The sequence below is a fragment of the Amycolatopsis sp. lyj-346 genome, from assembly GCF_046548975.1.
Classification (GTDB): domain Bacteria; phylum Actinomycetota; class Actinomycetes; order Mycobacteriales; family Pseudonocardiaceae; genus Amycolatopsis.
In genome coordinates, this window is sequence record NZ_JAJPWT010000011.1 from 1 (window position 1) to 57671 (window position 57671).

Here is a 57671-nt window from a genome sequence, read left to right on the forward strand (position 1 = left end):
TGGCCTTCGGTGCGTCCAACGCACCCAATGTGGCCTTCGGTGCGTCCAACGCACCCAATGTGGCCTTCGGTGCGTCCAACGCACCCAATGTGGCCTTCGGTGCGTCCAACGCACCCAATGTGGCCTTGGGGCGCTCGCCGTCGATGAGCTCGGCGATCGCCGCGGCGGTGCGGGCCTTGGCCAGCTCCTCCACGTCGCCACCGGTGTCGAGGTTCAGGCGGGTGGCCAGCTCGCCCGCGATCTCCGCCCGCTTGATCGAATCCACACTCAGATCGGCTTCCAGATCGAGGTCCGGCTCGATCATCTCCACCGGATACCCCGTCCGCTCCCCGATCACCGCCACCACCGTCTCCAGCACCGACACCACCGCCGGCACCGCAACCGGCGCGGCAAGCGGCGCCGGCTCGGGACGTTCGTTGCCGATCAGCTCCGCGATCGCCGCCGCGGTACGGGCCTTCGCGAACTCCTCCACGTCGCCGCCGGCCAGCCCCAGCCGGGATGCCAGCTCGCCCGCGATCTCCGCCCGCTTGATCGAATCCACACTCAAGTCGGCTTCCAGATCGAGATCCGGCTCGATCATCTCCACCGGATACCCCGTCCGCTCCCCGATCACCGCCACCACCGTCTCCAGCACCGACACCACCGCCGGCACCGCAACCGGCGCGACAACCGGTGCGGCAACCCGCGCCGGCTCGGGCACCTCGATCACGGGCACCGGGGGCCGTGCCGGGATCGCCGCGGGAGCGTCGGTCCCGAAGAAGCCCAGGAGCACGTCCCGCTGGGCGGCGATCATCTCGCGGCTCGTGCGCAGGAAGTCGGCGACCATCGCCTCCGACGTGGCCGCCGCCGGTGCCGCGGCCGCCACGCCGAGCGAGATCCGTTCGGCCGGGCGGAGGGCGCCGGCCGGGATCGTGCCGTCCGCCGTGCGGAGCAGGTGGCCGTTGACCGTCCACCCCGGACGCTTCGGGCGGGGCGCGGTGAACGCGTCGGCCGCGTCGCGGCCGCGGAACAGCCAGCCCGTCTCCACCTGCACCCCGGACACCGCCAGCTGCGCCAGCGCGCCGAGGAAGCCCGGCAGGCCGCGACGGCCCGGCTGCTCGAACCCGACCGTCCGGTGCGGCCGGTCGCCGAGGATGGCCGCGACCTGCTTGGCCAGCACCGCCCCGGGCCCGGCCTCGACGAACACCCGCGCCCCGGCCGCGTACATCGCCTCGATCTGCTCGACGAACCGGACCGGCGCACCCAGCTGGGCGGCCAGCTCGCCGCGGATCGCGTCCGGGTCCGCCGGGTAGGGCCCGGCCGTCCGGTTGCCGTACACCGGGACGGCGGGCCGCACGACGCCGATCGCGTCCAGTGCGCGGCCGAACGCCTCCCCCGCCGGCGCCACCAGCGAGCTGTGGAACGCGCACGCGACCTGGATCCGCTTCGCGCCGAGCCCGGCGGCCCGCAGGTGCTCGACGGCGGCCTCGATGTCGGCGGTGGGCCCGGAGATCACCGTCTGCTTGGGCGAGTTGTGGTTGGCCAGGACGACGGCGCCGAGGCCGGCGTCGGCGAGGACCTTGCCGGTCTCCACGGCCCCGGCCGAGATCGCGGCCATCGCGCCCGGGTCGTCCGCCGGTACCGCGTCGACGATCGCCTCGGCCCGCGCGTGGCTGGCGTGCAGCAGGCCTTCCGGGCTGAGCGCACCGGCCGCGGCCAGCGCCGTCAGTTCGCCGTAGCTGTGGCCGCCGAGCATCGCGGGCCGCACGCCGGCGCGGCTCAGCAGCCGGAACGCCGCCAGTCCGGTGACGCCGAGCGCGGGCTGGGCGACGCGGGTGTCCGTGACGCGCCGGGCCAGCTCCTGCCGCGCGGGCTCCCCGAACACCGCCGGGCCGAAGACGACCTCGGCCGTCGCCGGGTCCAGGCGCAGGTAGCGCTGCAGCTCGGGGAAGCTGACGAACAGCTCGGCGAACATGCCCGGCCGCTGGCTGCCCTGGCCGGGGAACAGCACCGCGACGTCGCCGGGCTCGTCCGCACCGGCGCGGAACACGCCGGGGACGTCCCGTCCGTCCAGCGCCTGCCGCAGCAACTCGGCCAGCTCGTCCACGGTGGACGCGACGACGGCGAGCCGGATCCGTCCGCTCGCCGCTTCGGCCCGCCGGGACGCGCCGAGGGCGAGGTCGCGCAGCCGCCACGGCTGCCGGCCCGCCGGGACGTCGGTGGCCAGCTCCAGCAGTGCCCGCGCCGCGGATTCCGTCGTGAAGGTGAACAGCTCGGCGGGCCACTCGTCGGCGGCCTGGGCGGGCGGCACCCCGTCGTGCGCGGCGAGCACCACGTGGAAGTTGGTGCCGCCGAAGCCGAACGCGCTGACCCCGGCGAGCCGCTCGGCAGGCGGGGCGGTCCACGGCTGCGCGGCCGACTGGAAGACGAACGGGCTCGTCGAGGGGTCCCACGCCGGGTTCGGCGCGGACAGGTGCAGCGTCGGCGGCTTGACGCCGGTGTGCACCGCCAGCGCGGCCTTGATCAGCCCGGCCAGGCCCGCGGCGCACTTGGTGTGCCCGATCTGCGACTTCACCGAGCCGATCGTGCAGCCCCCCGGCGCGGCGCCGGCCTCGGTGAACACCTTCGTCAGCGTGCCGAGCTCGGTCCGGTCGCCGACGACGGTGCCGGTGCCGTGCGCCTCGACGAGCCCGACGCGCGCGGGTGAGACACCGGCGTTGCGGTAGGCGCGGGCCAGCGCGGTGTGCTGGCCCTCGGGCCGCGGCGCGGTCAGGCCGAGTGCGCGGCCGTCCGAAGCCGCGCCGACGCCCTTGATCACGGCGTACACCCGGTCGCCGTCGCGTTCGGCGTCGGCGAGGCGCTTCAGGGCGACGCACGCGACCCCTTCGCCGAGCGCGATGCCGTCCGCGGCACTGTCGAACGTCGCCGACCGCCCGGTCGGGGAAAGGGCGTGCGCGGAGGCGAACAGGAGGTAGTCGTTGATGCCGTTGTGCAGGTCCGCGCCGCCGCAGAGGACGAGGTCGCTGGTACCGGCGGTCAGTTCCTTGCAGGCGACGTCGACCGCGGTCAGCGACGACGCGCACGCGGCGTCGACGGTGTAGTTGGCGCCGCCCAGGTCGAGCCGGTTGGCGATCCGCCCGGCGATGACGTTGGCGAGCACGCCCGGGAAGGAGTCCTCGGTGATCCGCGGCAGCCGATCGTCGAGTTCGGACGGCAATTCGCCCAGGTAGGACGGCAGCACGCTGCGCAGGGTCATCGCGTTGGACAGGTCGCTGCCCGCCTCGGCGCCGAACACCACCGACGTTCGGGACCGGTCGAACGCGCGACCCGCGTAGCCCGCGTCGGCCAGTGCGCGGTGCGCGGCCTCCAGTGCCAGCAGCTGCACGGGCTCGATGCTGGCCAGCGAAGACGGCGGGATGCCGTACTGCAGCGGGTCGAAGCCGATTTCGGGCAGGAACCCGCCCCAGCGCGACGGCGTCCGCTCCCCCTGTCCCTCGGGGTCGTAGTACAGCGAAGTGTCCCAGCGCTGCGGGGGCACTTCGGTGACCGCGTCGGCACCGGCCAGGACGTTCGCCCAGAACGCGGCCAGGTCGGGGGCCTGCGGGAACATGCAGGCCATGCCGACGATCGCGATGTCCAGCGGCTCCGGCGCGGGCGGTTCGGCCTCGACGACGCCGAACGCCGCCGCCCGCGTGCGCAGGAACGCGTTCGCGCCCTCCCCCACCGAGTGGTGCAGGTCGGCGATCGTGGTGACGGCCGAGCGCAGCACGGCGACTTCGCCCGCCATGAACATGCCTTCGGCGAGCTGCCGGTCTTCGGCGACGTCCCGCAGCTCGGCGCCGACGCGCTCGATGCCCTTGCTCGCCAGGCGGAGCCGCCCGACGTTGAGCGTTTCCAGCTGCTCCCAGGCGTCCCGGCTCGGCACGCCGCGCTCGGCGAGGCCGGCCTTGATCGCCGCGTACTCCTCGGTGAACGGGCTGCGCACGCACCGGGTGGCGTGACCCGGCGCCGTTTCCAGGAGGTCGGTGTGCTCGGCTTCCAGGAGCCGGCGCTGGAACAGCGGGAGCACGGCGCCCGCGTCGACGGCCTCGCGGGTGAAGAGGTAGGCGGTGCCCATGAGCACCCCGATCGCCGCGCCGCGCGCGGCCACCGGTGCGGCGAGCGCGGCCACCATCGCGGCCGAGCGCTCGTCGTGGATGCCGCCGGCGAACAGCAGCTGCAGGTCCGCGGCCGCCGCCGGGGTGGCCTCGACGAAGTCGGCGAGCACGCCGAGCTGGGCCTCCCACAACGGGAAGCTGGTCCGCGGGCCGACGTGCCCACCGCACTCCGAGCCTTCGAAAACGAACTTGCGCGCGCCCGCTTCGAGGAACTGCTTCAGCAGTCCCGGCGAGGGCACGTGGAGGAAGGTGGCGATGCCGGCTTCTTCGAGGGCCACGGCCTGGGCGGGCCGGCCGCCGGCGATGATCGCGTGCGTGGGCCGCAGCTCGCGGATGACCGCCAGCTGCGCGGCCTTGACGTCGTCGGCGGCGAAGCCGAGGACACCGACGCCCCAGGGTGCGTCGCCGACGGCGGCGCGGGTCCGTTCCAGCACGTCGCGGGTCTGGTCCGGGCCGGAGAGGGCCAGCGCGATGAACGGCAGCGCCCCGGCCGCGGCGACCTCGGCCGCGAAGGCGGGCTGGTCGCTCACCCGGGTCATCGGGCCCTGCGCGACCGGCAGCGCCGTGCCGAGCGCGCGGCTGCCCGCGCTGCCCGGGCCCAGCACCACGTCCGGCAGGCGCAGTGTTTCGCCGACCGCGTCGGCCAGGCCGCGCACCGCCGCGGTCACCGTGCCCCAGCGGTCGCGGAACCGGGTGGCGAGGAAGACGTCCTGGCCGGCTTCGAGGGGCTCGGTGCCGCGCCGGGCCAGGACGCGGACCCCGTCGACGACGGTCGTTTCCGAGCCGTCGAGGCCGGTGACGGCGGTGGTGAGCGCGGACGGCAGTTCGGCTTCCGGCAGCAGGGCGAGCTGAGTGTCGACGACGACACCGGCCGCGCCGCCCGCGACGGCGGCCGCGGCGGTGTGCGGCCCGATGCCGCCCGCCGCCCACACCGGGACGCCGAGGGCGTCGTCGGCGAGCAGCGCCTGCAGCAGCACGAAGGTGCTCAGTTCGCCGGTCCGGCCGCCGCATTCGTGCCCGCGGGCGATCAGGCCGTGTGCGCCGGCGGCGACCGCCCGCCCGGCCGCGGCGCGGGAGGTGACCTCGGCCAGCACCCGCCGGCCGGGGAAGTCCCGCGGCGTGCACGCGGCGTCTTCGGTCAGCAGCACGGTGGTCGCGGCTTCGGGCAGGTCCGCCGGTCGCGCCAGCCGGACCCCGAAGGCCGGGACACCCCACTCCCCCAGGAGTGCGAGCTCTTCGGCGGCCGCGGTACCCCCGGCCGTCAGGTCGAGCACGCCGAGCCCGCCACCGCGGGCGGCGGCTGCGACTCCGCGCGCCGACGGCCATCGCAGCGGCGACACGGCGACGACCAGTCCGGCCGGCACGGAGTCGTGTTTCGAGAGACGCATGGGAACTCCCGCTACGCACGAAAGGGTGAGGGGTAACGGGGTGTACTTAAGCGGGTTCCTTCCGTGCCGTCAACAACCCACCGCGATTTCATAGCCGAGGTTCAGAAAATTCGGGATCGACCAGGCCGAGGGCGCAAGAATTTAACGTCGCCGTCACGTTCCCGGCCCGGTCCCTGGCCCGGCCACTGGCCTGGCCAGGCCCTGGTAGACCGGTTCCGCGGCGTGGTCCACCCGGCACGCGCCGCCGGACGGCGCAAACCATCCCGCCTGGTGGACGCGGTACCGTTCGCCGGTCCGGACCACGCCGTCCGTCGGGTCCGAGGTTTCCCCGCGACCGCCGGCGCTTATCCGACGGTAAAGACGAGGCGTGGAGACACGCGCTTCACCGATCCGAAACAGCCTGCCTTCAGCGGTGGTTCCCGGCGATTTATCGAGGCCTTTCCCGGGTGTCGTGGAAATCACCCCAAGAATACTTGCCGCACTCCCGAACCACCCCGCCAGTCCACTGTGGATTGGTCAAGCTCCGGGATTGTCGGTGCTCACGAGACCACGAACGTGGACGTCGGCCACCACGGAGGTTCCGACGGCGCGACGCGCAGTATTCGGGCGGCCACCAGCGGTACGTCGGCCGACATGCGTGTGATCGAAATTTTCCACCACCACGCTGTCCCTTTTCCTGAGAAGAAGCTGAAGACATTTCGGGTACCCGAGAGTAGTACTAGACAGTACGTCTAGGCTTGGACTGTTCGTCCAGACATGGAGGTGACGGTGACGTACTGGTACACCGACGAGCGATCGGGGACGCGGTACCCCGGCGACCCGCGGCGCTGGCGTGGCGACGACGGCGCCCCGCTGACCCTCGGCGCCGGGCCCGGCCTGCGCCCGGAGGACGTCGACACCGGTGTCCGCTCGCTCTGGCGGTACCGGGCCGCGCTGCCCGGCGACCTCCGTCCGGTGTCGCTCGGGGAAGGCTGCACGCCCCTGGTCCCGCAGGTCTGGGACGGCGCGGACGTCCGGTTCAAGCTCGAATGGTTCAGCCCGACCGGCAGCTTCAAGGACCGCGGCTCCAGCGTCATGGTCTCCGCGCTGGCCGGCGCCGGGGTGCGGGAGCTGCTGGAGGACAGCTCCGGCAACGGCGGCTCGTCGGTGGCGGCCTACAGCGCCGCGGCCGGGATCGCGGCGACCGTACTGGCCCCGGAGGGGACGTCGGCGGCGAAGGTGCTGCAGACCCGCGCGTACGGCGCGGCCGTCGAGCTGGTGCCGGGCACCCGCGACGACACCGCCGCCGAAGCCGTCCGCCGCTCGGACCACACGACCTACGCGAGCCACAACTGGCACCCGTTCTTCCTGCAGGGCACCAAGACCCTCGCCTACGAGCTCTGGGAAGACCTCGGCTTCCGCGCCCCGGACGCGGTCGTCACGGTGGCCGGCGCGGGCAGCATCGTGCTGGGCTGCGACCTCGGGTTCGGGGAGCTGCTGGCCGCCGGGTCCATTGCGCGGCGCCCTCGCCTGCTCGTCGCCCAGCCGCGGAACTGCTCCCCCATCGATGCGGCCTTCCACGACCGCAGGCCGCCGGAGTTCGCCCCGACCGTCGCCGAAGGGACGGCGATCCGCCGTCCGGTCCGGCTGCCGGAGGTGGTCGCGGCGATCCGCCGCTCGGGCGGGGACACCTCGGCGATCGCCGAGGACGCCATCGCCGCGGCCGCCCGCCGCCTGGCGTCCCTCGGCCTGTACGCGGAGCCGACCAGCGCGACGGCCGCCGCGGCCATCGACGTCTTCCGCTCCCGGGGCGCCATCCGGCCCGACGAAACCACGGTCGTCGTGCTCACCGGCTCCGGCCTGAAGGCCGCGGACCAGCTGCGGGAGCTGATCGGATGACCGAGGACGAGCTGCTGCTGCGCGAGGCGGAGAAGATCGCCCACGCCGTCGGCCGGATGTTCCCCGGCCTGTGCGAGGTCGTGCTGCACGACCTGCGCGACCCGGCCCACGCGGTGCGCGCGATCGAAGGCGGGCTGTCCGGGCGCGCGGTCGGCGACCCGGCCACCGAGCTGGGCCTGGCCCGGATCGCCGACCCGGAGTTCCCGGACGTGCTGCAGAACTACCCGAACCGCTTCCCGAACGGGCGGCCCGCGAAGAGCACGTCGATCGGCATCCGCAACTCCGGCGGCGAGTACGTCGCGGCGCTGTGCCTCAACCTCGATGTCTCCCTGCTCGGCTCGGCGGCCCACACCCTGACCCGCCTGGCCGCGACCGGCGAACCGGCCCCGCTCACCGAGTCCCTGCGCGCCCGGACGAGCGACGAGCTGCGCGCGGTGGTCGAGGACTACGCGACCGGGCGCGGCCACACCCCGCACAGCCTCCCGGCGGCCGTGAAGAAGGACCTGGTGCGGTCGCTGAAGGAGCGGGGGTTCCTGGAGCTGAAGAACGCGGTGCCGACGCTGACCGACGTGCTCGGGATCTCGCGGGCCAGCGTCTACAACTACCTGCGCTGACTCAGAAGATCGACCACCCCGTCAGCGTGGTGAACCGGTCGAGCGCGGCGACGCCGGCGACGGAGTTGCCGCGCGCGTCCAGCCCCGGGCTCCACACGCACACCGCGCACCGGCCAGGGACGATCGCCACGATGCCGCCACCCACGCCGCTCTTGCCCGGAAGGCCGACCCGGTAGGCGAACTCGCCCGCCGCGTCGTACGTGCCGCAGGTCAGCATCACCGCGTTGATGCGCTTGGCCGCGCTCAGCCCGAGCAGGCGGGAACCGTCGTTGCGGACGCCGTGGCGAGCCAGGAACAACGCCGACCGGGCGACGTCGGCGCAGCTCATCGCGATCGAGCACTGGCGGACGTACTGGTCGAGCACCGACGGCACCGGGTGGCGCATGTTGCCGTAGGAGGCCATGAAGTACGCCAGCGCGCGGTTGCGGTCGGCGTGCCCGGCCTCCGACGCCGCCACCTCGGGATCCACGGCGATCCCGGCGCGCCCGCTTTCCTGCCGGAGGAAGGCGAGCAGCGCGTCCGCCGCGTCGCCGTGGCGGGCGAGTTCGTCGGTCACCACCAGCGCGCCCGCGTTGATGAACGGGTTGCGCGGGATGCCGTCCTCGTGTTCGAGCTGCACCAGCGAATTGAACGGGTCGCCCGACGGCTCGCGGCCGACGCGCGCCCACACGCCGTCACCGCGCGAAAGGACCAGCGCCAGGGTGAACACTTTGGACATGCTCTGCACGGAGAACGGGTGCTCCCAGTCGCCGACGCCGTGCACCGCACCGTCCACTTCGGCCACCGCCATGCCGAACCGCCACGGCTCCACCCTGGCCAGCGCGGGGATGTAGGCCGCGACGGCGCCGCGGCCTACGTCGGTCGCGACGTCGTCGGCTATCCGGTCCAGCAGCGCCGCGAGATCCACGGGCCCGAGCGTAGAAGGCGCGCCGGCGCCGTCGGCGGGCACCCCGTGTCAAATCGAATCCTCGGATAGCGGACCAAATTCCGCAGTGATCTCCCGCACACCTTAAGTCTTCCTTAGTGTGCTTGGTGACTTGCCGCACACCGCTCTAGCGTCTGGCAACCATGGATTCCTCGCTGCTCACCGAAAACGGTGAAAGCTACTCGAAAGCACTGGGCAACCGCCAAGTGCAGATGATCGCCATCGGCGGTGCGATCGGCGTCGGGCTCTTCCTCGGCGCCGGCGGCAAGCTCCACCAGGTCGGCCCGTCGCTGATCTTCTCCTACGCGATCTGCGGGATCGCCGCCTACTTCGTGATGCGCGCGCTCGGTGAGCTCGTCCTGCACGAACCCAGCTCCGGCAGCTTCGTCACCTACGCGCGGAAGTTCATCGGGCCGTGGGCCGGGTTCGCCTCCGGCTGGATGTACTGGGTGAACTGGGCGATGACCGGGATCGCCGAGATCACCGCCGTCGCCATCTACGTCCACAAGTGGCTGCCGGACGTGCCGCAGTGGATCACCGCGCTGATCGCGCTGGGCGTCCTGCTGGCGGTGAACCTGCTGTCGGTGAAGGTGTTCGGCGAGCTGGAGTTCTGGTTCTCCGTGGTCAAGGTGCTGGCCATCGTCGTCTTCCTGGTCACCGGCGCGGGCCTGGTGCTGACGAGCGCGGACATCGGCGGCACACCCGCCGGTGCGCACAACCTGACCGGCCACAGTGGACTGTTCCCGGCGGGCATCGGCGTCGCGCTGATGACGTTGCAGGCGGTCATCTTCGCCTACTCGGCGATCGAGGTGGTCGGCATCGCGGCGGGCGAGACCAAGGACCCCCGCAAGGTGCTGCCGAAGGCGATCAACGGCGTGGTCTGGCGGATCGGCGTGTTCTACGTCGGATCGGTGCTGCTGCTGGCGATGCTGCTGCCGTGGCCGTTCTACAGCGGCGACGAGAGCCCGTTCGTCACGGTGTTCAGCCGGCTCGGCATCCCGGGCATCGGCGACGTGATGAACGCGGTGGTGCTGACCGCGGCGCTCTCCAGCGTCAACTCGGGCCTCTACTCCACCGGCCGGATCCTGCGCTCGCTGGCCGAGAAGGGCGAGGCGCCCTCGTTCGTCAGCCGGATGAGCAGCAGGCAGGTGCCCTACGGCGGCATCCTGTTCACCTCGGTCGCGTACGTGCTGGGCGTGGTGCTGAACTACCTGGTGCCGAAGGAGGCCTTCGACATCGCCATCGCGATCGCGTCCCTCGGCGTGATCAGCACCTGGGCGACGTTGATCTTCTGCCAGCTGCGCCTGCGCCAGGCCGCCCTGCGCGGCGAGCTGGAGCGCCCGTCCTACCGGATGCCGTGGGCACCGTACAGCGGCTGGGCGACGCTCGCGTTCCTGGCACTGGTCGTGGTCCTGATGGGCTTCTCGGACGGCGCCGAGAAGATCGCGTTCTACTCGATCCCGGTCCTCGCGGTGGTCCTGGTGGTCGGCTGGCGGTTCGTGGTCAAGCGCCGCGAACGCACCCCGGCCGGGTAGCGCGCCGGCCGCGGGCGGGCATACTCGACGGGTGTCCTCGAGCAGCACGGAACCGCGGCGGGTGACGATCCACGACGTCGCCCGCTCGGCCGGGGTCTCCCGGCAGACGGTGTCACGGGCGCTGAACGACAAGGCCGAGATCGACGGCTCGACCAAACAGCGCGTCCTCGACGCCGCCCGCGAGCTCGGGTACCGCCCCAGCCGCTTCGCCCGCGGCCTGGTCCGGCCGGACACCACCACGATCGGGCTCGTGGTGCCGGACCTGCTCAACCCCTTCTTCACCGAGGTCGCCTCCGGCGCGCTGGAGGCGGCCCGGGCCCGCGGCTGGCACGTCGTCGTGCACGACACCGCCGACGACCCGGAACAGGAACTGGCCACGCTGCGGGTGATCGGCGCCCAGGTCGACGCGGTCACCGGGTACTTCGGCCGGTCCGAAGAGGACCTCGACCGCCTCACCGCCGGCATCCCGGTGGTCCTGATCGGCCGCGAGCCGCGCACCCCGCGGTTCAGCGGCGTCGGGATCGACGGCGAGGACGGCGTCGGCGAGGCCGTCGCCCACCTCGTCTCTCGCGGGCACCGGCGGATCGGCATGCTCGACGGGGAACCCGCGCCGAGCGTCCGCCGCCGGTGGTTCCTGCGGGCCGCCGCGGAGTGCGGGATCCCGGTGCACCCCGGCCGGATCACCACGGGCGCCCAGAGCGTCGACGGCGGCGGCGCGGCACTGGCCGCCCTGCTCGCCGCCCACCCCGACGTCACCGCCCTGTTCGCCTTCAACGACGTGATGGCCATCGGCGCCCTGCGCGAAGCCCGCCGGTTCGGCCTGCGCGTGCCCACCGACCTCGCCGTGATCGGGTTCGACGGGCTCAGCCTCGGCACCCTGGTCGAGCCGGAGCTCTCGAGCGTGGCGATCGACACCCGCGCGGTCGGTGCGCTGGCCGTCGAGCAGGCGGCCCGCCTCGTCACCGGCGGGGCACCCCTCGAGCCCGCCGAACTGATCGTCCGCGCCCACCTCCACCTGCGCGAATCCGCCTGATCCCTTGACACCCGATCCTGCCGCGCAGCACACTGCGAAGCGTCCGTGAACGTTCACGGGAACGTTCTCGGGAGGCGCTGAGCGCGGAAGGGATCCCATGTCGTACCTCGAAGACCCCGGCCCCGGCCGCGGTGCGCTACCGCCGCGCGCGGCCTTCACCTCCGACGCGCCGTCGCTGTCGTTGAACGGCACCTGGCGGTTCCGGCTGTCGCCGAGCCCCGCGGCCGCGCCGCCCGGGATCGAGGCCGGGGAGTTCGACGACTCGGCGTGGGACGAGCTGCCGGTGCCGTCGCTGTGGCAGCTGCACGGCCACGGGCGGCCGGCCTACACGAACGTGCGCTACCCCTTCCCCGTCGACCCGCCGCACGTCCCGTCGGACAACCCGACCGGCGACCACCGGCTCCGGTTCGACCTGCCCGGCGGCTGGCCTGCCGGATCCACCGTGCTGCGGTTCGACGGCATCGACTCCTGCGGCCGCATCTGGCTCAACGGCACCGAACTCGGCGTCACGCAGGGCAGCAGGCTGCCTTCGGAGTTCGAGGTCGGGCCGCTGCTGCGGCCGCACGGGAACGTCCTGGTGGTGCGCGTGCACCAGTGGTCGGCCGGCAGCTACCTCGAAGACCAGGACATGTGGTGGCTGTCGGGCATCTTCCGCGCCGTCACCCTGCTCGCCCGTCCCGACGGCGGCATCGGCGACTACTGGGTCCGCGCGGGCTACGACCACGGCACCGGCCTCGGCACGCTCCGGGTCGAGACCGGTCCGGACGTCGTGCTGGACATCCCCGAACTGGGCGTCGCCGGGCACCCGGCCGGGGAAGCCCTGGAGCTGCCGGTCGAGCCGTGGAGCGCCGAGACGCCGCGCCTGTACGAGGGCACGCTGGCCACCGCGGCCGAGCGGGTGCCGGTGCGGATCGGGTTCCGGACGGTGACCATCGAAGACGGCCTGCTCAAGGTCAACGGCCGCCCGCTGATGCTGCGCGGGGTGAACCGCCACGAGCACGACCCGCGCACCGGGCGCGTCGTGTCGCCGGAGACGGCGCTGGCCGACGTCCTGCTGATGAAGCGGCACAACGTCAACGCGGTCCGGACCAGCCACTACCCGCCCGACCCGGCGTTCCTCGAGCTGTGCGACACCCACGGCCTGTGGGTCATCGACGAGTGCGACCTGGAAACCCACGGCTTCGAGCCGCTGGACTGGGCGGGCAACCCGAGCAGCGACCCGCGGTGGGCCGAGGCGTACCTCGACCGGATGCGGCGCACGGTGGAGCGGGACAAGAACCACCCCAGCGTGCTCCTCTGGTCGCTGGGCAACGAAAGCCACACCGGCGAGAACCTCGCGCGGATGGCGGAGTGGGTGCACCACCGCGACCCGACCCGGCCGGTGCACTACGAAGGCGACCACGAGTGCGCCTACGTGGACGTGCACAGCCGGATGTACGCCACGCACGAGGACGTCGAGCGGATCGGCCGCCGGGAGGACGCCAACGCCCGCCGTCGCGACCTGCCGTTCCTGCAGTGCGAATACGGGCACGCGATGGGCAACGGCCCGGGCGGGCTGCTGGAGTACCGCGAGCTGTTCGAGCGGTACCCGCACTGCCAGGGCGGGTTCCTCTGGGAGTGGATCGACCACGGCCTCGCCGCCGACGGGCACTTCGCCTACGGCGGGGACTTCGGCGAGGCGATCCACGACGGCAACTTCGTCATCGACGGCCTGCTCTTCCCCGACCGGACGCCGTCGCCGGGGCTGGTCGAGTTCGCGAAGGTCATCGAACCGGTCCGGATCGAAGCGGACCCGGCCGGGCTCCGGGTCGCAAACCACTACGACTTCGTGAGCACGGGGCACCTCACGTTCACCTGGTCGCTGGAGGACGAAGGAGTCGCCGTCGCCCAAGGCGTTCTCGACGTCCCCACCGTCCAAGCCGGACAGAGCGCTTCGGTTCCGCTGCCCGAGCTGCCCGCGACGGGCGGCGAGTCGTGGTTGACCGTGTCGGCGGCGCTGACGTCGGCGACCGCGTGGGCACCGGCCGGGCACGTCGTCGGCTGGGGGCAGCTGGCGGTGTCGGCCGCGCCCGCCACGGCGCCGCTGCCGCCGCGCGGGCCGGTGTTCCGCACCGGCGGGCGGCTGGTGCTGGGCGTCGGCGAGTTCGACCCGGCGACGGGCAGCCTGTCGGCTCTCGGCGGGCACGTCGTGACCGGGCCGCGGCTCGACGTCTGGCGCGCGACGACCGACAACGACCGGGGCGGGTTCGCGGGGCCGCCCGAAGCCGGCCGGTGGCGCGAGGCCGGCCTGCACCGGCTGCAGCACCGGGTCATCACGGTCGACGCCGACGGTGAGGAGCTCGTGGTGCGCACCCGGGTCGCCCCGCCGGCGCAGGCGTTCGGGCTGTTCACCGACTACACGTGGACGGCGTTCGGCGACCGCCTGCGGCTGCGGGTCGAGGTGACCCCGGACGGCGAGTTCCCCGGCACGCTCCCCCGGCTCGGGCTGGCGATGGCGGTCCCGGGCACGCTCGGCTCGGCCGAGTGGTTCGGCGGCGGCCCAGGCGAGGCGTACCCGGACAGCCGCCAAGCGGCGCGGATCGGCCGGTTTTCCAGCAGCGTCGACGCCCTGCAGACGCCGTACGTCTTCCCCCAGGAGAACGGCAACCGCACGGCGGTCCGCTGGGCCCGCCTGACCACCCCGGACGGCACGGGCCTCCGCATCGACGGCGACCCGCACTTCGACTTCACCGCCCGCCGCTGGACCGCGGCGGCGCTGGAGGCGGCGCGGCACACCGACGACCTGGTCCCGGGCGAACTGGTGCACCTGACGCTGGACGTGGCCCAGCACGGCCTCGGCACGGCGTCGTGCGGGCCGGGGGTGCTGCCGCGGTACCGGCTGGTGCCGCAGAAGACGGAGTTCACGCTGTGGTTCCGGGCGGTGCCGGGCAGCTAGCGTCGCGCCCGCTCGCGGGACCGGCCCGGCTCCACCGCCCCAAGGTGGCCTTCGGTGCGCCCAACGCACCCAATGTGGCCTTGGGTGCGTCCAACGCACCCAATGTGGCCTTGGGTGCGTCCAACGCACCGAAGGCCACATTGGGGCGCTCGGGGCCCGGCACCCTCGCTTGGCTTGGTGTGTGCACCAACCCGGATCAGGTTCGGAGCATCGGCGGGTACAGCACGTCCGCTCCACCCCGCCGGTACAGCCGGGCCGGGCGGCCGCCGTCGCGGGTGGTTGTCCGGCCCGTCGGCTCCAGCAGGCCCTCGGCTCCCGTCACCTTGCGGTGGAAGTTGCGGGGGTCCAGCCGGGTGTCCCACACCAGTTCGTACACCCGGCGCAGCTCGGCGACCGTGAACTCCGGCGCGCAGAACGCCGTCCCCAGCGGGGAATACTCCAGCTTTGCGCGGGCGCGCTCGACGCCGTCGGCCAGGATGCGGTCGTGGTCGAACGCCAGGCGCTCGGTCCGCAGCGACCGCACCGGCGCCCACCTGGCCTCGGCCGCGTCCGTGCCCGCGCGCGGCACCGGCAAGTCCGGGGCCAGCGCCAGGTACGCCACCGTCACCACCCGCATCCGCGGGTCCCGGTCCGGCGCGCCGTAGCCCGCCAGCTGTTCGATGTGGACGGTCCCCGGCGCCAGCCCCGTCTCCTCCGCCAGCTCGCGCCGCGCCGCGTCGGCGAGGTCCTCGTCCTCCCGGACGAATCCACCCGGCAGCGCCCACTCCCCCTGGTACGGCGGCACGCCCCGGCGCACCAGCAGGGCAGACAGCTCGTCGCCGGTCAGCGTGAGCACGACGAGGTCGACGGTGACGGCGAACGGTGGGTGACCCATGCCACCCACCCTAATCGTCAGCTTGACGATTAGCCAGTCCACCCCATATCGTCACGACGACGATAAGAGGAGGGCTCCATGGCCGACATCGACCGCCGGTTCGGGTTCCGGCACCTGCGCGGTGCGCCCACCGTGCACATCCGCCACTACCGCCGCGGCAAGCTCGCGCACGACGGCGTCGGGCTGTCGTTCTGGTACCGGCCGCTGACGGCGGTGGTCTCGGAAGTCCCGGTCGACGACCGCGAACTGCCGCTGCTGTTCCACGCCCGCACGGCCGATTTCCAGGACGTCACCGTCCAGCTCGCCCTCACCTTCCGGATCGAGGACCCGGCACTGGCCGCCCAGCGCATCGACTTCTCCATCGACCCGGACACCGGCCGCTGGCGAAGCGACCCACTCGCGCAGATCAGCGGGCTGCTCACCGAAAACGTCCAGCAGTACGCGGTCGAGGTGCTGACCCGCACGTCACTGGCCACCGCGCTCGTGGACGGCGTCCGCGCGGTGCGGGACCGCATCCGCGCCGGCCTGGCCGAAGAGGACACGCGGCTCGCGCAGACCGGTTCGGCGGTGATCGACGTCCGCGTCGTCGCGATCCGGGCCCAGCCGGAGGTCGAGAAGGCGCTCCAGACGACCGCGCGGGAAAAGGTTCAGCAGGAGGCCGACCGCGCGACCTTCGAGCGGCGCGCGCTCGCCGTCGAACGCGAACGCGCGATCGGCGAGAACGAGCTGCAGAACCAGATCGAGCTGGCCCGCCGCGAGGAGCAGCTGCTCGCGCAGCGCGGCGCAAACGCCCGGCGCCAGGCCGAAGAAGCCGCGGCGGCGAACCGGATCGAGACGGAGGCGCAGGCTTCGCGCGAAGAGCGGCTGACGCAGGTGAAGGCCGACGGCAAGCGAGCGCTCGGCGAAGCCGAGGCGGCGAGCGAGGCGGCCCGGCTGGCCGCGTACCGCGACCTGCCCGAAGGTGTGCTGGCCGGCCTGGCGCTGAAGGAACTGGCGGGGAACCTGCCGCGGATCGACAGCCTGGTGCTGACCCCGGACCTGCTCACACCGTTGCTGACGAAGCTGGGTGTCCGCTCGTGAGCCTCGCCCCGCGGGTCGTGCTCGTGCACCGCCGCACCGAGCTCGACGAGCTCGTCTCCCGCCACGGCACCCGCGGCCAGGCCGAGTTCTTCCTGCGCACCCGCGGCCGCGACCTCGCCGAGGTGACCGCCGCGGACGCGGCCCTGCGCGCCGCGCTCACCGCGGCGAGCGCGGCCATCCCGCTGGACTGGCGCCGCGGCGAGGTCGAACGCGAAGACCTCGACCGGTTCCTGTTCACCCCGGAGGACGTCGTCGTCGTGGTCGGGCAGGACGGCCTGATCGCCAACGTGGCCAAGTACCTCGACGGCCAGCCGGTGATCGGCGTCGCGCCCGGTGAGCCCGGCGTCCTGGTCAAGCACCCGGTCGAGGCCGTCGCGGATCTCGTCCGGTCGACGTCCGACGTCGAGCACCGGACGATGGCCGAGCTCACCGCGGACGACGGCCAGCGGCTGCTCGCCCTCAACGAGATCTACCTCGGGCACGCCGGGCACCAGACGGCCCGCTACCGGCTGGGGGTCGGTGGCGGGACGGCGGAACGCCAGGCGTCGTCGGGGATCCTGGTCGGCACGGGCACCGGGGCCACCGGCTGGTGCGGTTCGGTGTGGCGCGAACGCCGCAGCGGCCTGGCCCTGCCGTCCCCCGGCGAGGCCCGGCTGGTCTGGTTCGTGCGGGAGGCCTGGCCGTCGCCGTCGACCGGGACCACCCGCACCGAGGGCGAGCTGACGCGGGCGCCGCTGACGGTCGAGGTCGAATCCGACCGCCTGGTCGCGTTCGGCGACGGCCTCGAAGCCGACACGGTCGCCCTCACCCGCGGCCAGACGGCGACCTTCGCCCCCGCGGCGAAGACCGTCCGCCTGGTGCGGTGACCCACCGGTCCGGCACCCCTGAGGAGCGCGGGGGCACTTTCACGTGAAAGTGCCCCACCTCCCAGCCGGAGCTTTCACGTGAAAGCTCCGGCTTCCGGGGTGGGTCAGGTCCCGTAGCGGGCCTTGACGATCGACGGCGTGTCGAGGTTGTGGCCGGCGTCCATGCTCTGGGCCAGCCGCAGGTACTGGCCCTCGGCCCACATCAGCGGGCCCGCGCTGCCGGTCGGGCGGCCGAGCCCGAAGCAGCCGACGTCCGCGCGGTCCCAGACCTGCTCCGGCACGAAGTACCCCTCGTTGACCGAGTCCGCCATGGACTTCAGGTACACCGCTGCCGAGCGGCCGTTGGCCAGTTCGTACTGCCCGCGCTCCCCCGACAGCACCGGCCACAGCCGTCCGAACCGCTGCGGGCCACCGGCGGGCCAGCCACTGCAGTTCGCGGTGCTCTCGCCGTAGTTGTCGTGCGGGTAGCGGTGGAAGTAGACGTCGCCGTTCGGCAGCGTCACCTGCATCGCCGAGTTGCCGTCCGACGCCGCCGCCGTCGGCGCCACCGAGTTCGCGATCGTCGCGTCCCCGGCCGGGCGGATGCCGAGCCGCACCAGGTCGAGGAAGCCGAAGTCGGTCACGTCGCGCTCGTAGAAGCAGCCTTCGTCGAAGCAGATCGTCGCGGTGTCATTCGGGTTGCCGGCCCGGTCGAGGCGCTCGTAGTAGGTGTGGCCGCCCCAGTAGCCGGACGTCGTGACGGTCCAGCCGGCCAGGGAGTTGCGCCAGGAGTCCGCTGTGGACTCCCACGACGACGCGCTCGCCGGGTCGCCGTTCGCCCGCGCGATGGCCCCGGCCGCGACCAGCCCGGCGATCTCCGCGGCCACCGAAGACGGAGACTTGCCGTACTGCTCCTCCCACCGCTCGGTGGTGTCCGGGCCGGTCGCGACGATGTGGTTCGCGGTCGTCTTGACCTTGGCGTAGGTCGAGGCGTCGGTGAGGCCGGTCAGCCAGGCCAGCAGGATCGCGTTGGCGTCCTGGTCGAGCTGTTCGCAGCAGCCGAGCTGCCGGCCGCTCGCCCCCGCGACGCCGGACACCGGGCTGTAGCGCGGGAACGACCCGGCCGGGTACGTCGTGCCGTCGCCGGCGGTGGGGCTGCCGATCCACTGGGAGTTCCAGAGGAACTGGGCCATCCGCCTGGCCTGCGCGCTGTCACCGGCGGCCAGGAGGCCGGTCGCCTGCTGGTAGAGGTCACGGCCCCAGACGCGGTGGTAGCCGTCGTTGAGGTGGTCGCCGTTCGTGAAGTCGCCCCACGGCGTGGCCAGGCCCGCGACGCTCGCGCCCGGGTGCTGCTTGTCCTCGGCCGTCTTCAGCGCCATCGCCGCGACGTAGTAGGTGCGCCGCCGTTGCGTGTCGCCGGAAACGCTGGCCGGAGCGGGTTTCAGGCTCGCCACGTAGCTGTTCCAGCCGCTGCGGTAGGACGCCGAGACGGCCGTGAACCCGCTGCTCAGCGACGCGCTCGCGGCCGAAGAGGCGGCGGCCGCGGTGCCGCCGTAGCCGAGCGCGACGGTGAACGTCGTGTCGGCACCGACCGGGATCTGTCCGCATTGGACGACGTTGCCGGTGCCCGAGACGTTGTCGAACTGGTTGGTGAGCGTCTTGTCGGCCCGCAGGTCGACCAGGCAGTCGCTGGCCGCGCCGCTGTAGCCGTTGTCGTGTGCGGTGAAGCCGGTCGAGACGCGCAGCGCGGAGACGACCGTCGTGGCCGTCCCGCCGAACAGCGTCTCGGTTCCGCTCGCCATCAGGGCACCGGTGGAGTCCCACCAGGCGTTGTCGTTGCTTCCGCCGCCCGCCATCGACGGGTTGGCCAGCAGGTACAGCCGGTAGCTGCCGCCGTCGAGCGACTGGAACCGGGTGTTCGTGACGAGCGTCGCGCGGGCCGGGTCGGTGACGTAGTTCGTGGTGATCCGGTACTTGCCGCTCTTGGCGGTGTTCGTGACGGTGTACTGGAGTGCCTTCTCGCCGGGCATGGTCACGACGTGGTTGGTGGCGTCGCGTTCCAGGTCGACGAAGCTTGCGCCGTCCGTGATCACGAATTGCATGTCCTGCATGTTGGGGACGTCGGCGCGGGGGTAGAAGACTTCGGATGTGACGCCGTTGGCGACGGTGAACCAGAGGGGGCTGGCGGTGGTTGTCGAGGTGCCGAGGGCCTGTTTGTTGCCCGTTGTCCACGAGGCCGCGCTGCCGCAGCAGTCCGTTGCCGTGCCGGTTGCCGATGCCGTTCCGGGTAGGGTTCCGGCTAGCAGGATTGCCGCTCCGGTGCAGGTCAGGGCTGCTTTCCACCTGGTCATCGGGGTCCTCCGACGGCGTTGTCGACGATATGTTGTGGGTCGCAACATATTGAGCCGTCGGTCGGTGGCTGGCAATGTCCGATGGGACTGGATCGGTTCAGGTTCTTCTGCGTTGTCCGCCCCCCCGAGGCCGGATTGTGACTACGGCCGACAGCACCGCGTCAAGGCGGGAAAGCGTGCCTTGACCCGGCGCCGCCGGCCGTGTTCTGGCTTCGGATCGGGGTTGCGGGAGGGGTGGGCTGAGTGGGGCCGAGGTGCGCGGGTTCGGCTGCGGGAGAGATTGAGGTGCGCGAGTTCGGCTTGAGCGGGTTGCTTATGCGTCGGCGATGCGGTCCAGCCACTCCGCCATGAGGATGCGCTCGGCGTCGGTGAGGACCGTGGCTCCGTCGAGGCCGGCTCGCAGGGCGATCGCGCGCTCCGGCAGATCCGAGCCCGCCGGCTCCGCGGTGCCGGTCAGGATTCGGGCCAGTACCGTCTCGCGGGCTGTTTCCGACAGCTCGGGGTCTCGCTGGTCCTCCGGTGTGGCGATCTGGGTCAGCACCACGCCCATTCCGGCCGCGTGCGTCAGGCGCGCCGCGCGCTCGACACTCACCCGCAGGCGGCCCGCTGCCGCGACGCGCTCGACGATGGCTCGCAGCATTGCCTCCGCTTCGCGCGCTGCGGGTGACGTGCGGCCGGGGCGGGCGTCGCCGTACATGAGCACGTAGAACTCCGGGCGGGACAAGCCGAACTCGATGTGCAGGTCCCAGCCGCGGCGGAGGCCCTCCACCGGGTCGCCGGTCGAGCCCATGGCGCGCTTGCTCTTCAGGTACTCGTCGAAGCCGTACGCCGCTACCGCGTCCAGCAGGCCGTCCTTGTCGCCAAAGAGGCGGTACAGGGCCGGGGGCTGGACGCCGGCCGCCGCGCTCACCGCGCGGGTTGAGAGGCCGTCGCGGCCCTCGGCCGCCAGCAGGGTGGCCGCCGCTTCGAGGATGCGTACGCGGGTGTCCACCGCTGTCTTCGTCGCCATGGTTCCGATGATAACAAGACCTTGGTAGCACTCGTTCGGTATCGATGATACGGTTAGATCGGTATCAACGGAAACAGGGAGAAACGATGCGCACCCGTACCCTCGGCCGGACCGGTCCGGCCGTCAGCGCCCTCGGCCTCGGCTTGATGGGCATGTCCGACCTGTACGGCCCGGCCGACGAGACCGAGTCCGTCGCGACGATCCACGCCGCCCTCGATGCGGGTGTCAGCCTGCTGGACACCGGTGACTTCTACGGCATGGGCCACAACGAGCTGCTGCTGCGCGACGCCCTCCGGGGCCGCGATCGCGACAAGGCGGTGATCAGCGTCAAGTTCGGCGCGCTGCGCGGGCCGGACGGTGCCTGGCTCGGGTTCGACGGCCGGCCCGAGGCCGTCAAGACGTTCCTCGCCTACAGCCTGCGCCGCCTCGGCACCGACCACGTCGACGTCTACCGGCCGGCCCGGCTCGACCCGGCCGTGCCGATCGAAGACCAGGTCGGCGCGCTGGCCGAGCTCGTCCAGGCCGGCTACATCCGCCACATCGGACTGTCCGAAGTGGGCGCGGAGACCCTGCGCCGCGCCGCCGCCGTGCACCCGATCTCGGACCTGCAGATCGAGTATTCGCTGCTCTCACGCGGGATCGAAGCGGAGATCCTGCCGGTCGCGCGGGAGCTCGGGATCGGCGTCACCGCGTACGGCGTCCTGTCCCGCGGTCTGCTCAGCGGCCACTGGACGCCGTCGCGCGAGCTGGCCGCGGGTGACTTCCGCGGCTACAGCCCGCGGTTCCAGAGCGAGAACCTCGATCGCAACCTGGCCCTGACCGACGCGCTCGGCAAGATCGCCGCGGCCAAGGGCGTCACGACCGCGCAGCTCGCCATCGCCTGGGTCGCCGCGCAGGGCGAGGACATCGTTCCCCTGGTCGGGGCCCGCACCCGGGCGCGCCTGGCCGAGTCGCTCGGTACCGCCGACGTGGAACTGACCGGCGCCGACCTGGCGGAGATCGAAGCCGCCGTTCCGGCCGGGGCCGCGGCCGGCGGCCGGTACGCCGCCGCGCAGCTCGATCACCTGGACAGCGAGAAGTAGTCGAGCGCCACGCGGTGGGCGAGGCTGCGCAGCAGCGGCGCCGCCTCGGCCATGCACCGCGCCGGGTCCGGCTCCAGATCGGTCAGCGCGTACGCGGCCGAGAGGCCCGCGTCCGCCAGCTGCGCCGAGGACAGCCGGCATCGTCCGGACACCGCGACGCACGGGATGCCGCGAGCCGCCGCGGCCCGGGCCACCCCGGCCGGGGCCTTGCCGGACAACGTCTGCTCGTCGAGCGACCCCTCGCCGGTGACGACCAGCGACGCACCCGCCAGGGCCGCGTCGAACCCGAGCAGGTCGAGCAGCAGCTCGATGCCGGGCCGCATCCGGGCGCCGAGCACGGCCATCGCCGCGAAGCCCGCTCCCCCGGCCGCTCCGGCGCCCGGCCGGGCCGCGAACCCCGGTCCGGCGATCGACGCCCAGTGCCGCAACGCGGCATCCAGGGTCGCCACGTCGCCGGGGGACGCGCCCTTCTGCGGGCCGTAGACGGAAGCGGCCCCGTGCGGCCCGTAGAGCGGATTGTCCACATCGCTCGCCAGCTCGATGTCCACTTCGGACAGGTCGGGCAGGCCGGAGACGTCCAGCGAAGCGAGCCGGGCAAGGGCCGCCCCACCGAAGGGAAGGCCACGCCCGGCATCGTCCAGGAGCCGGGCGCCCAGCGCGGCCAGCAGGCCCGCGCCGCCGTCGGTGCTTGCGCTGCCACCCACGCCCAGCACGATGCGGCGGCACCCGGCCCGGACGGCCGCGGCGATGACGTCGCCGGTGCCCGCGCAGGTCGCGGTGAGCGGGGCCGGGGCGCCGGGCAGCCGGTGCAGCCCGGACGCCTCGGCCAGCTCGACCACGGCGGTGTCCCCGCGGACCGCGTAGGACGCCGTCACCGGGACGCCGGTCGGCCCGCGCGCCGGGACCGGCACCCGCCGGTACCCGGCGGCGACGGCGGCATCGACCGTGCCGTCGCCGCCGTCGGCCACCGGCAGGGTTTCGACTGCGAGCGACGGGTGGACGTCGGCGAGGCCGGCCGCCACGGCCGCCGCCACCTCGGCCGCGGTCAGCGACCCCTTGAACTTGTCCGGCGCGACCAGGACCTTCACGCGCTCGCCTTGAAGGCCCGCCAGTCGCCGATCTCGGTGATGTCGCGCAGGGCGACGTGCGAGGTGTAGGGCCGCCGCAGCAGCATGGCGAACGCCGAACTGCCGTCCGCCAGTTCCACGACACCCAGCTCCAGCTCGTGCGGCTCGGACGGCAGCACCTTGTCCCGCAGGTCGTCCAGCGAGACGTCGTAGACCTCTCCGGCCACCGGAGCGCCGCCGTGCGACACCGGGTACAGCGCCGGGCACTGGTCGCCGACGGCGTAGAACCGGTACTTCGGCGCGGTCCGCGCTTCCGCGACGAAGGGCGCGCCGTCCAGGAGGTGGTGCAGTGGCTCGCCACGCATGGCGCCGCCGTTGAAGAACATCAGGGGCACGGGAACTCCTTACCGGAAGAGGGCTTCGACACCGTCGATGGCGAAGTACACCGCGAAGACCAGCGCCAGCAGGGACAGCAGCCAGCCCGCTTCGCGCCACTTGCCGCGGCCGACCTTGATCAGCACGAACGCGATCAGGCCGGCACCGACGCCGTTGGTGATCGAGTAGGTGAACGGGATCAGCGCGGCGGTGAGGAACACCGGGATCGTGTAGTCCGGGTCGTGCCACGGGATGGTCCGGCACTGCGCGACCATCAGCCCGCCGATGACCACCAGCGCGGGTGCCGCGGCCTGCGCCGGGACGACCCCGGCCAGCGGCGTGAACAGCAGCGTCCCGGCGAACAGCAGGCCGGTGACGACGCTCGCCAGCCCGGTCCGCGCGCCTTCGCCGACGCCGGCCGCCGATTCCAGGAACACGGTGTTCGGCGACGAGCCGGTGACGCCACCGGCGATCGCGCCCGCGCCGTCGACCAGCAGGATGCGGCCCATCCGCGGGACCTTGCCGTTCTTCGACAGGCCGGCTTCGTCGGAGACGCTGGTGATCGTGCCCATGGCGTCGAAGAAGCCGGACAGCACCAGCGTGAACAGGAACACCGTCGCGGCCAGCGCGCCCGCCGAGGCGAAGCCGCCGAAGAGGTCGATGTGGCCGAAGAGCCCGAAGTCGGGGGCGGCGACGACGTGGTCGGGCAGGGCCGGGTCGGTGCGGCCCCAGCCCCCGACGCCGAAGCCCTCGTGCAGCACCACGGCGAGCACGGTCGCGACACCGATGCTGATCAGCACCGCGCCCGGGACCCTGCGCGCCACCAGCACGATCATCAGGAGCAGGCCGACGCAGAACACCACGATCGGCCAGCCGGCCAAGTGCCCGGTCGCCCCGAGGCGGACCGGGACCGGCGTGCCGGCGGCGTCCGGCGTCCTGGTCACGAACCCGGCGCTGACCAGGCCGACGAGGGCGATGTAGAGCCCGATCCCGACGGTGATCGCCGTCTTGAGCGGCCGCGGGATGGCATTCATGATCCGCTCGCGGACGCCGCTGACGGCCATCAGCACGATGCAGACGCCTTCGAGCACGACCAGGCCGAACGCCTGCGCCCAGGTCATCGACGGCGCCATCTGGAAGGCGACGATGCCGTTGATGCCGAGGCCGGCGGCCAGCGCGAGCGGTGCGTTGCCGACGAGTCCCATGAGGACGGTCATCACGGCGGCGGCCAGTGCGGTCGCCGTGGTCACCTGCGCGGCGGAGAGCCGGGCGCCGGTGATGTCGGCGGAGGCGCCGAGGATGAGCGGGTTGAGCAGCACGATGTAGGCCATCGCGACGAACGTCGTGACGCCGCCGCGGACTTCGCGGCCGACCGTGCTCTGCCTGGCGCGCAGCTCGAACAGCTTCTCGAGCAGCGAACGACGTTGCGGGGGTGCTTCGGCTGCTTCAGGGGCGTCGATTTCGGTCTGGGTCATGCGTCCTGCCCTTGCCGGTCAGTAGTCGGTGCGGTCGGCCTTGCCGAGCCAGGCCGCGAACGGCGCGAAACCGTCCGTTGCGGACAGCCGCGTGACGGGGACCGTCCACGTCTCGCGCGGACGGTCGAAGAGTTCGTAGAAGGCACGGTCGTCGAAACCGGCCTTGGCCGCGTCGTCGCGGTCGGCCGCGAAGATCACCTTGTCCACCCGGGCCCACAGCGCCGAGGACAGGCACATCGGGCACGGCTCGCAGCTGGAGACGAGCACGCAGCCGTCCAGTTTGAACGTGCCCAGCTCCTGGCAGGCCGCGCGGATCGCGACCACCTCGGCGTGCGCGGTCGGGTCGAGGTTCGCCGTGACGCGGTTGACGCCGGTCGAGACGACCTCGCCGTCCCGCACGATCAGCGCACCGAACGGGCCGCCACCGTTCTCGACGTTGTGCGTGGCGATCCGGACGGCTTGGCCGAGCCATTCCTGCTCGGCGGAAACGGACGTGGTCATCTCAGACTCCGGTGATGTGCTCGGGGCGGATCGGGACGCGCGGCAGCTCGAGGCCGGTGGCCGCGCGGATGGCGTTGGCGATCGCCGGCGTGGCCGAGATCGTGGGTGGCTCGCCGACGCCGCGGACGCCGTAGGGCGCGTGCGGGTCGGGCCGTTCGAGGACCTCGACGCGCATCGGCGGCACGTCGAGGATGGTCGGGATCAGGTAGTCGGTGAACGACGGGTTCCGCACCTTGCCGCCCTCGACCAGGATCTCCTCCATCACGGCGAGGCCCAGGCCCTGCGCCGAGCCGCCCTGGATCTGGGCGACGACGGCGTCGGGGTTCATCGCCTTGCCGACGTCCTGGGCGCAGTCGAGCTGCACCACCTTCACCAGGCCGAGGTCGAGGTCCACGTCGACCACCGCGCGGTGCGCCGAGAAGCCGTACTGGACGTGGGCGTCGCCCTGGCCGGTCTCCGGATCCAGCGGGTGGGTCGGGCGGTGGTGGAACTCGCGGGTCTCCTCGATCGCGGTGTCGCCGAGCAGCTCGGCCAGGTCCGCGACGACTTCGCCGCCGGCCGCGACGACCTTGCCACCGGCGAAGGTCATGCCTTCGGAAGAGACGCCGAGCCGGGCGCAGACCGCGTCGGCGACCGCCCGGCAGGCGTTGCGGACCGCGCCGCCGGTGACGTAGGTCTGCCGCGACGCCGAACTCGACCCCGCGTCGCCGACGCTCGTGTCGGCCGGGTGCACGCTCACCCGCGTCACGCCCAGCTCGGTGCGGGCGATCTGCTGCTGCAGCGTCACCAGCCCCTGGCCGACTTCCGCGGCGGCCGTGTGCACCATCGCCACCGGTTCACCGCCGAGCACCTCCAGGCGGACCCGGGCGGTCGAGTAGTCGTCGAGGCCTTCGGCGTAGGAGATGTTCTTGATGGTCACGCCGTAGCCGACCCCGCGCACGACCCCTTCGCCGTGCGTCGTGTTGGACACGCCGCCGGGCAGTTCGCGGATGTCGGTGGCACCGCTGCGCGGAGGCGGCAGCGGCAGGTCGCGGACGCGCTGCACGAGCTCCGCCACCGGCGCCGGGAAGTCGACCACCTGCCCGGTGACCACAGTGGACCCTTCGCTGAGCGCGTTGCGGATCCGCAGTTCCGCCGGGTCCAGGCCCAGCGCGGCGGCGAGTTTGTCCATTTGGGACTCGTAGGCGTACGTCGGCTGCACCGCGCCGAGGCCGCGCATGGCGCCGCAGGTCGGGTTGTTGGTGTAGACGCCCCAGCCCTCGATGTGGGCGTTCGGGACGTCGTAGGGGCCGACACCCAGCGTGGTGCCGTTGCCGACCACGACCGGGGTCTTGGACGCGTACGCGCCGCCGTCGAAGTACAGCTTCGCCCGGACGTAGACGAGTTTGCCGTCCTTCGTCGCGCCGTGCTCGTAGTACATCTTCGCCGGGTGGCGGTGGACGTGCCCGAAGAACGATTCCAGCCGGTTGTAGCTCATCTTCACCGGACGGCCGGTGCGCAGGGCCAGCAGGCACGAGTGGATCTGCATCGACAGGTCCTCGCGGCCGCCGAACGCGCCGCCGACGCCGGACAGCGTCAGCCGCACCTTGTCCAGCGGCAGGCCGAGGGCCTTCGCCGTCTGGCGCTGGTCGACGTGCAGCCACTGGGTGGCCAGGTAGAGCTCGACACCGCCGTCCTCGGCCGGGACGGCGAGGCCGGACTCCGGGCCGAGGAACGCCTGGTCCTGCATGCCGATCTCGTACACCCCGGTCACGACCACGTCCGCGGTGGCGGCCGGATCCCCTTTGACGATCCGCTGGTGGCGGACCAGGTTCCCGCCCGGGTGCAGCTTCGGCAGGGTGTCGTCGTGCGCGGCCCGCTCCGGGTCGGTGACCGGTTCGAGGACGTCGTACTCGACGACGATCTCCTTGAGCGCCTGCCGCGCGATCTCCGGGTCGTCGGCGGCCAGGATCGCCACCGGCTCCCCCTGGTGGCGCACGACGCCTTCGGCCAGCACCGGGGTGTCCTGGAACTTCAGGCCGTAGACGTTCTCGCCGGGCACGTCCTCGTGCGTCAGGACCGCGTGCACGCCGGGCCGGCCCAGCGCGCGGGAGACGTCGAGCCGGACGATCCGGGCGTGCGGGTGCGGGCTGCGCAGGGTGGCGCCCCACAGCATGTCCTCGTGCCACAGGTCCGAGGAGTAGGCGAACTCGCCGCGGACCTTGAGCGTCCCGTCCGGGCGCAGCGGGCTCTCGCCGATGCCGCCGGCGATGGTGTCGTGCAGTTCCTGCGGGGAGCGGGCCGGGGCGCTCATCGGACCGCCTTCTTCGCGGCGGCGTCGCGCACGGCGTCGAGGATCTTCTCGTAGCCGGTGCAGCGGCAGAGGTTTCCGGCGAGCGCCTCCCGGATCTCGACGTCGCTGGGGTCGGGGGTGCGCTCGATCAGGTCGTGGGCGGCCACCAGCAGGCCGGGCGTGCAGAAACCGCACTGGACGGCGCCGCGTTCGACGAACGCCTCCTGCACCGGGTCGAGGGCTTCTCCGGAAGCGAGCCCTTCGACGGTGACGACCTCGCGCCCCTCGGCCTGGCCGGCCGCGACCAGGCACGCACACGCCGGCACGCCGTCGAGGTAGACCGTGCACGAGCCGCATTCGCCCTGTTCACAGGCGTTCTTCGAGCCGGGGAGGCCCAGCCGCTCACGCAGGACGCAGAGGAGGCTCTCGCCCTCCCAGACGTTGTCCGCCCGGCGGGGTTCGCCGTTGACCGTGACGTTCACGCGCACTTCGCGCTCCCTCCGCAATATTCGGTCCAGGCCCAGGTCAGCGTCCGCCGGGCCATGACGCTCAGTGCGTGACGGCGGTACGCGGCACTCCCCCGGACGTCGTCGATCGGCGCCGCGGCGGCCGCGACCAGGTCGCCGAAGCGGCGCTTCACCGAGTCGGTCACCGCCCGGGGCGACTCCCAGTCCAGCTCGCCGGCCAGGAACTCCTCGGCTTCGAACGCCCGGCGTGGTGTGGGCGCGGCCGAGCCGATGCCGGTGCCGACGCGGCGTTGTTCCGGGTGCAGGGCCAGGCCGAAGGCGGCGACGGCGATGACCATGGCGTTGCGGGTGCCGATCTTGCTGAACTGCTGCGGCCCGGTCGCCGGGGCCAGCAGGACCCCGGTGATGAGCTCGTCCGGTTCGAGGACGTTCCGCTTGACGCCGGTGTAGAAATCCTTCACCGCGACGATCCGCGTCCCGCGGACCGAGGCGATCTCGACCTCGGCGTCGGCCGCGAGCAGGGCGGGGTGGGAATCGCCGGCGGGCGAAGCCGCACCCAGGTTGCCGCCGACCGAGCCGCGGTTGCGGATCTGCGGAGAGCCGACGGTCCGCGCGGCCATCGCCAGGCCGGGCAGCTGCGTGCCGAGCTCGGTGATGATCCGGCTGTAGGACACGGCGGCGCCGATCCGGATCCGGCCGCCGTCGGTGCCGTGCTCGTGCAGCTCGGGCACGCGGCCGAGGTCGAGGAGCGACTCCGGGCGGCGGTGGTCGAAGTTGAGTTCGACCATCACGTCCGTGCCGCCGGCGATCGGGACCGCACCGGGGTTCGCGGCCTTCGCGGCGAGCGCGCCGGCCAGCGAGGCGGGTCGGAGGAATTCCACTGTGGACGTCCTTTCGGGGCTGCTTCGGCAAGAAGTACACACGCTCGGGGGTGGCTCCGACCACGGCAAAACCCCTGAAAGACGGGTGAATTTCGGGCTTGCGTTTGTACTTTCCGACAAGGGCCGTCCGGTGGACGCGAAAAGGCCGCCGCGCGAGCTCGGGAGCCTCGCGCGGCGGCCTCGGCCACCGCCTATTCCGGACGGGTCCTGCGTGGAAGGCGGAACCTGGGTGCGTGGCACCGCACATCCGCCGCGGCCGGACCGCGGCCTGGTTACCGTCGGGAGTCAGGTCCCTTCCGTGCCCGCTCAGGAGTTGCGCCATGGTCAATCGAATCGAAACGGCCGCGGTTTCGGCCGCCGGCATCACCCCGCTGGAGATCCAGGAAGCCGGCCTGCCGGTCGCCTGCCTGTTCGCCGGCATCATCCGCGCGATCGCCGGCCAGGCCCAGCTGGCCCAGGCGGCCAAGTTCGCCGCCCAGCGCCAGAACTTCTACCGGGCGGTCGCGAACGACGTCGTCCGCGGTCCCGGCTTCGCGGCCGGCGCGCCCTCGATCGACACGCCGCTCGATCTGGCCGATCGCTCCGGCGACGAGCTGCTCGCGATCCTGGCCTGAGCGGGCGTCAGCCCGCCGGCTCGAACTCGCGGACGGCGTCGAGGGCGGCGCCCATGGCGGCGTTGCCCTCGCGCTCGATCATGATCTCCACCAGGACCGGCCGGCTGGTGCGCTCGGCCTCCTTGCGGGCCCACTCCAGGGACGTGCGGATCTCCCCCGGCTCGTGCACGCGGGTGCCGGAGCAGCCGTAGGCCTCCATGATCTTCACGTTGTCCGTGCCGATCGCGTCGTAGTGGATGTCGACCTCGAAGTTCATCTCGTAGCCGGTCTCGGCCTGCCGGATCAGGCCCAGGTAGGTGTTGTTGAGCATGACCAGCACGAACCCGACGTCGTACTGGGCGGCGACCGCGAGCTCCTCGACCAGGAACTGGAACGAGTAGTCGCCGACCACGCCGACGACCTCGGCCCCTGGCCGGGCCTTCTTGACGCCGATCGCGGCCGGGATCTCCCAGCCGAGCGGCCCGGCCTGCCCGCACACCTGGTAGTGCCGCGGCTTGTGCGCCTGCTGGAACTGGCCCGACCAGATCTGGTAGAGCCCGATCGCGGTGACGAAGTAGGTGTCCTCGCCGAAGGTTTCGTTGATCTCCTTGAACACCCGTGGCGCCTTGATCGGCAGGCTGTCGAAGTCGTCGCGCCGCGGCAGGGCCTCCTTCAGCTCGCCGATCCGGGCGACCCAGTCCCGCCGCGGCGGCGATTCCCGCTTCTCCAGGGCCGCCAGCAGCGCGTCGAGGAACTCCCGCGTGTCCGAGACGATCCCGAGGTCGGGGCCGAACACCTTGCCCAGCTGGGTGGGCTCGATGTCGACGTGGATGAACTTCCGGTCCCCGCGGTACACCGACAGCTCACCGGTGTGCCGGTCGCCGAACCGGGCGCCCAGCGCGAGCACGAGGTCGGCCTCGAGGAACGCCGCGTTCGCCCAGCGCTGGGACGTCTGGATGCCGGCCATCCCGGCGAACAGCTCGTGGTCCTCGGGGAAGCTGCCCTTGCCCATCAGCGTCACCTGCACCGGCACGTCCAGCCGCTCGGCGGCGGCCCGCAGCTGCTCGCTCGCCTCACCGAGGACGACTCCGCCGCCGGCCAGGAGCAACGGGCGCTCGGCGGCCAGAAGCAGGTCCACGGCCCGCTCGACCCGCGCGGGCGCGGGCTTCACGGCCGTCACCGGCAGCGGCGAGTCGATCGACGAGTCCCACTCGATGTCCTGCCTCTGGACGTCGATCGGCAGGTCGATGAGCACCGGGCCGGGCCGGCCCGAGCGGGCGAGCCGGAACGCCTCGCGGAAGATCCACGGCAGCTGCGCGGCCTCCTTGACCTGCACCGCCCACTTCGTCACCGGCTTGGCGATCTCGACGATGTCGACGGACTGGAAGGCCTCCTGGTGCAGCTTGGTGGTGGCGGCCTGGCCGGTGATGCAGATGATCGGGATCGAGTCCGCGTGCGCGGTGTAGAGCCCGGTGATCATGTTCGTCCCGGCCGGGCCGGACGTGCCGATGGCCACGCCGACGTTGCCGTTCGTCCTGGCCCAGCCGTCGGCCATGTGCGTCGCGCCCTCTTCGTGGCGGACGATCAGGTGCTCGATCGCCCGGCCTTGTAGGGCGTTATACAGCGGGAGGATCGCGGCGCCGGGGCAGCCGAAGACGGTGTCGACGCCTTCGCTCTCCAGCACGTCGACGACCGCCTGCATCGCGGGGATCCTGGGCATGTCACACCTCCGCCGGGACGCGGCCCGACAACTGTTCGACGACCTTCAGCAAGGCCGAGTGGTCGAGGGAGCCGTACCCCATGGCGCGGCCGGCGGCGACGAGCTGGGCAACCAGCCCGGTGAGCGGGAGCGAGACCTCGGCCTGCCGGGCGGCGGCCAGCGCGATCCCCATGTCCTTGTGGTGCAGGTCGATCCGGAAGCCGGGCGCGAACTCGCGGTCCACCATGGACCGGCGCTTGAGTTCGAGGATCCGGCTGCCCGCGAGGCCGCCGGCGAGCACGTCGAGCCCGGTGGCGGCGTCCACACCGGACGCTTCGAGCAGCACGATCGCTTCGGCGACGAGGCCGTAGATCCCGCCGACGACGAGCTGGTTGGCCGCCTTCACGACCTGGCCGGCACCGTGCGGGCCGACGTGCACGATCGTCTTGCCGAGCGTCTCGAACACCGGCCTTGCGGCCGCGAAGTCCGCTTCGTCGCCCCCGACCATGATGGACAGCGACGCCTGCTCGGCGCCGGCCTGGCCCCCCGAGACGGGTGCGTCCAGGACGCGGATCTCCTTGTCCCGCGCGGCTTCCGCGATCGCGATCGACGTCTCGGGCCGGATGGTGCTCATGTCGATCAGCAGCGCGCCGGGCCCGGCGGCGTCGAGCACCCCGCCCGCGGTCAGCACGACCGCCTCGACCTGCGGGTGGTTCGGCAGCATCGTGATGACGACGTCCACACCGGCCACCGCGTCGGCGACCCCGGTCGCGGCCCGCCCGCCGGCGGCTTGCAGCTTCTCCCCCGCGGCCCGGGTGACGTCGTAGCCGCTGACGTCGTGCCCGGCCGCGACCAGGTGCGCGGCCATCGGGGCACCCATCACGCCCAGTCCGATGAATCCCAGTTTCATGCTCGTCCCCTTCGGGTGATCGGCAGCCAGTCCAGCGACGCGACGGTGTCCGGTTCCGGGACGTACTCGATCCCGACGAACCCCGCGTAACCCGCGTTCTGCAGCTTCGCGAGGTGCCCGTCGAGGTCCAGGGAGCCGGTGCCGGGCTGGTGCCGGCCGGGCGCGTCGGCGATCTGCACGTGCCCGATCCGGGAAATGTGCCGCGTCGCGAGTGCGTCCAGGTCGTCGCCGTTCACTGCCAGGTGGTAGAGGTCGGCCAGCAGCCGCACGTTGCCGCGCCCGAGGTCGTCGAGCACGGCCACGGCGTCCGCGGCCGTCTTGAGCGGGTAGCGGTCCGCGCCGGAGAGCGGTTCGAGCACCAGTTGCGCACCGATCCGCGCGGCGGCGTCGGCGGCCTTGTCCAGGTGCACCCGGGCCAGGTCGTCCTGCTTGGCCGGGTCCTCGCCGTCGAGCCGGTTGCCGTAGAGGGCGTTGAAGCTGCGGCAGCCGGTGCGTTCGGCGATGCCGAGGGCGACGACGAGGCTGTCGGCGAACTCGGTCTCCCGGCCGATCCACGAGACGAGGCCCCGCTCCCCCGCCGCCAAGTCACCGGCGTAGAAGTTCAGCCCCCGCAGCCGGACCCCGTCGAGGCTCTCGACGAAGGCGTCCACGTCTTCGCGCGCGGGCACCGCGGAGTCGAACGGCCACCAGTACTCGACGTCGGTGAACCCGGCATCCCGCGCGGCGGCGGCGCGCTCGGGAAGCGGGACCTCCTTGAACAGGATCGACAGGTTGGCGACGTACGGCAGGGAGTGCCCCTCTTCAGGCATCGCGACCTCGAATTTCGCTATCCGGAATTTTTCTTTCGCATATCGAGAATAGCTGTTCAGCGGGCACACGGTCAACGGGCGGAGACGACAGAGGCGCCGCGGCTCGACGAGCCGCGGCGCCTCCGGTCCGGCGTTCCGCTACCGGTTCTGCACGTGCTGCCAGCCGAAGCGGCCCTTGATGCACAGGTTTCCGTGCGTCACCCAGCTTTCGTGCGGCGAAGTCACCTTGACGATCTCGTTGTCCTGGACGTGCAGCGTGAGGCTGCAGCCGACCCCGCAGAACGTGCAGATCGTCGTCGTGGCCGTCTGGCGGTCCTCGTCCCACGTGCCGTCTTCGCGCTTGTCGTACTCGCGTTTGAAGCTCAGCGCCCCGGTCGGGCAGACCTCGACGCAGTTGCCGCAGTACACGCAGGCGCTGTCCGGCAACGGGTTCGAGAACTCCGTCGAGATCCGGGCGTCGAAGCCCCGGCCGGCCACACTGATCGCGAACGAGTTCTGCCACTGCTCGCCGCACGCGTCGACGCACTTGTAACAGAGGATGCACTTCCCGTAGTCCCGGACGTACAGCTCGTTGTCCACCAAGGCCGGCTGGGCCACCGTCGCCGCGTCCGGGCCGAAGCGGCCGGGGTCCGCACCCGATTCGGCCAGCCACTCCGCGACGCCCGGGGTGGTCGACAGGTCCGTCGCCGAAGCCAGGAGTTCGAGGACGACTTTGCGGCTCGTGCGGGTGCGCTCGGAGTCGGTGTGCACCACCATCCCGGGCTCGGCCTTGCGCGAACAGGACGGCACCAGCGTCCGTGCGCCCTCGACTTCGACCATGCAGACGCGGCAGGCGTTCGCCGGTTCGAGAGTGTCGCCATAGCACAGGGTCGGGATCTCCTTGCCCACCGCCGTGCACGCGTCGAGAATCGTCGAGCCTTCGGGGACGCGAACGGACTCACCGTCCACAGTGAATTCGACCAGCCGCTTGGGAATCCCGATGTCCACTGTAGTCATGGCTCCTCCACGGAGAAACGTGTGTCGTCGCTGGTCATGGCTCCTCCACGGAGAAACGTGTGTCGTCGCTGGTCATGGCTCCTCCACGGAGAAACGTGTGTCGTCGCTGGTCACTTGAGCGCTCCCAACCGGTCGATGGCCGACTCGATGGCGTTCCACGCGGTCTGGCCGAGCCCGCAGATCGACGAGTCCCGCATGACGCCGCCCACCTCGCGCAGCAGCGGCCGCTCCGCCGAACCGGACGTCAGGACGCGACGGATCGCCTCCTCCTGCCGCACCGTCCCGATCCGGCAGGGGACGCACTGCCCGCACGACTCGTCGCGGAAGAACTCCGCGATCCGCAGCAGGAACCCGCCGAGGTCGGCGCGGTCGTCGAGGACCAGGACGACACCCGAGCCGAGCGTCGCCTTCGCCGCCCGTGCGTCCTCGAACGTCAACGGCAGGTCCAGCTCGTCCGGCCGGACGAACCCGCCGGCCGCGCCGCCGAGCAGCACCGCCCGCAGCGACCGGCCCTCCGGCACGCCCCCGGCCATGGCGAGCAGCTCCCGCAGCGTCACCCCGAACGGCACCTCGTAGACGCCGGGCCGTTCGACGTTGCCGGACAGGCAGAACAGCTTCGGCCCGGCCGACGCCTCCGTGCCGATCGCCCGGTACGCGGCCGCGCCCCCGGTGAGGATCAGCGGCACGTTGACCAGCGTCTCGACGTTGTTCACCACGGTCGGCTTGCCGAACAGGCCCCGCTCGACCGGGAACGGCGGCTTCGTCCGTGGTTCGCCGCGGAAACCCTCGATCGAGTTGAAGATCGCGGTCTCCTCGCCGCAGATGTAGGCGCCCGCGCCACGCCGGATCTCGATGTCGAACGAGAACCCCTCGTGCCCCATGACGCCGACGCCGAGGAACCCGCGCTCGCGGCAGACGTCGAGGGCGTTCCGCAGCAGCCGCAGCGCCCGCGGGTACTCGCCGCGGAGGTAGACGAACCCCCGGGTCGCGCCGATCGCGTACGCCGCGATCGTCATCGACTCCACCAGCGCGAACGGGTCGCCTTCGAGCAGCACCCGGTCCTTGAACGTGCCGGGTTCGCTTTCGTCGGCGTTGCACACCAGGTAGTGCGGCCCGGCGGGCTGGGCGGCGGTGGCCGCCCACTTGCGCCCGGTCGGGAACGCGGCCCCGCCGCGGCCGAGCAGGCCCGAGTCGGTGATCTCGCGGAGCACCGCGGCCTGGCCCATCCGCAGGGCGTTCCGCAGGGCCGCGTAGCCGCCGGACGCGCGGTAGCCGTCCAAACTGGCCGGATCGACGACACCGACCCGGCGCAGCAGCCGCAGCCCGTTCTTCTGGTGGATCACCGGCGGCGCGCCCTCGCCGGCCGCCGGCTCCCGCTGCGCGGCGAGCACGGCCGACGCGCCGGTCGCCGGGGCGAGCAGCTCGGTCGTCGCCGGGTCGCCGGCCTGGAACGTCAGCGCCGCGGGGGCACGCTCGCAGACGCCGAGGCACGGGCTGCGCAGCCACGTCACCCCGCCACGCGCCTTCCCCGCGGCGCCGACGTGCTCGGTGAGGACGTCGCACACCGTCTCCGCGCCGGTGATCCGGCAGGCCAGGTCCGTGCAGACGTGCACCACCCGCTCCGGCCGCTCCTCGAGCGCGAACAGGGAGTAGAAGCTCGCCACGCCGTACGCGTCGGCGGGCGGCACGTGGAGCGTCTCGCAGATCAGGTTCAGCGCGCCCTGGCTGATCCAGCCGACCCGGTCGTTGACCGTGTGCAGGGCGGGCAGCAGCTGGTCACGGCCGCCACCGGCGAACCCGGCGACCGCCTCCCGCTCCTCGTGCGACGCGACGGCGTCCAGCAGCTTCAGGTCCACTTCAGACCCCGGCCGGCAGCTTGTCGACGCGGATCGCCGCCGCCTTGTACTCCGCCGTCCCGGCGATCGGGCAGGTCGCTTCGATGGTGATGACGTTGACGTCGACCTCGTCCGGGAAGTGGAAGGTCATGAACGCCAGCCCCGGTTTCAGCCCCTTGTCCAGCCGCACCGGCGCCACGATCGCCCCCCGCCGGGACGAGATCCGGACCAGTTCGTCGGGCTCGACGCCGAGGGCGCGCGCGTCCTCGGGACAGAGGTCGAGGGTCTCCCCCCGCCGCAGCGGGGACGGGAACCCGGCCGACTGGACGCCGGTGTTGTAGGAATCCAGGCGCCGTCCGGTGGTGAGCCGGATCGGGAACTCCTCGGTGAGCAGGTCGACCGGCGGGCTGTGTTCGAGCACCGTGAACGGCGCCGGGCGGCCGCGTTCGGCCGGGTCGTCGGCCCACAGCCGCGCGTGCAGGAACGTCGGTTCGAGGGTGTCTTCGGAGTAGCACGGCCATTGGATGCCGCCGAGTTCTTCGAGGCGCGCGTAGGACATCCCGGCGTGCATGGGTGACAGCGAACGCAGCTCGTCCCAGACCTCTTCGCCGCCGGTGTGGTGCCAGTCGTGCCCGAGCCGGCGGGCCAGCGCCGACAGCAGCTCGATGTCGTCGCGCGCGCCGCCCGGCGGTGCGAGGGCCCGGCGGACGCGCTGGACCCGCCGTTCGGAGTTGGTGAAGGTGCCGTCGCTCTCGCACCAGGCCGCCGTCGCCGGCAGCACGACGTCGGCCAGCTGGGCGGTCTTGGTCAGGAAGATGTCCTGCACGACCAGGTGGTCGACGTTGGCCAGCCGCTTGATCGTGTGCTCGCAGTCCGCTTCGGACTGCACCGGGTTCTCGCCGATGATGTACACGCACGTCAGCTCGCCGCGTTCCATCGCGTCGAGCATCTGGGTGAGGTTGAGCCCCCTGTGCGGCGGGATCGACGAACCCCACGCGGCGTCGAACTTCGCGCGGACGTCGGCGTCGAGGACGTCCTGGAAGCCGGGGAGCCGGTCCGGGATGGCCCCCATGTCGCCGCCGCCCTGGACGTTGTTCTGCCCGCGCAGCGGGTTGAGCCCGGCGCCGTAGCGGCCGACCTGCCCGGCGAGCAGCGCCAGGTTGATCAGCGACAGCACGTTGTCGGTGCCGTTGTGGTGCTCGGTGATGCCGAGGGTCCAGGACAGCTGCGCGCGGTCGGCGCGGGCGTAAGTGTGGGCCAGCTCGCGGATGAGCTCGGCAGGCACGCCGGTGGTCTTCTCCGCCGCTTCCGGGGTCCACGGCTCGACCGACGCGGCGAACTCGGCGAACCCCTCGGTGGCGCGCTCGATGAACGTCGTGTTCGCCAGTCCGGAGTGGATGATCTCCCGGGCGATGGCGTGCGCCAGCGGGATGTCGGTGCCGACCTCGAGCTGCAGCTGCCGGTGGGCCCAGCTCGCCGTGCTGGTCTGCCGCGGGTCGACCACGAAGAGCTTCGCTCCCTTGTGGACGGCCTTGAGCACGTGGTGGAAGAAGATCGGGTGCGCTTCGCGGGGGTTGCCGCCCCAGATCACGATGACGTCGGCGTCCTCGATCTCCTGGTAGGAGGACGTGCCCCCGCCGCTGCCGAACACCCGGGCCAGCCCGGCGACGCTGGGCGCGTGGCAAGTGCGGTTGCAGGAGTCGACGTTGTTCGTGCCGATCACCGCGCGGGCGAACTTCTGCGCGACGAAGTTCATCTCGTTGGTGGCGCGGGCGCACGAGAACATCCCGAACGCCTCGGGCCCCTTTCCCTCCAGGGTGCGGCGGATCCCGGCGGCGGCCCGGTCGAGCGCCTCCGTCCAGGTGGCCGGCCGCAGCACGCCGGAATCGCGCACCAGTGGCTGGGTGAGCCGGACGTACGGCTCGGTGTTCCTGCGCTTCACGAGAACCTCCGGTCAGTGCGACCCGACGGGGACGGGTGTGGTGCTGGTGTGGTCGAGCAGTGAAATCGCGGCGTGGACGTACCGCAGGGCCGGCGCGGGCACGCCGGTGAGGCCGGCCAGCTCGACGACCGCGCCGATGATCGCGTCGATCTCGAGCGGCTTGCCCGCTTCCAGGTCCTGCAGCATCGACGTCTTGTGGTGGCCGACGCGCCAGGCGCCGTCGATGCGCTTCTCGACCGAGACACCCGGGTCACTGCCCGCGGCGCGGGCGACGGCGAGGGTCTCGGTCATCATCGTGGCGACGAGCTCGCGGGTGTCCTGGTGCTCGCACATCTGGGCCATGGTCGCCCGGGTCAGCGCCGAGAGCGGGTTGAAGGCGACGTTGCCCATCAGCTTGATCCAGATGTCGTTGCGCAGGTCCGGCTCGACCGGCGCCTTGAGGCCGCCGGCGATCAGCGCCGCGCTGAGCACCTTGCAGCGCGGCGAGATCTCGCCGTCCGGCTCGCCGAGGGAGAACCGGGTGCCTTCCAGGTGCCGGATGACACCCGGCTCCTCGATGACCGTCGAGCAGTAGACGACGCAGCCGATCGCCCGCCGCAGTTCCAGCACCGCGGTGACCGAGCCGCCGGGGTCGACGGTCTCGACCCGCTGCCCTTCGAGCGGATGCCCGGCCAGGCCGTGGAAGTACCACCACGGGATGCCGTTCTGGGCCGCCACGATCGCCGTCTCCGGACCGAGCAGCGGGGCGAGCAGCGCACCGCACGAGGCGTAGGAGTTGGCTTTGAGGCCGAGGAACACGTAGTCGACCTCGCCCACCTCGGCGGGGTCGTCCGTGACGTGGGGGTGGGCGGTGAAGTCACCGCGCGGGCTGAGCACGCGGACGCCGTGCTCGCGCATCGCCGCGAGGTGCGCCCGGCGGGCGATCAGGTGCACTTCGGTCCCGCCGCGGTGCAGCGCGGCCCCGGCGTAGGCGCCGATCGCCCCGGCCCCGAGAACAGCCACCTTCATGATGTGCCTCCAAGGTCCGACGGGTATTGCATACAGTATCCTGGATCCATGATCGAGACCAGGTTTCGTCCGGCCGGTCACTCGGGCGACGCAGCACAGCGCGACGATTCGGGCACAGCGGGTCACTTCGCCTGATGGCCGCTGATCCACCTCGACCCAAAATCGCCACCCACGGTTGAGTTCCGGGATTTTGCATACCAAAACCTGTATCCTGATGGCAGATCACCGCTTTCCTCCCCGACTCGAGGTGTCCCGTGAGCCAGCCCGCTTCCCCGCTGCCCGACCGCGGCCCGACCGGCCGCCGCACGGCCAAGGGCTCGCTCAGCTCGACCGCCGCCAAGCGCGTGGAGCGCCCCGCGCCGCTGCGCCAGGTCGTCTACGAAGCGCTCGCCGAACTGATCATCAACCGCACCCTCGAGCCTGGGCAGCACCTGGTGGAGGCCGACCTCGCCGAGTACCTCGGGGTGAGCAGGCAGCCGGTCCGGGAAGCCCTGCAGCGGCTGCAGAGCGAAGGCTGGGTCGACCTGCGCCCGGCGCAGGGCGCGTTCGTGCACCTGCCCACCGACGAGGAGGCCGACCAGCTGCTGAGCGTCCGCAGCGTGCTGGAGACGCACTCCGCGAAGCTCGCCGCCGGCCGGGCCACCGCCGCCGACGTCTTCCGCCTGCGAGAACTGCAGCAGGCCGGCCTCAAGGCCCTCGCCGAAGAGGACACCGAAGGCTTGGTCGCGGCCAACGCCGCCCTCCACGCGTTCATCACCGAACTGTCCGGGAACCAGGTGCTGGCGGAGCTGATCGGCCTGGTCGACCGCCGGGTCCGCTGGTACTACACGCCGATCGCCCGGCCCCGCGGGCAGGACGCCTGGAACGAGCACGAAGCGCTGATCCAGGCCATCTCCGCCCAGGACGCCGACACCGCCGAGAAGATCATGGCCAAGCACACCGAACGCACCCGCCAGGCCTACCACGAACGTCCGGCGGACTCCTCCGAGGCCGAGCCCCAGACCCCGCCGGGGGCCGGCCCCCGGCGGGGTCGGCGGGGTTGAGCACCGCTGAAGCCCCGGCCGTGCTGGTCTCGCGCGTCCGAGGTTCGTCGACAGTCTCCTGACGACGTGGTGAACGACTCTTCCAGTACATCGCCGCAGCCCGAAGCCCGCCCTGACCGAGCCGGCTTCGGGGAGCGGGCGGGTTCTTGACCGTGGTCATGACAGATCTCAGCTGCCGTGCCGGCGATCAGCCGGTGGCGGGGCGCGCGACGAGCTCGGTTTCGGCGAGCCCGTGAGGCATCCCGCCGGGCTTGCGGCCCGGCTGGCGCAGGAACAACGCGAGACCGGCGGCGAGCAGGCTCGTCGCCGCGGCCAGGTAGAAGGCCGCGCCGTAGCCCCACCCGTCGATGACCAGCTTCCCGAGGCCGGCGCCCACGATCCCGGAGACGAGCTTCGAGCTGTAGACGAGGCCGTAGTTGCTGGCGTTGTTGTTCTCGCCGAAGTAGTCGGCGGTCAGCGCGGCGAACAGCGGGAAGATCGCCCCGCCGCCGAACCCGGAGACCATCGACGCCAGCAGGAACAGGGGCATGCTGCCGATCGAGCCCGACAGGTACACCGCGACCTGGGCCAGCCCGAGCACCACGCAGACCAGCAGCAGTGTCTGCCGCCGTCCGTAGCGGTCGGAGATCCAGCCGATCACCCCGCGCCCGGCGCCGTTGATGACCGCTTTGAGGCTCATCGCCAGCGCGACGATGCCGCCCGCGAAGCCCATCTCCTTGCCGAACGGGACCTGCGCGGAGATGCCGAAGATGTTGACGCCCGCCGTGCAGAGCAGGCAGATCCACATCAGCGGCAGCATCCCGGTCCGGACCGCCTCCCGCGGCGTGAACTGCTTGACCGCGGGCGGGTTCTTCGCCAGCGACCGGCGCACGCGCGGGTCGTCCGGCACCTTCAGCGGGTCGACGTTCGCCGGCCACCAGTTCTTCGGCGGGTCGCGGAAGAAGAACCCGCTGACCGCGACGGCCCCGGCCAGGAAGAGCCCGACCGCGGGCAGGATGGTGCCGTAGTTGCCCAGGTCGAGGTAGTTCGTGAAGATGAAGATGAACGGGACCGAGCCGTAGGCGAACCCGCCGTTGACGAAGCCGGTTTTCCCGCCCTTGCGCTCGGGGTACCACTTGCCGACCATGTTGATGCAGGTCGCGTAGACGAACCCGGCGCCGCCGCCACCGAAGAGGCCGAAGCCGAGGTAGGCCCAGAAGACGCTCGGTGCGTAGGCCAGCGCCAGGTAGCCGAGCACGGTGCCCACCGCGCCGATCAGCATCGCCGACCGGGCGGACAGCCGGCCGCTTTCCCGCATCTTGCCCGCCGGGAACGCCACCGCGGCCTGGAAGAACACCCAGACCGCCAGCAGCCAGAAGATGTGCGCGCCGTGCCAGCCGTGCGCCGAGGACAACGTCTCCTCGGCCGAAGTGAACGCGTATTCCGATGAGCTGATGGCCATCATGGCCACCCAGGGCAGGACGACCATCGTCCACCGGGGTCTGCCCAAGATGTCCCGGTCGGACTCACCGACCCGGTAGACTCTTCCGTTTTTGTCGGTGATCTCCTGGTACGTGGCTGCGGTCATAAGAGTTCTCTTTCGTCACCATTGACTCGTGTCCCTCTGCTGCCGTTCTGCGGGTGGATCCTCGTCCTTTCCGTGTGGTCGGGCCAGTCCCTGTGGAGAGCCTTCAGAGCAGGCCCGCGGCCCGCGCCCAGCGGTACTTCGCACCGAGCACGGCCACGGGTTTCTCGGTCGTGTACGGGTAGGCGACGACGCCGTGCTCGTAGAGGTAATCGCTGGCCTCTTCGACTTCGACGTCGCCGGAGAGGGACGCGACGACGGGCTTGTGAATGCCCTTCGCGCGGTACTCCGCGACCACTTCGGACACCAGTTCCGCGAACACCATCGGCGGGGTGACGATGGTGTGCCAGTAACCCAGGATCAGGGCGTGGATGCGGTCGTCCCCGAGGCCCAGCGCGATCGTGTTGCGGTAGGTCGAGGGCGGCTCGCCGCCGGTGATGTCGACCGGGTTGCCCGCCGCGCCGAACGGCGGGATGAACTTCCGGAACGCCGTGTCCAGGTCCGGCGGGATCGCCATCAGGTCGAGCCCGTTGTCGACGCAGGCGTCCGACAGCAGCACGCCCGAGCCGCCGGCGCCGGTGATGATGACGACGTTCTCCCCCTGCGGCGTGGGCAGCAGCGGGATCCCGCGGGCGTACTCCAGCATGTCGTTCAGCCCGGGCGCCCGGATCACCCCGCTCTGGCGGAGGATGTCGTCGTAGACCTTGTCGTTGCCGGCCAGCGCGCCGGTGTGCGAGCTGGCCGCCTTCGCGCCCTGCGACGTCCGGCCGGCCTTGAGCACGACGACCGGCTTGCGCCGCGAGACCCGCTTCGCCGTTTCCGCGAACGCCCGGCCGTCCTTGAGGTCTTCGAGGTGCATGGCGATGAGGTCGGTGTTCTCGTCCTGCTCGAAGAAGGTGAGCAGGTCGTCCTCGTCGATGTCGGCCTTGTTGCCGACGCCGACGATCGAGGAGACACCCATCTTCGCCGAGCGGCTGAAGCCGAGGATCGCCATCCCGATGCCGCCGCTCTGCGACGACAGGGCCACGCCGCCCTTGACGTCGTACGGCGTGCAGAAGGTCGCCGACAGGTTTTCCGGCGTGTAGTAGTAGCCGTAGATGTTCGGCCCGAGGATGCGCACGCCGTGCTTGCGCGCGATCGCGACGACCTCGTCCTGCAGCGCGATGTTGCCGGTCTCGCCGAAGCCGGACGGGATGAGGATCGCGCCGGCCGCGCCCTTCCTGCCGACTTCCTCCAGTGCGGCGGGAACGAACTTCGCCGGGATGGCGAAGACCGCGACGTCGACGTCGCCGGGCACATCGGTGATGCTGGCGTAGGCCTTGCGGTCGAGGATCTCGGCGGCCTTGGGGTTGATCGGGTGGATCTCCCCCGCGTACCCGCCGTTGACCAGGTTCTTCATCACCGAGTTGCCGATCTTCCCGGCTTCGGCCGACGCGCCGATCACCGCGATCGACGCCGGCTTCATGATCCGGTTCATCGAGGCGAGGATCTCCTCCTGGGTGAACCGGTGCGGCTCCTTCGCCGCCTCCGGGTCGACCAGGATCCGGACGTCCACCGCGGTCGCGCCACCCGCCGTGGCGAGCACCGGGTTGAGGTCCACTTCGGACAGCTGGGGGAAGTCGCCGACCAGTTGCCCGAGCCCGGTGATGACGGCGGCCAGCGCGGCACGGTCGACCGGGTCCGCGCCGCGGACGCCCCGGAGGATCCGAGCTGCTCGTATGCCGTCGATCATCGAGAGGGCCTCTTCGGTGCTCGTCGGCGCGAGCCGGAAGGTGACGTCCTTGAGCACCTCCACCAGCACGCCGCCGAGGCCGAACGCGACGATCTTGCCGAACGTCGGGTCGGTGACCGAGCCGATGATCACCTCCTGACCCTCGGTGAGCATCTGCTGCACCTGGACGCCGAGGATCCGCGCCGCCGGGTCGTGGGCCTTCGCGCTCTCGACGATCCGCGCGAAGCCCGCCTGGACCGCCTCGCCGTCCTTCAGGCCGACGAGCACGCCGCCGGCCTCGGTCTTGTGCAGGATGTCCGGCGAGACGATCTTGAGCACCACCGGCAGGCCGATCTCCTCGGCGTACGCCACGGCTTCTCCGGCCGTCGTCGCCAGCCGCTCGGCCGGGGTCGGGATGCCGTAGGCCTCGCAGACCGCACGCCCCTCGGGCGCGGTCAGCGAGGACCGGCCTTCGGCTGCCGCCTGCCCCAGGATCTTTTCGACCGCCGCGCGATCCACCACGTCAGATCACCCCCGCCGCGCGGAACTTGCCGAGCTCCGCTTCGCTGTACCCGAGTTCGGTCAGTACCTCGTCGTTGTGCTCGCCGAGCAGCGGCGACCGTTCGATCTCGACGGGCGAGTCGGACAGCTTCAGCGGGCAGCCGACGGTCTTGAAGCTGCCGCGCTCGGGGTGCGGGACCTCGACGACCGAGCCGAGCTCGGCGAGGGTCTCGTCCTCGATCAGCTCCTTCGTGGACAGGATCGGGCCGCACGGGATGTTGCAGGCGTTCAGCCGTTCCATCACTTCCCACTTGGTGTGCTTCTCGGTCCACTCCTCGACGAGCGCGAACATCTTGTCCAATTTGGACAAGCGCACCTCGGGGGTGGCCCACGCCGGGTCCTCGGCCAGCTCCGCCTTGCCGATCAGCCGGGCCAGCGGAGCCCAGCCGGGTGGCTGGACGATCACGTAGATGTAGTCGTTCGGCCCGCCGGGCGCGCACTTGACCGCCCAGCCGGGCTGGCCGCCGCCGGAGGCGTTGCCCGAGCGCGGGACCTCGTCGCCGAACTGGTCGTTCGGGTACTCCCCCAGCGGACCGTGGGCGAGTCGCTGCTGGTCGCGCAGCTTGACGCGGCACAGGTTGAGCACGGCGTCCTGCATGGCGACCTGGACGCGCTGGCCGCGGCCGGTGGAGGTCCGCTGGTACAGCGCGGCGAGGATGGCGGCCACCAGGTGGATGCCGGTGCCGGAGTCGCCGATCTGCGCGCCGGTCGCGGTCGGCGGCCCGTCCTCGAAGCCGGTGGTGCTCATCGCGCCGCCCATGGCCTGCGCGACCACTTCGTAGGCCTTGAAGTCGGCGTAACGGCCGGGGCCGAACCCCTTGATGGAGGCGTAGACCAGCCGGGGGTTGAGCGCGGCCAGCTTCTCCCACGGGTAGCCGAACCGGTCGACCACGCCCGGGCCGAAGTTCTCCACCAGGACGTCCACTCCGGACACGAGCTTCTCGAAGACTTCCTTGCCCTCGGCGCTCTTCATGTTGAGCGTGATGCTGCGCTTGTTGGCGTTCAGCATCGTGAAGTAGAGGCTGTCCACGCCGGGCAGGTCGCGCAGCTGCCCGCGGGTGATGTCACCGCGGCCGGGGGTTTCCAGCTTGATCACGTCCGCGCCGAGCCAGGCGAGCAGCTGCGTCGACGACGGACCGGACTGCACGTGGGTCATGTCGAGGACGCGGACGCCCTCCAGTGCCTTACCCATGCCTTGCCTCCCTCACTTGTACATGGTCTGGTTCATGGTTCCGGGGGCGTACACGTCGGGATCGACCCAGACGTTGATCAGCGACGGCTTGCCGGACTCCCGCGCCCGCCGCAGGGCCGGGCCGATGTCGGCCGGATCGCGGACTTCTTCGCCGTAGCCGCCCAGCATCCGCGCGAACTCGTCGTAGCGGACGTCGCCGAGGGTGTTGCCGACGCGCTCGCGCGGGAGGCCGTACTTCGCGGCCTGGCCGTAGCGGATCTGGTTCATCGACGAGTTGTTGCCGACGATGCCGACGAACGGCAGGTCGAACCGCACCAGCGTCTCGAAGTCCCAGCCGGTGAGGCTGAAGGCGCCGTCGCCGAAGAGCGCGACGACCTCCTTGTCCGGCCGCGCGTGCTTGGCGGCGAGCACGAACGGGATGCCGACGCCGAGCGTCCCGAGCGGGCCGGGGTCCATCCAGTGGCCGGGCGACTTGGGCTGCACGACCTGGCCGGAGAAGGTGACGATGTCGCCGCCGTCGCCGATGTAGATCGAATCCTCGGTGAGGAACTCGTTGATCTCGTGGACCAGCCGGTACGGGTGGATCGGACTCGCGTCGGAGTGCTGCAGCGGCAGCCGCTTCCGCTTGGCCTTTTCCTCCACCGCCTGGAGTTCTTCGAGCCAGGTCTTGCGGCCGACGGCGCCGTTGCCGGTGCGGCCGGACACCGCCTCGGCGACCGCGGCCAGCACCTGGCCGGCGTCACCGACGATGCCGAGGTCGATGTCGCGGTTCTTGCCGACCGTGCGGTAGTCGAGGTCGATCTGGACGACGGTGGCGTCCTTCGACAGCCGCTTGCCGTAGCCCATCCGGAAGTCGAACGGGGTGCCGACGATGACGATGACGTCGGCGTTGTCGAAGGCGTAGCGGCGCGAGAGCTGGAAGTGGTGCGGGTCGCCCGGCGGCAGCGTGCCGCGGCCGGCGCCGTTCATGTACGCCGGGATGTTCAGCGTCCGGACCAGCTCGGTCGCCGGGCCGGTCGCCCGGGTGGTCCAGACCTGGCTGCCGAGGAGGATGGCCGGCTTCTTGGCGTGCACCAGCAGGTCGGCGAGCTTTTCGACGTCCGCCGGGTCGCCCGCGTTCTTCGTGGACGCCCGGTAGCGCCCGGCTTCGGGGATCCGGGCGTTCTCGAGCGGCACGCGGGCGTCGAGGACGTCACGCGGGATTTCCAGGAAGGACGGTCCGGGCGCGCCGGCGTAGGCCTCGCGGAAGGCCATCGAGACGAGGTCGGCGACGCGGGCGGTGTGCGGCACGGTGGCGGCGAACTTGGTGATCGGCGTCATCATGTCCACGTGCGGGAGGTCCTGCAGGGACCCCATCTTGTGCTGGGTCAGCGCACCCTGGCCGCCGATCAGCAGCATCGGGCTCTCGGCACGCAGGGCGTTCGCGACGCCGGTGACGGCGTCGGTGGTACCCGGCCCGGCGGTGACCACCGCGCAGCCGGGCTTGCCGGTGATCCGCGCGTAGCCGTCGGCCGCGTGCGCCGCGACCTGTTCGTGGCGCACGTCGATGACCGCGATGCCTTCGTCGACGCAGCCGTCGTAGATGTCGATGATGTGCCCGCCGCACAGGGTGAAGATCGTGTCGACCCCTTCGGCCTTCAGCGCCTTGGCCACCAGGTGGCCGCCGGATATCCCGGCGGGCGCGGGGTCGGCGCCGTTCGTCGCTGCGGCACTCTCCCCCGCGGTGGTGCCGGTCGTGGTCAGCGCCATGGCTCAACTCCTCTGGTCCGCCGCCGGATCTCTCTTGTCCGGCGGTGCGTGTCGCCTCTTCTTTCGTCAGCTGAGTTCCGAGGTCAGCGGCCCCTTCGAAGCAGACTGTAGATTGCATACCGTATGGGGTAGGCATATAGTCACTCTTCTAGCTGGCTGTGTCCAGGCCCATCCGCAGGTTTTTCCGCCACCCGGTTCTTGCGCCGGGCCCGGCCCCGCGGACCGCCGCTCCGCGCCCGGGCACGGCGGACTCCGTTGCCCTGCCCCGCCGCGGAAAGGACGCTCCCGCATGGACCTCTTCGAACACGAAGCCCGCGATCTCTTCGAACGGCACGGCGTGCCGGTCCCCCGCGGCCGGGTCGCCGCCGATCCGGCCGCGGCGCGGTCCGCCGCGGTCGCCCTCGGCGGGCCGGTGGTGGTCAAGGCGCAGGTGAAGACCGGCGGGCGCGGCAAGGCGGGCGGCGTCCGCGTGGTGCACACCGCCGACGACGCCGAGCAGGCCGCCGACGACATCCTCGGGATGGACATCAAGGGCCACCCCGTGCACCGCGTCCTGGTGACCGAAGCGAGCGAAATCGCCGACGAGTACTACGTCTCCTTCCTGCTCGACCGCGCCGGGCGGACGTTCCTCGCCATGGCCTCGGCCCACGGCGGGATGGAGATCGAGGATGTCGCGGCCACCCGGCCGGACGCACTGGTCCGGGTGCCGGTGGACGCACTGGCCGGGATCGACGCCACGGCCGTCGCGGCCGCGTTCCCCGCCGGCGTCCGCACCGAAGTCGCCGGGGTCGTCGAGAAGCTGTGGGAGGTGTTCGTCGCCGAGGACTGCACACTCGTCGAGGTCAATCCGCTGGCTCGGACCGCCACCGGGATCGTCGCCCTCGACGGCAAAATCACTTTGGACGACAACGCGTCCTTCCGCCGTTCCTCGTCGTTCGACACCACTTCGGACGGTGATCCGCTGGAGCGCGAGGCCCGCTCGAAAGGCCTCAACTACGTCAAGCTCGACGGCGACATCGGCGTGATCGGCAACGGCGCCGGCCTCGTCATGTCCACTTTGGACGTCGTGGCGGCGGCCGCGGCCGAGGCGGGTGCGCGGGGACCGGCGAACTTCCTCGACATCGGCGGCGGGGCGTCGGCGCAGGTGATGGTCGACGGGCTGACCGTCATCCTCGGCGACCCGCAGGTGCGCAGCGTGTTCGTCAACGTCTTCGGCGGCATCACCGCGTGCGACGCGGTGGCCACCGGGATCGTGCGATCGCTGGAGGTCCTCGGTCCGCGCGCGAGGAAGCCGCTGGTCGTCCGGCTCGACGGCAACAACGTCACCGAAGGCAGGCGGATCCTCGCCGAGGCCGCCCACCCCCTGGTCACCGTGGTGGCCACCATGGACGACGCCGCCCGCGAGGCGGCGAAGCTCGCGATCGCGGAGGTCTGAACCGTGGCCATCTTCCTGGACGAGAACAGCCGGATCGTCGTCTCCGGCATCACCGGTTCCGAAGGCGCGAAGCACACGCGGCGGATGCTGGCCGCCGGGACGGACGTCGTCGGCGGGGTCAACCCCCGCAAGGCCGGGCAGCACGTGGACCTCGGGGACGCGTCGTTGCCGGTGTTCGGCAGCGTCGCGGACTCGATGGCGGCGACGGGGGCGGACGTCTGCGTGCTGTTCGTGCCGCCGCCGTTCGTCGCCGACGCCGTGCTCGAGGCGGTGGACGCCGGCATCGGGCTCGCGGTGGTGATCACCGAAGGCGTCCCGGTGCACGACAGCGCGCGGCTCTGGGCGCACGCCGTCGCGGCCGGCGGACGGACCCGGATCATCGGCCCCAACTGCCCGGGCATCATCTCCCCCGGCCGGTCGAACGCCGGGATCATCCCGGCCGACATCACCGGCCCCGGCCGGATCGGCCTGGTGTCGAAGTCCGGCACGCTGACCTACCAGCTCATGCACGAGCTGCGGGACATCGGGTTCTCGACCTGCGTGGGCATCGGCGGAGACCCGATCATCGGGACGACGCACATCGATGCGGTCGAGGCGTTCGAAAAGGACCCGGAGACCGACCTGATCGTGCTGATCGGCGAGATCGGCGGCGACGCCGAGGAGCGGGCCGCGGAGTTCGTGCGGGCCAACGTGGCGAAGCCGGTCGTGGGCTACGTGGCCGGGTTCACCGCCCCGGAAGGCAAGACGATGGGCCACGCCGGCGCGATCGTGTCGGGATCGGCGGGAACGGCCGCGGCGAAGAAGGCGGCACTGGAAGCGGCCGGGATCCGGGTCGGGCGCACGCCGAGCGAGACGGCGGCGCTGGCCCGCGAGCTCCTCGGCTGATGGAGCTCCGCCAGCTGGCGGTGGTGGTGGCGGTCGCCGAGGAGGGTGGCTTCACGGCGGCCGCCCAGCGCCTGCGGACGGTCCAGTCGACGGTGTCCACAGTGGTCAGGGCACTGGAGCGCGACCTGGGCACGCCACTGTTCCACCGCACGACGCACCGGGTGGTCTTGACGCCCGCGGGCGAGGCGTTCGTTCCCGCCGCGCGGGCCGCCCTGGAGGCAGCGGAACGGGCCCGGGCCTCGGTGTCCCCCGTGGACGGCCGGGTGCGGCTCGGGGTCTGCCCCGGCTTGCTGGCCGACCTGCACCGGGTCCTGGCCCGGCTGCGGCACACGCACCCGGGCCTGGAGGTCGAGGTCAGCCAGGTGCGGCCGGAGGAGGTGGAGTGCGGCTTGCGCGAGTCTCTTGTGGACGTGGCGCTGTTCTTGGCGCCCGGCGACTCCACGGCCGGACCGGTCATCACCCCGCTTGCCCCGGAAGAGCTGGTTCTCGCCACCGCACCCGGCGGCTCGTGCTCCGCCCCCACCGACCTCTCCGGACTCTCCCTTGTGGACTTTCCACCCGGCTGGGCGATCCGGGATGCCGTCGACCGCGCCTTTCCCTGCCGCCGGGTGTCGCTGGAGGTCGACGATCTCGCCGTGGCCGCCGGGCTGGTGCGGGCCGGCCTCGCCGCCGGCGTCCTTCCCGCCTCCGCCGCCGCGCGGTTTCCCGAGCTCACCGTGCGGCGGTTCGACCGGCCCGTTCCGTGGCAGCTCGCCGCCGGGCACCGGGCCGAGGCCGGCCCCGCCGTCGCCGCCGTGCTCGCTCAGCTCGGCTGAAGACCCAGGCGGTCCGGTCGCGTGTAGACGTTCATCGACGTCCCGCGCAGGAACCCCACCAGGGTCAGGCCCAGCTCGGCGGCCAGGTCGACCGCCAGCGACGACGGCGCCGACACCGCGGCCAGCAACGGGATCCCGGCCATCGCCGCCTTCTGCACCAGCTCGAACGACGCCCGCCCGCTCACCATCAGCGCCGTTCCCGGCAGCGGCAGCCTGCCGTCCCTGGCCGCCCAGCCGACGACCTTGTCCACCGCGTTGTGCCGCCCGACGTCCTCGCGCAGGCACCGCAGCTTCCCGTCGGCGTCGAACAGGCCCGCCGCGTGGAGGCCGCCGGTGCGGTCGAAGACCCGTTGCGCCGCACGCAGTTCGTCCGGCAGCGTGGCCAGCGTCGCCGGGTCCGTCGTGAACGGGTCGTCGCCGATGGGCCACGTGACCGTCGTGCGCACGGCGTCCAGGCTCGCCTTGCCGCACAGGCCGCACGAAGACGTCGTGTAGAAGTTGCGCTCCACCGAGGCGTCCGGCGGGGCGACGCCGTCGGCGAGCACGACGTCCAGGACGTTGTACGTGTTGCCGCCGTCGGCCGTGGCGCCGGCGCAGTAGCGGATCGACCGGATGTCGGCCGCCGCGCGGACCACGCCCTCGCCGACCAGGAACCCGGCGGCGAGGTCGAAGTCGTCGCCGGGGGTCCGCATGGTGATCGTCAACGGCTTCCCGGCGACCCGGATCTCCAATGGCTCTTCGACGGTCAGCGTGTCCGGCCGCGTCGTCTGCACGCCGTCGTGGACGCGCAGCACCCGCCGCCTGCTGGTCATCCGCCCCACGTCACGCCGCCGGCAGCAGCGACTTGGGCCGGCCCGGCTGGGTCAGCCGCCCGGACAGCACCGCACCGGCCAGGCTCAGCACCCCGGCCGCCGCGAACGCGTGTGCCGGCACGACGAACGCGGCCAGTCCGATCCCGACCACCGCGCCGACGGCTTTGGCGCTGTAGAGGATCCCGAAGTTCTGCGCCGCCGACTCCTCGCCGAAGTACTCGCGCACCAGGCCGACGAGCAGCGTGTAGCAGCAGCCGTTGCCGAGGCCGGCGAGCGCGACGCCCAGCAGCAGGCCGACGGCGTGCCGGTGTTCACCGGAATAGAACAGGACGAACTGGGCGAGGCCGCCCGCGAGCAGGCCGAAGCGCAGGATCCGGTGCCGGCCGAGCCGGTCGGCGAGCCGTCCGATGAGGACACGGCCGCTGCCGGTGGCCGCGGCGAGCAGGGCCAGCGCGGCCGCGGCGAGCCCGGGACCGCTGCGCGCGGCGGTGAACGTCGCCAGGTAGGCCAGGTCGAACAGCAGCACGGCGGCCGCGAGCACGACCACGAGGTACAGCGAAAGCGTCGTACCGCACCGGAACAGTTCCGCCGGCCGGTAGTGCCGGACCGCCGGGCGCCGGTTGTGCGCTCGGTCGAGGGCCCAGGCCCGGGGTTCGGGCGTGGCGGGCCACCAGTGGCGCGGCGGGTACCGCAGCAGCGCCGCGCACCCGGCGATGACGGCGAACACGACCCCGGCGGTGACGTCCAGGAGCACCGGCCGCGCGGCCGGCAGCGCGGCGGCGAGCACGACGAAAGGCACGCTGCCGAAGGCGAACGCCCCGCTGACGAGGCCGGTGCGGGGGCCGGTGCGGTCCGGGAACCAGGCGAGCACCGCGCCGACGCAGGTGGCGTACACCAGGCCGGTGCCGAGCCCGCCGAGCACGGAGTAGCCGAAGAACACGGCCGGCAGGCTGGTCGCGTGGCCGAGCGTCACCAGCCCGGCAGCGCACAGGACCGCGCCGAGGGCCATCGCCACGGGCGCGGGGAGCAGGCCGCGATCGCGGAGCCACGCCACCGGGAACGCGGCCCCGGCCTGGCAGACGGCCCACACCGCGAGCGAGAGAACGATCCCGCCGAACGTCCACCCGGGCGTCCGGCTCAGCGACGGGACGATCGCGCCGAAGCCGTACTGCTGCACCCCGGCGGCGAGCATGGCCGCCGCGGCGAGCCAGGTGATCCAGCTCCGCGGCCGGCCCAGCAGCTCCCGGTCGGACTCGCCGACGCGGTACCGCCGTCCGTGGACATCCCGGAGTTCGCGCACCTCGGCCATGGCGACCACCTCTCCCGCCGACTGGAGATTGTATGCAGTATGAAGTAGTCCGAGTGTGCGCGCTCGGGGCCCCGATGTCCACCGGACGGAGCGGTCGAGGCCCGGATGGCGGAGTCACGCCGAAAGCGGTCGTGAAGGTGCGAAGCGACCAGGAAGCGAGAGTGCCCGGCGATGCGAACAGCAGGGCGGCCGATCGAAGCGGCTCTCACGCCGCGATGGGGAGGCGGCCCGGTGGCCATCGAGGGAGGAGGCGGCCACCGGACCGGTGCTCCGCCGCGGTACCGGCCGCGTGGAGCACTGACAGTCTGGCCACCCGAGCGGCTCTCCGACAAGCCTTCGGCGCCCGCCGGGCCGGGCGATGCCCGTTTGGCGGCGCCGGGATCGGCGCGGCCGTCCACATCGAACCGGACGCGTGACGGTGAGGCACGACAGGAACACCGAACGCCACCCGTGAACGCTCAGGTGGCAGCCGGACGGCGAGGCCGCGCCGGGTGGCGCGGCTTCGCCGGCACGAACACGGCTTTCAAGCCTTCTTGCGGGTCGCTCGCTTGCGCACCGGCTTGACTTCGGCCGGTTCGGCCGCCGCGGCCTGGTCGGCTTCGAAGCCGGCGATGATCTCACTGGACAGGCGGCCGCGCTCGGCGACCTCGTAGCCGTTCGCCTGCGCCCACTCGCGGATCTGCCGGTTGCGCTCGCGGTCGGTGCCCGAGCCCGACGGGGCGGACAGCGACTGGCCGGTCGCGAGGCGGACCTTGCGGCCGCCGATGCGCCGCGCGGCGGCAACGTAACGAGCCAGTTCGTCCCGCAGCGCGGAGGCGTTCTCCTCGGACAGGTCGATCTCGTACGTCACCCCGTCGAGACTGAAGGGGACGGTCTGCGAAGCCTCGCTGCCGTCGAGGTCGTCCACCATCTGGACCTGCACCCGTTGCGCCATGATTCGTCGTTCCTCATCTTCTCCAGAACACGGTCGGACTGACCCTAACCTGTCGAATCACGCCCGGCACGCGCGACACCCTGAAGCGTCCACAATGGCCGCCCGGGCGAGCGGGTCGCCCGCGTCCAGAGTGACCGCAACCGGGCCGAAATGCTCGTCGCCTTGGCCGATATTTGATTTCGTGATATGCTCGAAATCAAATCGGTACCGTGGCGGCATGAACCCCTCGGCTTTCCCCGCTAATGCTCCCCGCGCCGGCCACACCGCCTTCACGGCCGCTGCCGTGCGAGCAGCACATTTGCGGACAGTTTGCCTTCTCCGGCACCGCCCGGCACGCCTCCCGGACTACCATGCCGAGGAACTCCCGGTCCACCACCGGCTCCAAGATAGCCGTCCGGTCCAAGCCGGTGCCCGCGCCCGAGCCGGTTGACCGAAGCGCGCCCGATGCGTGGCAATTCCGGTATAGACCAGTATGCGATTCTGCGTGCCGGGCTCGATTCGTTCGCGGATCGGACGCCGTCGCGACGATTCCGCGTGAGCGACGTCGGCCACCCGGCAGCCAATCCGGGAACTGCCGGACCGCGCCGGCGTCACCAGACCGGCTCCGGCCACCTTCGGCCCGGCCGACTTCGCGGCCGAACGCCGCGGAACGGCTCGTCCAGAGTGGACTGACTCGTTTCACCCCGTGTTCGCCGGCTGGCTCGGTGTCACCACGCACGCGGCCCGAACGCGATTGCCGCGCCCGTTGCGGGGAGCCCGGCGATTCACGCCCGATCCGAAAACCCGGTTCTTCCGGTTCAGTCGGGCAGCATCGGCACTTCGAGGTCGTCCGGACGGCCGAGCAGGACCGCGCGGGTGACGGCGGCCTTGCCGAACCGGTCCCGCACGGCGTCGAGCGCCGTGTCGAGATCGGTCGCCCGCTGCGGTTCGAACGGCAGGGCGGGCTGGAACGGGTTTTCGTCGGCCAGGTTCGACAGCGCCGCGCCCAGCAACGTGATCCCGCGGTCGGCGATCAGCGGCAGCGCGGCGACGAGCAGGTCCCGCGCCGCGGCGAGCAGCACACCGGTGCCCGCGGTGGGATCGGTCAGCGTGTGCGAGCGGGTGGCGCGCGAGAAGTCGGCGAACCGCAGGCGGATCGTCACGGTCCGGCAGACGCGGCGGGCGGCGCGCAACCGGCGGGCGATCCGGTCGATCAGCGCCACGAGGACGACGTCGAGCTCGGCCGGTGTCCGCCTGCCGCGGCCGAGGGCCCGCTGGGCACCGATCGAGCGCCGCCGTGTGCCGATCTCGACGCGGCGCGGGTCTTCGTTGTGCGCCAGGTCGTGCAGGTGCGCACCGGCTCCGCGGCCGAGCAGGCCGACGAGGTCGACGTGCTCGGACGCGGCCAGCTGGCCGACGGTCGTGATCCCGCGCGCCCGCAGCTTCTCGGCGGTGACCTTGCCGACGCCCCAGAGCGCGGAAACCGGCAGCGGGTGCAGGAACTCCAGCTCGCCATCGTGCGGGACGACGAGCAGGCCGTCCGGCTTGGCGACGCGGCTGGCGACCTTGGCGAGGAATTTCGTCCGCGCCACGCCGACGGTGATCGGCAGCCCGGCCCGGTCGGCGACGGCCGCCCGCAGCCGTTCGGCGATCCGGCTCGGCCGCCCGCCGATCCTGGCCAACCCCCCGACGTCGAGGAACGCTTCGTCGATCGAGATGCCTTCCACCCACGGCGTCGTGTCGTGGAAGACCTCGAACACCGCCCGGCTGGCGGCCAGGTACGCCGACATCCGCGGGCGCACGACGACCGCGTCCGGGCACAGCCGGCGGGCCTGCGCGCCACCCATCGCCGTGCGCACGCCGTAGGCCTTGGCCTCGTAACTGGCCGCGAGCACGACCCCGCCGCCGACGATCACCGGCCGGCCCTTCAGCGCCGGATCGTCGCGCTGTTCGACCGAGGCGTAGAACGAGTCGAGGTCGGCGTGCAGGATGGGCCCCTCGTCGGTCATAGAACATATGTTCGCATACCCGTGGGCCGAAATCCGCGCGTCCGCCTACCGCGGGTGACGTACCGCCGGTCGAAACTGCGCGTTTTTACGGTTGTCCACCCTCTGTCGCCCAGCTCACACTCGAGGCAACGAACACCCGACCACTGGGGGCGACATGACCGAGAAGTGCCGATGCGGCGACCACCACGCGTGGGCCGCACCGAGTCTGCAGGACCGGCCGGCAGCACCGCGGCAGCCGCTGCTGGCGGCCACCCTGGCGCGCGAAGACCGCTCGGAGGACGCCGGCGGCCTCGACCCGACCGATCGCGTGACGTGCCGGACGCACCGCCGCTGGCTGCACGACTGCGTGGCTTCGCCGGTGCACACGAACCCGGCGATCGGGTACCGCTGGTGCCGTCGCTGCGACCACCAGGCACTGGTCGCGGTGGACGAGCTGGCCGGCGAGGTGACCATCCGGTGCGAGCTGTGCGGGTCGGTCCCGCACAGCCGGGCCAACCAGGAGCTGGTGGAGCTGTGCCGCCGAAGCCTGGCCCTGGCCCGCTCGGGACGGTTCCCCCAGGCCGCCGTCGCCTGACGGCGGTGATCGTCCGGCTGCCATGATGCAGCGGTGCCCGAACCCGGAACCACCGCGCTGGTGATCCTGCTGCCCGCCGCCGAGCCGGCGCTGGCCGCGGCCCGGCGGGTCGATCCCGCTCTGGTCCGGCCCGGCTTGCCTGCCCATGTGACGGCGCTGTACCCGTTCTTGCCCGACGGAGCGCTGACCGACGAGGTCCTGGCGGAGGTCCGCTCGCTGGCGGCCGCGGTCACCCCTCCGGAAGTGCAGCTGGCGGAGTTGGTGGTGGCGCCGGGTTTCGTGGCTTTGGCCGCTCCGGCTTTGCAGGCCGTTGCCGACGCGGTTTGTGCTCGGTGGCCGGAAGTTCTGCCGTACGGGGGCCGGTTCGGGCCGCGCCCGGTCGCGCACTTGACGGTCGCGATGGGCGGTTCGGACGAGACGCTCGAGCGGGTCGCCGGCGACGTGCGGCCGCTGCTGCCGCTGGCCGATCGCGCGAAGTCGCTGCAGCTGGTGGCTCTGACGGATCGCGGCTGGGAGCCGCGGCTGGAGGCACCGTTCGGCGGGTGAGCGGTCGGCACAGCGATGACGATCGTGGAGTCGGTGCCTTGGTGAAGTGACTACACCTTCGCACTCGATACGCCTTTGCTGCCGGTCACGGGCCGGCGGCGTCGGGCGCCCGCGTTCCCTCCAGCCTCCGGTACGCGCGGGCGATCGCGCGCAGCCGGGCCACGTCCGCGGCGAACGGTTCCGCCGCCGCGGTGGGCGGCTCCGTCTCGGACGGCTCGTCCGGCAGGTCGCGCACCAGCCTCGCCGCCGTCGCGGGCGGGAGGTCCGGGGTCACGCCCGCCAGGATCAAGCCGTCGTTCGTCTCGCTCATCGCCGTCAGGAGACGCTCGCGGCGGGATGGCCCCGCCGGGTCGATCCGGACGATCTCCGGGAACCGCCGGGTCAGGTGGCCGCGCAGGGGCCGTAGCAGGCGAAGCGTCCGGGCGTCGCGGCGCGAAGCCGCCAGGCCCGGGATCGCCGGGATCGTCAGGCCCAGGACGATCAGCAGCACCGACACCGCCGGGAAGCCGACGTCCAGGGTGCAGGGCAGCGTCGAGAACGGCCCGCGGCACAACGCCTTGACCGGGTGTTCGGCCTGCAGGGCGCGGATCGTCGCGATCACCTTCCCGCCCAGGTAGGCCACCGCGAACGCCGACGCCAGCAGCAACAGCGCGAGCCCCGCCCGCAGCGCTCCCCCGCTCGCCCGGATTGTCACCGCCGCCATGAAACCGATGTCGAGCACCGCGAAGCCCAGGTACACCGTGTAGGTGAAGACGTAGACCACCAGCGTCGGGTGGGTGCGGTACAGCTCGTCGAACACGCCGATCCCGCGCGGCAGCCCCGACGTGCTGAAGAACGTCACCACCAGCACGGTCAGCGCCACGCCGAGCGCGACCAGCCGGGTGCGGCGGCCGCGGTCCCGGGTGCCGCTGATCTCCGCGACGGTCAAGCCGATGCCGTACGCCGCGACCATCGTCGCCAGGTTCGACAGCAGCCGGCCGAGGCTCGGGTAGATCTCACTCTCGAACTGCTGCGCCCGGTTGGACAGGAAGCAGAACGCCGCGCCCAGCGCGATGAGCGAGATGGCCAGGCCCGCACCCGCGCCGGTGCGCCGCGCCCGGACCGCCCGCCAGATTCCGGCGAACAGGGCGAAGAGCCCGACTCCGACGAAAAGTATGTCGATCACGGGACGCGACTATCCCAGGAGTGCCGCCAGCCGCCTAGCCTGGTCCGCCGCTCGGCCGGACGCGCCCGGCTGAACGGCGGGTGGCTCGCTCGTCGCCGCGCTCATCAGCAGCACGGCGATCAGCTCGGCCTCGTACTCGTCGGTCCCGGTCGTGACGCGGGTCAGCAGGTGCGACAACGCCCGCGGCGCCAGGTCCGGGGCGAGCTCGGCGGCCTCGGCCTCCGACATCAGGCACGTCCCGGTGTGCGCGCACAGCATGTGGGCCAGCTCGTGGGCGATGATGTGGTCCTGGTGCAGCGCCGACGTGTGCTCGGTGTAGGCGATCAGGTCGTAGTCCGGGCGGGCCTGCCACGCACCGGACGGCTGACCGGGCCGGTACGCGATCGGGACGAGGTCGATTTCGCGCCCGCGCCACGCTTCGAGACCGTCGACCCAGGCGTTCATCGACCACGGCAGCGGCAGCGGGACGGCGGCGAGCACCGTCCGCACGCGCTCGCGTGCCCGGTCGCGGAGGGCCGGCAGGCCGCGGTCGTCGATGGGTCCTCCCTGGTCACCGGGCGCCAGCCGGGTGCACCGGGGCGCGAACACGGACGAGGTCATCGTAGCCGAGCCGGCGGCCGTCACTCCGGCTTCCGCCGCCGGCCCTCGCGACGCCGGGTGTCGTCGTAGCTGCCGAGCTGGTCCAGCAGCGCCGTCACGGTCTCGCGGTCACGCGGCGAGAGCCGCATGGCCCGCTGCGCCAGGTTCCGCGCCTCGCTGTCGCGCCACGCCACGACGTCTTCGACCTGCCGGTCGACCTGGCCGGCGACCTGGTCGTCGAAGAAGTACGTCACCGGCACGCCGAAGAACTGGGCGAGCGCCTGGATGTGCGAG

Annotated in this window: 45 protein-coding genes (1 of these 45 running past the window's edge); 15 read left to right on the forward strand and 30 right to left on the reverse strand. The window is 72.1% G+C overall.

Going from position 1 to position 57671, the window contains the following annotated elements:
• A partial coding sequence (locus tag ACLJQE_RS28530; protein ID WP_410642493.1) for a beta-ketoacyl synthase N-terminal-like domain-containing protein occupies window positions 1-5524 on the reverse strand: 5524 nt, incomplete at its 3' end.
• A 768-nt stretch (window positions 5525-6292) separates the two neighbouring features.
• Here ACLJQE_RS28530 and ACLJQE_RS28535 point away from each other — a divergent pair.
• Window positions 6293-7402: a threonine synthase gene (locus ACLJQE_RS28535; protein ID WP_410642494.1), complete on the forward strand. Its 1110-nt coding sequence runs from the start codon at window positions 6293-6295 to the stop codon at window positions 7400-7402.
• Window positions 7399-8016 (forward strand): transcriptional regulator, encoded by a 618-nt coding sequence (locus tag ACLJQE_RS28540; RefSeq protein WP_410642495.1) that lies wholly within the window; start codon window positions 7399-7401, stop codon window positions 8014-8016. The genes ACLJQE_RS28535 and ACLJQE_RS28540 overlap by 4 nt, the downstream gene beginning before the upstream one ends.
• 1 nt (window position 8017) lies before the next feature.
• Here ACLJQE_RS28540 and ACLJQE_RS28545 read toward each other — a convergent pair whose 3' ends face one another.
• On the reverse strand, window positions 8018-8923 hold the full coding sequence (locus ACLJQE_RS28545) for a glutaminase (RefSeq protein ID WP_410642496.1): 906 nt from the start codon (window positions 8921-8923) through the stop codon (window positions 8018-8020).
• Between the two features lie 161 nt (window positions 8924-9084).
• On the opposite strand from ACLJQE_RS28545, the gene ACLJQE_RS28550 reads away from it, so the two are divergent.
• The 3 genes from ACLJQE_RS28550 (at window position 9085) to ACLJQE_RS28560 (ending at window position 14444) form a co-directional block, all read left to right on the forward strand.
• Window positions 9085-10476: an amino acid permease gene (locus ACLJQE_RS28550; RefSeq protein WP_410642497.1), complete on the forward strand. Its 1392-nt coding sequence runs from the start codon at window positions 9085-9087 to the stop codon at window positions 10474-10476.
• A gap of 31 nt (window positions 10477-10507) precedes the next feature.
• Window positions 10508-11509: a LacI family DNA-binding transcriptional regulator gene (locus tag ACLJQE_RS28555; protein ID WP_410642499.1), complete on the forward strand. Its 1002-nt coding sequence runs from the start codon at window positions 10508-10510 to the stop codon at window positions 11507-11509.
• Between the two features lie 97 nt (window positions 11510-11606).
• Window positions 11607-14444, forward strand: coding sequence for a glycoside hydrolase family 2 TIM barrel-domain containing protein (locus ACLJQE_RS28560; RefSeq protein WP_410642500.1), 2838 nt, complete (start codon window positions 11607-11609; stop codon window positions 14442-14444).
• 196 nt (window positions 14445-14640) lie between these two features.
• Here the strand turns inward: ACLJQE_RS28560 and ACLJQE_RS28565 are convergent, their stop codons facing one another.
• Window positions 14641-15318 (reverse strand): NUDIX hydrolase, encoded by a 678-nt coding sequence (locus ACLJQE_RS28565; protein WP_410642501.1) that lies wholly within the window; start codon window positions 15316-15318, stop codon window positions 14641-14643.
• Window positions 15319-15396: 78 nt separating this feature from the next.
• On the opposite strand from ACLJQE_RS28565, the gene ACLJQE_RS28570 reads away from it, so the two are divergent.
• Complete coding sequence (locus ACLJQE_RS28570) at window positions 15397-16398, forward strand: SPFH domain-containing protein (protein ID WP_410642502.1); 1002 nt, start codon at window positions 15397-15399, stop codon at window positions 16396-16398.
• Window positions 16395-17264, forward strand: coding sequence for a hypothetical protein (locus ACLJQE_RS28575; protein WP_410642503.1), 870 nt, complete (start codon window positions 16395-16397; stop codon window positions 17262-17264). The genes ACLJQE_RS28570 and ACLJQE_RS28575 overlap by 4 nt, the downstream gene beginning before the upstream one ends.
• A gap of 104 nt (window positions 17265-17368) precedes the next feature.
• On the opposite strand, the gene ACLJQE_RS28580 is transcribed toward ACLJQE_RS28575, so the two are convergent.
• Complete coding sequence (locus ACLJQE_RS28580; RefSeq protein ID WP_410642504.1) at window positions 17369-19594, reverse strand: glycoside hydrolase family 15 protein; 2226 nt, start codon at window positions 19592-19594, stop codon at window positions 17369-17371.
• Between the two features lie 313 nt (window positions 19595-19907).
• Complete coding sequence (locus ACLJQE_RS28585) at window positions 19908-20603, reverse strand: TetR/AcrR family transcriptional regulator (RefSeq protein WP_410642505.1); 696 nt, start codon at window positions 20601-20603, stop codon at window positions 19908-19910.
• 86 nt (window positions 20604-20689) lie between these two features.
• On the opposite strand from ACLJQE_RS28585, the gene ACLJQE_RS28590 reads away from it, so the two are divergent.
• Window positions 20690-21685: an aldo/keto reductase gene (locus ACLJQE_RS28590; RefSeq protein WP_410642506.1), complete on the forward strand. Its 996-nt coding sequence runs from the start codon at window positions 20690-20692 to the stop codon at window positions 21683-21685.
• Here ACLJQE_RS28590 and ACLJQE_RS28595 read toward each other — a convergent pair.
• The 7 genes from ACLJQE_RS28595 to ACLJQE_RS28625 are packed head-to-tail and all read right to left on the reverse strand — an operon-like array spanning window position 21664 to window position 28723.
• Window positions 21664-22773 carry a glycerate kinase gene (locus tag ACLJQE_RS28595; protein ID WP_410642507.1) on the reverse strand — a complete coding sequence of 370 codons (1110 nt, stop codon included), beginning with the start codon at window positions 22771-22773 and terminating at the stop codon, window positions 21664-21666. The two genes, ACLJQE_RS28590 and ACLJQE_RS28595, sit on opposite strands and share 22 nt — an antisense overlap.
• Window positions 22770-23147, reverse strand: coding sequence for a gamma-glutamylcyclotransferase (locus ACLJQE_RS28600; RefSeq protein ID WP_410642508.1), 378 nt, complete (start codon window positions 23145-23147; stop codon window positions 22770-22772). The genes ACLJQE_RS28595 and ACLJQE_RS28600 overlap by 4 nt, the downstream gene beginning before the upstream one ends.
• A 9-nt stretch (window positions 23148-23156) precedes the next feature.
• A complete protein-coding gene (locus tag ACLJQE_RS28605; protein ID WP_410642509.1) occupies window positions 23157-24602 on the reverse strand; it encodes an NCS2 family permease in 1446 nt (481 codons plus the stop codon).
• An 18-nt stretch (window positions 24603-24620) separates the two neighbouring features.
• A complete protein-coding gene (locus tag ACLJQE_RS28610; protein ID WP_410642510.1) occupies window positions 24621-25103 on the reverse strand; it encodes a nucleoside deaminase in 483 nt (160 codons plus the stop codon).
• Window position 25104: 1 nt separating this feature from the next.
• The gene (gene pucD / locus ACLJQE_RS28615; protein ID WP_410642511.1) at window positions 25105-27396 is read right to left on the reverse strand and encodes a xanthine dehydrogenase subunit D; all 2292 of its coding nucleotides are present in this window, start codon (window positions 27394-27396) and stop codon (window positions 25105-25107) included.
• On the reverse strand, window positions 27393-27863 hold the full coding sequence (locus ACLJQE_RS28620) for a (2Fe-2S)-binding protein (protein WP_410642512.1): 471 nt from the start codon (window positions 27861-27863) through the stop codon (window positions 27393-27395). Before ACLJQE_RS28620 ends, pucD begins: the two co-directional genes overlap by 4 nt.
• Window positions 27854-28723 carry an FAD binding domain-containing protein gene (locus tag ACLJQE_RS28625; RefSeq protein WP_410642513.1) on the reverse strand — a complete coding sequence of 290 codons (870 nt, stop codon included), beginning with the start codon at window positions 28721-28723 and terminating at the stop codon, window positions 27854-27856. The genes ACLJQE_RS28620 and ACLJQE_RS28625 overlap by 10 nt, the downstream gene beginning before the upstream one ends.
• Window positions 28724-29043: 320 nt before the next feature.
• Here ACLJQE_RS28625 and ACLJQE_RS28630 point away from each other — a divergent pair, with 320 nt between their 5' ends.
• Window positions 29044-29337, forward strand: a complete 294-nt coding sequence (locus ACLJQE_RS28630; RefSeq protein ID WP_410642514.1) for a hypothetical protein — start codon at window positions 29044-29046, stop codon at window positions 29335-29337.
• 7 nt (window positions 29338-29344) lie between these two features.
• Here the strand turns inward: ACLJQE_RS28630 and gcl are convergent, their stop codons facing one another.
• The 7 genes from gcl to ACLJQE_RS28665 all read right to left on the reverse strand — a co-directional run bounded on the left by gcl (window position 29345) and on the right by ACLJQE_RS28665 (window position 38515).
• Window positions 29345-31036, reverse strand: a complete 1692-nt coding sequence (gene gcl / locus ACLJQE_RS28635) for a glyoxylate carboligase (RefSeq protein WP_410642515.1) — start codon at window positions 31034-31036, stop codon at window positions 29345-29347.
• A gap of 1 nt (window position 31037) precedes the next feature.
• The gene (locus ACLJQE_RS28640) at window positions 31038-31925 is read right to left on the reverse strand and encodes a 2-hydroxy-3-oxopropionate reductase (RefSeq protein ID WP_410642516.1); all 888 of its coding nucleotides are present in this window, start codon (window positions 31923-31925) and stop codon (window positions 31038-31040) included.
• A complete protein-coding gene (locus tag ACLJQE_RS28645) occupies window positions 31922-32734 on the reverse strand; it encodes a hydroxypyruvate isomerase family protein (protein WP_410642517.1) in 813 nt (270 codons plus the stop codon). Before ACLJQE_RS28645 ends, ACLJQE_RS28640 begins: the two co-directional genes overlap by 4 nt.
• Window positions 32735-32872: 138 nt before the next feature.
• A complete protein-coding gene (locus ACLJQE_RS28650; RefSeq protein WP_410642519.1) occupies window positions 32873-33730 on the reverse strand; it encodes a 2Fe-2S iron-sulfur cluster-binding protein in 858 nt (285 codons plus the stop codon).
• 110 nt (window positions 33731-33840) lie between these two features.
• The gene (locus tag ACLJQE_RS28655; protein WP_410642520.1) at window positions 33841-35586 is read right to left on the reverse strand and encodes an NAD(P)H-dependent oxidoreductase subunit E; all 1746 of its coding nucleotides are present in this window, start codon (window positions 35584-35586) and stop codon (window positions 33841-33843) included.
• A gap of 1 nt (window position 35587) precedes the next feature.
• A complete protein-coding gene (locus tag ACLJQE_RS28660) occupies window positions 35588-37507 on the reverse strand; it encodes a molybdopterin oxidoreductase family protein (protein ID WP_410642522.1) in 1920 nt (639 codons plus the stop codon).
• Between the two features lie 12 nt (window positions 37508-37519).
• Window positions 37520-38515 carry a 2-dehydropantoate 2-reductase gene (locus ACLJQE_RS28665; protein WP_410642523.1) on the reverse strand — a complete coding sequence of 332 codons (996 nt, stop codon included), beginning with the start codon at window positions 38513-38515 and terminating at the stop codon, window positions 37520-37522.
• A gap of 254 nt (window positions 38516-38769) precedes the next feature.
• Between ACLJQE_RS28665 and ACLJQE_RS28670 the strand changes: the two genes are divergently transcribed.
• On the forward strand, window positions 38770-39558 hold the full coding sequence (locus tag ACLJQE_RS28670) for a GntR family transcriptional regulator (RefSeq protein WP_410642524.1): 789 nt from the start codon (window positions 38770-38772) through the stop codon (window positions 39556-39558).
• A gap of 187 nt (window positions 39559-39745) precedes the next feature.
• Here the strand turns inward: ACLJQE_RS28670 and ACLJQE_RS28675 are convergent, their stop codons facing one another.
• From ACLJQE_RS28675 to ACLJQE_RS28690, 4 genes are all read right to left on the reverse strand, one after another.
• Window positions 39746-41125 (reverse strand): OFA family MFS transporter, encoded by a 1380-nt coding sequence (locus tag ACLJQE_RS28675; RefSeq protein WP_410642525.1) that lies wholly within the window; start codon window positions 41123-41125, stop codon window positions 39746-39748.
• Window positions 41126-41228: 103 nt separating this feature from the next.
• A complete protein-coding gene (locus tag ACLJQE_RS28680; RefSeq protein WP_410642526.1) occupies window positions 41229-43355 on the reverse strand; it encodes an acetate--CoA ligase family protein in 2127 nt (708 codons plus the stop codon).
• A 1-nt stretch (window position 43356) separates the two neighbouring features.
• The gene (gene frc, locus ACLJQE_RS28685) at window positions 43357-44586 is read right to left on the reverse strand and encodes a formyl-CoA transferase (RefSeq protein ID WP_410642527.1); all 1230 of its coding nucleotides are present in this window, start codon (window positions 44584-44586) and stop codon (window positions 43357-43359) included.
• A 12-nt stretch (window positions 44587-44598) separates the two neighbouring features.
• A complete protein-coding gene (locus tag ACLJQE_RS28690) occupies window positions 44599-46335 on the reverse strand; it encodes a thiamine pyrophosphate-binding protein (RefSeq protein ID WP_410642528.1) in 1737 nt (578 codons plus the stop codon).
• A 289-nt stretch (window positions 46336-46624) separates the two neighbouring features.
• Here ACLJQE_RS28690 and sucC point away from each other — a divergent pair, with 289 nt between their 5' ends.
• Genes sucC through ACLJQE_RS28705 form a run of 3 tightly spaced genes read left to right on the forward strand, consistent with a single transcriptional unit; the run spans window position 46625 to window position 49470 of the window.
• Complete coding sequence (gene sucC, locus ACLJQE_RS28695; RefSeq protein WP_410642529.1) at window positions 46625-47770, forward strand: ADP-forming succinate--CoA ligase subunit beta; 1146 nt, start codon at window positions 46625-46627, stop codon at window positions 47768-47770.
• 3 nt (window positions 47771-47773) lie between these two features.
• Window positions 47774-48655: a succinate--CoA ligase subunit alpha gene (sucD, locus tag ACLJQE_RS28700; protein ID WP_410642530.1), complete on the forward strand. Its 882-nt coding sequence runs from the start codon at window positions 47774-47776 to the stop codon at window positions 48653-48655.
• The gene (locus ACLJQE_RS28705) at window positions 48655-49470 is read left to right on the forward strand and encodes a LysR family transcriptional regulator (protein WP_410642531.1); all 816 of its coding nucleotides are present in this window, start codon (window positions 48655-48657) and stop codon (window positions 49468-49470) included. Before sucD ends, ACLJQE_RS28705 begins: the two co-directional genes overlap by 1 nt.
• Here the strand turns inward: ACLJQE_RS28705 and fdhD are convergent.
• The 4 genes from fdhD to dinB form a co-directional block, all read right to left on the reverse strand.
• Window positions 49458-50291, reverse strand: coding sequence for a formate dehydrogenase accessory sulfurtransferase FdhD (gene fdhD, locus ACLJQE_RS28710; RefSeq protein WP_410642532.1), 834 nt, complete (start codon window positions 50289-50291; stop codon window positions 49458-49460). The two genes, ACLJQE_RS28705 and fdhD, sit on opposite strands and share 13 nt — an antisense overlap.
• 1 nt (window position 50292) lies before the next feature.
• Window positions 50293-51591 (reverse strand): OFA family MFS transporter, encoded by a 1299-nt coding sequence (locus ACLJQE_RS28715; protein ID WP_410642533.1) that lies wholly within the window; start codon window positions 51589-51591, stop codon window positions 50293-50295.
• A gap of 523 nt (window positions 51592-52114) precedes the next feature.
• Window positions 52115-52525, reverse strand: a complete 411-nt coding sequence (locus tag ACLJQE_RS28720) for a histone-like nucleoid-structuring protein Lsr2 (RefSeq protein WP_410642535.1) — start codon at window positions 52523-52525, stop codon at window positions 52115-52117.
• Between the two features lie 797 nt (window positions 52526-53322).
• Window positions 53323-54513: a DNA polymerase IV gene (dinB, locus tag ACLJQE_RS28725; RefSeq protein WP_410642537.1), complete on the reverse strand. Its 1191-nt coding sequence runs from the start codon at window positions 54511-54513 to the stop codon at window positions 53323-53325.
• Between the two features lie 154 nt (window positions 54514-54667).
• Between dinB and ACLJQE_RS28730 the strand changes: the two genes are divergently transcribed.
• Complete coding sequence (locus tag ACLJQE_RS28730; protein ID WP_410642538.1) at window positions 54668-55087, forward strand: hypothetical protein; 420 nt, start codon at window positions 54668-54670, stop codon at window positions 55085-55087.
• Window positions 55088-55120: 33 nt separating this feature from the next.
• Window positions 55121-55633: a 2'-5' RNA ligase family protein gene (locus ACLJQE_RS28735; protein ID WP_410642539.1), complete on the forward strand. Its 513-nt coding sequence runs from the start codon at window positions 55121-55123 to the stop codon at window positions 55631-55633.
• Between the two features lie 85 nt (window positions 55634-55718).
• Here ACLJQE_RS28735 and ACLJQE_RS28740 read toward each other — a convergent pair whose 3' ends face one another.
• The 3 genes in view from ACLJQE_RS28740 to ACLJQE_RS28750 are tightly spaced (at most 20 nt apart) and all read right to left on the reverse strand, a layout consistent with a single transcriptional unit that may run on beyond the window.
• Window positions 55719-56798 (reverse strand): hypothetical protein, encoded by a 1080-nt coding sequence (locus ACLJQE_RS28740; protein WP_410642540.1) that lies wholly within the window; start codon window positions 56796-56798, stop codon window positions 55719-55721.
• 9 nt (window positions 56799-56807) lie between these two features.
• Window positions 56808-57398, reverse strand: a complete 591-nt coding sequence (locus ACLJQE_RS28745; RefSeq protein ID WP_410642541.1) for a hypothetical protein — start codon at window positions 57396-57398, stop codon at window positions 56808-56810.
• 20 nt (window positions 57399-57418) lie between these two features.
• Window positions 57419-57671: the 3' portion of an XRE family transcriptional regulator gene (locus ACLJQE_RS28750; RefSeq protein ID WP_410642542.1), read on the reverse strand. It continues 182 nt past the right edge of the window; 253 of the gene's 435 nt are visible here — the last part of the coding sequence; its start codon lies off the right edge, out of view — the gene reads right to left on this strand; the stop codon is at window positions 57419-57421.

Excerpts from the sequence above, each read along its gene's own strand:
- ACLJQE_RS28540 (WP_410642495.1), top strand. The coding sequence starts at position 7,399 with ATGACCGAGGACGAGCTGCTGCTGCGCGAGGCGGAGAAGATCGCCCAC.
- ACLJQE_RS28550 (WP_410642497.1), top strand. The coding sequence starts at position 9,085 with ATGGATTCCTCGCTGCTCACCGAAAACGGTGAAAGCTACTCGAAAGCA.
- ACLJQE_RS28560 (WP_410642500.1), top strand. The coding sequence starts at position 11,607 with ATGTCGTACCTCGAAGACCCCGGCCCCGGCCGCGGTGCGCTACCGCCG.
- ACLJQE_RS28565 (WP_410642501.1), bottom strand. The coding sequence starts at position 15,318 with ATGGGTCACCCACCGTTCGCCGTCACCGTCGACCTCGTCGTGCTCACG.
- ACLJQE_RS28570 (WP_410642502.1), top strand. The coding sequence starts at position 15,397 with ATGGCCGACATCGACCGCCGGTTCGGGTTCCGGCACCTGCGCGGTGCG.
- ACLJQE_RS28580 (WP_410642504.1), bottom strand. The coding sequence starts at position 19,594 with ATGACCAGGTGGAAAGCAGCCCTGACCTGCACCGGAGCGGCAATCCTG.
- ACLJQE_RS28585 (WP_410642505.1), bottom strand. The coding sequence starts at position 20,603 with ATGGCGACGAAGACAGCGGTGGACACCCGCGTACGCATCCTCGAAGCG.
- ACLJQE_RS28590 (WP_410642506.1), top strand. The coding sequence starts at position 20,690 with ATGCGCACCCGTACCCTCGGCCGGACCGGTCCGGCCGTCAGCGCCCTC.
- ACLJQE_RS28605 (WP_410642509.1), bottom strand. The coding sequence starts at position 24,602 with ATGACCCAGACCGAAATCGACGCCCCTGAAGCAGCCGAAGCACCCCCG.
- ACLJQE_RS28610 (WP_410642510.1), bottom strand. The coding sequence starts at position 25,103 with ATGACCACGTCCGTTTCCGCCGAGCAGGAATGGCTCGGCCAAGCCGTC.
- pucD (WP_410642511.1), bottom strand. The coding sequence starts at position 27,396 with ATGAGCGCCCCGGCCCGCTCCCCGCAGGAACTGCACGACACCATCGCC.
- ACLJQE_RS28630 (WP_410642514.1), top strand. The coding sequence starts at position 29,044 with ATGGTCAATCGAATCGAAACGGCCGCGGTTTCGGCCGCCGGCATCACC.
- gcl (WP_410642515.1), bottom strand. The coding sequence starts at position 31,036 with ATGCCCAGGATCCCCGCGATGCAGGCGGTCGTCGACGTGCTGGAGAGC.
- ACLJQE_RS28640 (WP_410642516.1), bottom strand. The coding sequence starts at position 31,925 with ATGAAACTGGGATTCATCGGACTGGGCGTGATGGGTGCCCCGATGGCC.
- ACLJQE_RS28645 (WP_410642517.1), bottom strand. The coding sequence starts at position 32,734 with ATGCCTGAAGAGGGGCACTCCCTGCCGTACGTCGCCAACCTGTCGATC.
- ACLJQE_RS28650 (WP_410642519.1), bottom strand. The coding sequence starts at position 33,730 with ATGACTACAGTGGACATCGGGATTCCCAAGCGGCTGGTCGAATTCACT.
- ACLJQE_RS28665 (WP_410642523.1), bottom strand. The coding sequence starts at position 38,515 with ATGAAGGTGGCTGTTCTCGGGGCCGGGGCGATCGGCGCCTACGCCGGG.
- ACLJQE_RS28675 (WP_410642525.1), bottom strand. The coding sequence starts at position 41,125 with ATGACCGCAGCCACGTACCAGGAGATCACCGACAAAAACGGAAGAGTC.
- frc (WP_410642527.1), bottom strand. The coding sequence starts at position 44,586 with ATGGGTAAGGCACTGGAGGGCGTCCGCGTCCTCGACATGACCCACGTG.
- ACLJQE_RS28690 (WP_410642528.1), bottom strand. The coding sequence starts at position 46,335 with ATGGCGCTGACCACGACCGGCACCACCGCGGGGGAGAGTGCCGCAGCG.
- sucC (WP_410642529.1), top strand. The coding sequence starts at position 46,625 with ATGGACCTCTTCGAACACGAAGCCCGCGATCTCTTCGAACGGCACGGC.
- ACLJQE_RS28705 (WP_410642531.1), top strand. The coding sequence starts at position 48,655 with ATGGAGCTCCGCCAGCTGGCGGTGGTGGTGGCGGTCGCCGAGGAGGGT.
- ACLJQE_RS28715 (WP_410642533.1), bottom strand. The coding sequence starts at position 51,591 with ATGGCCGAGGTGCGCGAACTCCGGGATGTCCACGGACGGCGGTACCGC.
- ACLJQE_RS28720 (WP_410642535.1), bottom strand. The coding sequence starts at position 52,525 with ATGGCGCAACGGGTGCAGGTCCAGATGGTGGACGACCTCGACGGCAGC.
- dinB (WP_410642537.1), bottom strand. The coding sequence starts at position 54,513 with ATGACCGACGAGGGGCCCATCCTGCACGCCGACCTCGACTCGTTCTAC.
- ACLJQE_RS28730 (WP_410642538.1), top strand. The coding sequence starts at position 54,668 with ATGACCGAGAAGTGCCGATGCGGCGACCACCACGCGTGGGCCGCACCG.
- ACLJQE_RS28745 (WP_410642541.1), bottom strand. The coding sequence starts at position 57,398 with ATGACCTCGTCCGTGTTCGCGCCCCGGTGCACCCGGCTGGCGCCCGGT.